The sequence below is a fragment of the Blautia sp. AM28-27 genome, from assembly GCF_003480905.1.
Classification (GTDB): Bacteria; Bacillota; Clostridia; order Lachnospirales; family Lachnospiraceae; genus Fusicatenibacter; species Fusicatenibacter saccharivorans.
On sequence record NZ_QUJK01000013.1, the window covers coordinates 1 to 57671 of the forward strand.

48 protein-coding genes and 1 tRNA gene (1 of these 49 running past the window's edge) are annotated in these 57671 nt (G+C 46.2%); 45 read left to right on the forward strand and 4 right to left on the reverse strand.

Features of this window, described 5'->3' with window-relative positions:
* Positions 1-101: 101 nt before the first annotated feature.
* The 4 genes from DW743_RS13735 (at position 102) to DW743_RS13750 (ending at position 3934) form a co-directional block, all read left to right on the forward strand.
* Positions 102-173, forward strand: a tRNA-Asn gene (locus DW743_RS13735).
* 108 nt (positions 174-281) lie between these two features.
* Positions 282-1049, forward strand: a complete 768-nt coding sequence (locus DW743_RS13740; RefSeq protein ID WP_117509992.1) for a class I SAM-dependent DNA methyltransferase — start codon at positions 282-284, stop codon at positions 1047-1049.
* A gap of 9 nt (positions 1050-1058) precedes the next feature.
* Positions 1059-1934 carry an Hsp33 family molecular chaperone HslO gene (hslO, locus tag DW743_RS13745; RefSeq protein ID WP_022462421.1) on the forward strand — a complete coding sequence of 292 codons (876 nt, stop codon included), beginning with the start codon at positions 1059-1061 and terminating at the stop codon, positions 1932-1934.
* Between the two features lie 89 nt (positions 1935-2023).
* Positions 2024-3934: an NAD(+) synthase gene (locus tag DW743_RS13750; RefSeq protein WP_055226558.1), complete on the forward strand. Its 1911-nt coding sequence runs from the start codon at positions 2024-2026 to the stop codon at positions 3932-3934.
* 188 nt (positions 3935-4122) lie between these two features.
* On the opposite strand, the gene DW743_RS13755 is transcribed toward DW743_RS13750, so the two are convergent.
* Positions 4123-4596 carry a hypothetical protein gene (locus tag DW743_RS13755; RefSeq protein WP_055226560.1) on the reverse strand — a complete coding sequence of 158 codons (474 nt, stop codon included), beginning with the start codon at positions 4594-4596 and terminating at the stop codon, positions 4123-4125.
* Positions 4597-4830: 234 nt separating this feature from the next.
* Here DW743_RS13755 and DW743_RS13760 point away from each other — a divergent pair, with 234 nt between their 5' ends.
* The 29 genes from DW743_RS13760 (at position 4831) to DW743_RS13900 (ending at position 43698) form a co-directional block, all read left to right on the forward strand.
* Positions 4831-6546, forward strand: coding sequence for a sensor histidine kinase (locus DW743_RS13760; protein ID WP_117761895.1), 1716 nt, complete (start codon positions 4831-4833; stop codon positions 6544-6546).
* Positions 6543-8126 carry a response regulator transcription factor gene (locus DW743_RS13765; protein ID WP_055226563.1) on the forward strand — a complete coding sequence of 528 codons (1584 nt, stop codon included), beginning with the start codon at positions 6543-6545 and terminating at the stop codon, positions 8124-8126. The genes DW743_RS13760 and DW743_RS13765 overlap by 4 nt, the downstream gene beginning before the upstream one ends.
* Before the next feature lie 107 nt (positions 8127-8233).
* A complete protein-coding gene (locus tag DW743_RS13770; protein ID WP_055226565.1) occupies positions 8234-9778 on the forward strand; it encodes an ABC transporter substrate-binding protein in 1545 nt (514 codons plus the stop codon).
* Positions 9779-9849: 71 nt separating this feature from the next.
* Entirely contained in the window at positions 9850-10773 is a 924-nt protein-coding gene (locus tag DW743_RS13775; RefSeq protein ID WP_055226567.1) for an ABC transporter permease, read from the forward strand.
* A 10-nt stretch (positions 10774-10783) separates the two neighbouring features.
* The gene (locus tag DW743_RS13780; RefSeq protein ID WP_055226569.1) at positions 10784-11680 is read left to right on the forward strand and encodes a carbohydrate ABC transporter permease; all 897 of its coding nucleotides are present in this window, start codon (positions 10784-10786) and stop codon (positions 11678-11680) included.
* Positions 11681-11696: 16 nt separating this feature from the next.
* Entirely contained in the window at positions 11697-12512 is an 816-nt protein-coding gene (locus DW743_RS13785) for an alpha/beta hydrolase (protein WP_117509984.1), read from the forward strand.
* Positions 12513-12594: 82 nt separating this feature from the next.
* Positions 12595-12894: a citrate lyase acyl carrier protein gene (gene citD, locus DW743_RS13790; protein WP_055226572.1), complete on the forward strand. Its 300-nt coding sequence runs from the start codon at positions 12595-12597 to the stop codon at positions 12892-12894.
* Positions 12891-13790, forward strand: a complete 900-nt coding sequence (locus DW743_RS13795; RefSeq protein ID WP_055226574.1) for an aldolase/citrate lyase family protein — start codon at positions 12891-12893, stop codon at positions 13788-13790. The genes citD and DW743_RS13795 overlap by 4 nt, the downstream gene beginning before the upstream one ends.
* A 1-nt stretch (position 13791) precedes the next feature.
* Entirely contained in the window at positions 13792-15384 is a 1593-nt protein-coding gene (citF, locus tag DW743_RS13800; protein ID WP_055226576.1) for a citrate lyase subunit alpha, read from the forward strand.
* Positions 15385-15401: 17 nt separating this feature from the next.
* Positions 15402-16439 carry a [citrate (pro-3S)-lyase] ligase gene (citC, locus tag DW743_RS13805; protein WP_082424868.1) on the forward strand — a complete coding sequence of 346 codons (1038 nt, stop codon included), beginning with the start codon at positions 15402-15404 and terminating at the stop codon, positions 16437-16439.
* Entirely contained in the window at positions 16423-17805 is a 1383-nt protein-coding gene (gene citX, locus DW743_RS13810) for a citrate lyase holo-[acyl-carrier protein] synthase (RefSeq protein ID WP_117761896.1), read from the forward strand. Before citC ends, citX begins: the two co-directional genes overlap by 17 nt.
* A gap of 225 nt (positions 17806-18030) precedes the next feature.
* Positions 18031-21597 (forward strand): PD-(D/E)XK nuclease family protein, encoded by a 3567-nt coding sequence (locus DW743_RS13815; protein WP_117761897.1) that lies wholly within the window; start codon positions 18031-18033, stop codon positions 21595-21597.
* Positions 21594-25364: a helicase-exonuclease AddAB subunit AddA gene (gene addA / locus DW743_RS13820; RefSeq protein ID WP_243004586.1), complete on the forward strand. Its 3771-nt coding sequence runs from the start codon at positions 21594-21596 to the stop codon at positions 25362-25364. Before DW743_RS13815 ends, addA begins: the two co-directional genes overlap by 4 nt.
* 107 nt (positions 25365-25471) lie before the next feature.
* The gene (locus DW743_RS13825; RefSeq protein ID WP_117761898.1) at positions 25472-26173 is read left to right on the forward strand and encodes an ATP-binding protein; all 702 of its coding nucleotides are present in this window, start codon (positions 25472-25474) and stop codon (positions 26171-26173) included.
* 118 nt (positions 26174-26291) lie between these two features.
* Positions 26292-26858 carry a hypothetical protein gene (locus DW743_RS13830; RefSeq protein ID WP_117761899.1) on the forward strand — a complete coding sequence of 189 codons (567 nt, stop codon included), beginning with the start codon at positions 26292-26294 and terminating at the stop codon, positions 26856-26858.
* 275 nt (positions 26859-27133) lie between these two features.
* Entirely contained in the window at positions 27134-28021 is an 888-nt protein-coding gene (locus DW743_RS13835; RefSeq protein WP_117761927.1) for an ROK family protein, read from the forward strand.
* 68 nt (positions 28022-28089) lie between these two features.
* Entirely contained in the window at positions 28090-28806 is a 717-nt protein-coding gene (locus DW743_RS13840; protein WP_117761900.1) for a GntR family transcriptional regulator, read from the forward strand.
* A gap of 145 nt (positions 28807-28951) precedes the next feature.
* Positions 28952-30733, forward strand: a complete 1782-nt coding sequence (locus DW743_RS13845; RefSeq protein ID WP_117761928.1) for a class I mannose-6-phosphate isomerase — start codon at positions 28952-28954, stop codon at positions 30731-30733.
* A gap of 50 nt (positions 30734-30783) precedes the next feature.
* A complete protein-coding gene (locus DW743_RS13850; protein WP_117761901.1) occupies positions 30784-33180 on the forward strand; it encodes a hypothetical protein in 2397 nt (798 codons plus the stop codon).
* 8 nt (positions 33181-33188) lie between these two features.
* Complete coding sequence (gene pnuC, locus DW743_RS13855; RefSeq protein ID WP_117761902.1) at positions 33189-33830, forward strand: nicotinamide riboside transporter PnuC; 642 nt, start codon at positions 33189-33191, stop codon at positions 33828-33830.
* Between the two features lie 315 nt (positions 33831-34145).
* Positions 34146-35201, forward strand: a complete 1056-nt coding sequence (locus tag DW743_RS13860) for a LacI family DNA-binding transcriptional regulator (RefSeq protein ID WP_117761903.1) — start codon at positions 34146-34148, stop codon at positions 35199-35201.
* A 55-nt stretch (positions 35202-35256) separates the two neighbouring features.
* Positions 35257-36144 (forward strand): ABC transporter permease, encoded by an 888-nt coding sequence (locus DW743_RS13865; protein ID WP_055265684.1) that lies wholly within the window; start codon positions 35257-35259, stop codon positions 36142-36144.
* A 12-nt stretch (positions 36145-36156) separates the two neighbouring features.
* Positions 36157-37089 (forward strand): carbohydrate ABC transporter permease, encoded by a 933-nt coding sequence (locus DW743_RS13870; protein WP_117509975.1) that lies wholly within the window; start codon positions 36157-36159, stop codon positions 37087-37089.
* 95 nt (positions 37090-37184) lie between these two features.
* Entirely contained in the window at positions 37185-38636 is a 1452-nt protein-coding gene (locus tag DW743_RS13875; protein ID WP_117509974.1) for an ABC transporter substrate-binding protein, read from the forward strand.
* A gap of 111 nt (positions 38637-38747) precedes the next feature.
* Complete coding sequence (locus DW743_RS13880; RefSeq protein WP_055219311.1) at positions 38748-40037, forward strand: glycoside hydrolase family 125 protein; 1290 nt, start codon at positions 38748-38750, stop codon at positions 40035-40037.
* 395 nt (positions 40038-40432) lie between these two features.
* On the forward strand, positions 40433-40951 hold the full coding sequence (locus tag DW743_RS13885; RefSeq protein WP_055226594.1) for a VanZ family protein: 519 nt from the start codon (positions 40433-40435) through the stop codon (positions 40949-40951).
* A gap of 67 nt (positions 40952-41018) precedes the next feature.
* Positions 41019-42713, forward strand: a complete 1695-nt coding sequence (locus DW743_RS13890; RefSeq protein WP_117509972.1) for an AAA family ATPase — start codon at positions 41019-41021, stop codon at positions 42711-42713.
* A 128-nt stretch (positions 42714-42841) separates the two neighbouring features.
* Positions 42842-43420: an AzlC family ABC transporter permease gene (locus tag DW743_RS13895; protein WP_117509971.1), complete on the forward strand. Its 579-nt coding sequence runs from the start codon at positions 42842-42844 to the stop codon at positions 43418-43420.
* Entirely contained in the window at positions 43375-43698 is a 324-nt protein-coding gene (locus DW743_RS13900; RefSeq protein WP_117509970.1) for a branched-chain amino acid transporter permease, read from the forward strand. Before DW743_RS13895 ends, DW743_RS13900 begins: the two co-directional genes overlap by 46 nt.
* Positions 43699-43785: 87 nt before the next feature.
* On the opposite strand, the gene DW743_RS13905 is transcribed toward DW743_RS13900, so the two are convergent.
* Both DW743_RS13905 and DW743_RS13910 read right to left on the reverse strand, forming a co-directional pair.
* Positions 43786-44355, reverse strand: coding sequence for a phosphoribosyltransferase family protein (locus tag DW743_RS13905; RefSeq protein WP_117509969.1), 570 nt, complete (start codon positions 44353-44355; stop codon positions 43786-43788).
* 26 nt (positions 44356-44381) lie between these two features.
* The gene (locus DW743_RS13910; protein WP_117761904.1) at positions 44382-45440 is read right to left on the reverse strand and encodes a benzoate/H(+) symporter BenE family transporter; all 1059 of its coding nucleotides are present in this window, start codon (positions 45438-45440) and stop codon (positions 44382-44384) included.
* A gap of 326 nt (positions 45441-45766) precedes the next feature.
* Between DW743_RS13910 and DW743_RS13915 the strand changes: the two genes are divergently transcribed.
* Entirely contained in the window at positions 45767-47101 is a 1335-nt protein-coding gene (locus DW743_RS13915) for a carboxylesterase/lipase family protein (RefSeq protein ID WP_117761905.1), read from the forward strand.
* Between the two features lie 16 nt (positions 47102-47117).
* On the forward strand, positions 47118-47570 hold the full coding sequence (locus DW743_RS13920; protein WP_117761906.1) for a GNAT family N-acetyltransferase: 453 nt from the start codon (positions 47118-47120) through the stop codon (positions 47568-47570).
* A gap of 321 nt (positions 47571-47891) precedes the next feature.
* Here the strand turns inward: DW743_RS13920 and DW743_RS13925 are convergent, their stop codons facing one another.
* Positions 47892-48152, reverse strand: coding sequence for a DUF1292 domain-containing protein (locus tag DW743_RS13925; protein WP_022461956.1), 261 nt, complete (start codon positions 48150-48152; stop codon positions 47892-47894).
* A 213-nt stretch (positions 48153-48365) separates the two neighbouring features.
* On the opposite strand from DW743_RS13925, the gene DW743_RS13930 reads away from it, so the two are divergent.
* The 10 genes from DW743_RS13930 to DW743_RS13975 form a co-directional block, all read left to right on the forward strand.
* The gene (locus DW743_RS13930; RefSeq protein ID WP_117761907.1) at positions 48366-49187 is read left to right on the forward strand and encodes an alpha/beta hydrolase; all 822 of its coding nucleotides are present in this window, start codon (positions 48366-48368) and stop codon (positions 49185-49187) included.
* 27 nt (positions 49188-49214) lie between these two features.
* On the forward strand, positions 49215-49742 hold the full coding sequence (locus DW743_RS13935) for a cysteine hydrolase family protein (protein ID WP_117509965.1): 528 nt from the start codon (positions 49215-49217) through the stop codon (positions 49740-49742).
* Positions 49743-49761: 19 nt separating this feature from the next.
* Positions 49762-50637, forward strand: coding sequence for an alanyl-tRNA editing protein (locus tag DW743_RS13940; protein WP_117761908.1), 876 nt, complete (start codon positions 49762-49764; stop codon positions 50635-50637).
* 59 nt (positions 50638-50696) lie between these two features.
* Positions 50697-51179, forward strand: a complete 483-nt coding sequence (gene ybaK / locus DW743_RS13945; protein ID WP_117761909.1) for a Cys-tRNA(Pro) deacylase — start codon at positions 50697-50699, stop codon at positions 51177-51179.
* Between the two features lie 124 nt (positions 51180-51303).
* Positions 51304-52950 (forward strand): sensor histidine kinase, encoded by a 1647-nt coding sequence (locus DW743_RS13950; protein WP_158568575.1) that lies wholly within the window; start codon positions 51304-51306, stop codon positions 52948-52950.
* The gene (locus DW743_RS13955) at positions 52928-53701 is read left to right on the forward strand and encodes a response regulator transcription factor (RefSeq protein ID WP_117761911.1); all 774 of its coding nucleotides are present in this window, start codon (positions 52928-52930) and stop codon (positions 53699-53701) included. Before DW743_RS13950 ends, DW743_RS13955 begins: the two co-directional genes overlap by 23 nt.
* A gap of 252 nt (positions 53702-53953) precedes the next feature.
* Positions 53954-54910 carry an ABC transporter permease gene (locus DW743_RS13960; protein WP_117761912.1) on the forward strand — a complete coding sequence of 319 codons (957 nt, stop codon included), beginning with the start codon at positions 53954-53956 and terminating at the stop codon, positions 54908-54910.
* A 13-nt stretch (positions 54911-54923) separates the two neighbouring features.
* Positions 54924-55820 carry a carbohydrate ABC transporter permease gene (locus tag DW743_RS13965; protein WP_117761913.1) on the forward strand — a complete coding sequence of 299 codons (897 nt, stop codon included), beginning with the start codon at positions 54924-54926 and terminating at the stop codon, positions 55818-55820.
* A 70-nt stretch (positions 55821-55890) separates the two neighbouring features.
* Positions 55891-57528, forward strand: coding sequence for an extracellular solute-binding protein (locus DW743_RS13970; RefSeq protein ID WP_117761914.1), 1638 nt, complete (start codon positions 55891-55893; stop codon positions 57526-57528).
* A 139-nt stretch (positions 57529-57667) separates the two neighbouring features.
* Positions 57668-57671, forward strand: the start of a protein-coding gene (locus DW743_RS13975; RefSeq protein ID WP_117761915.1) for an MATE family efflux transporter. 1346 nt of this gene lie beyond the right edge of the window; the window shows 4 of its 1350 coding nt (coding positions 1-4); the start codon lies at positions 57668-57670; its stop codon lies beyond the right edge, outside the window.

Sequence of the window (57671 nt, forward strand, 5' to 3'; positions counted from 1 at the left end):
GGTCGAGGGCTTGACCTAATTGGTTGTGTTCACAGAAATGGAATGATAGATGTGTAGTGTATGCGGTTTTGAAGGTATATCAAATATCTTCAATTAAATAATCCTCGATAGCTCAATGGTAGAGCATTCGGCTGTTAACCGAAGGGTTGTTGGTTCGAGCCCAACTCGGGGAGTGAATGAGACCTGCAGGGATCCTGCAGGTCTTTTCGTATATTGAGTTGCCCTGTGTGATGTGATACAATAAGGCGTAGCTACTGTAAACGATGAAGGAGAAAAGAAAGATGAATGAAAGTTATACCAGTTTTGCCCAGGTATATGACATGTTCATGGACAACGTGGACTATCCTGCCTGGAGCAAATATCTGATTCAGCTTTTAAAAGAATATCAGGTGGAAGACGGACTGGTGCTCGATCTTGGCTGCGGAACGGGAAACATGACCGAGCTGCTCGCCAAAGAGGGCTACGATATGATCGGCGTGGACAATTCTGAGGATATGCTCGAGATTGCCAGTGAAAAACGCGCCGAGTCCGGCTTAAACATTTTATATCTGCTTCAGGATATGCGGGAATTTGAGCTCTACGGAACCGTGAAGGCGGTTGTGAGCATCTGCGATTCTATCAACTATATTCTGGAGGAAGATGATCTGCGGGAAGTATTCTCACTTGTCAACAATTATCTGGATCCGAAGGGCATGTTTATTTTTGATTTGAATACAAAGTATAAATATGAACAGATGGGTGAGACTACGATTGCGGAAAACCGCGAAGAGGCAAGCTTCATCTGGGATAATTACTATGACCCGGAGGAAGAAATCAACGAATATGAGCTCGCCATTTTCATCCCGGAGGGAGAAGATTCCGATCTGTACCGTAAATTTGAGGAGGTACATTATCAGAGAGCGTACGATCTTGCGACGATCTGCCGCTTATTGGAAGAGGCAGGCATGGAGTTTGTAACGGCCTACGATGCATTCACAAAGGATGCGCCGAGACCGGAGAGCGAACGTATTTATGTCGTAGCAAGAGAAAAAGGAAAAAGTGAGAAATAGGAGAGAAACATGGATTATATTGTAAGAGCAACAGCGGCAGACGGACAGATTCGTGCGTTTGCAGCGACAACAAGAGAAACCGTAGAGACAGCACGCCAGGATCACAACACGAGCCCGGTTGCAACCGCAGCGCTGGGCCGCCTTCTGACGGCAGGTGCAATGATGGGCGTTATGATGAAGGGAGATAAAGACCTTCTGACCCTGCGCATCCATGCCGGCGGACCGCTGAACGGCATTACCGTAACAGCAGATTCCAAAGGAAATGTAAAAGGTTACGTCGGAAACCCGGACGTCGTGATTCCGGCCAACAAAAAAGGAAAACTTGACGTGGCAGGTGCTGTCGGCGTCGGATTCATGGATGTCATCAAAGACCTGGGACTGAAAGAGCCGTACGTCGGACAGTGCGTTCTGCAGACGAGTGAGATCGCAGAGGATCTGACCTACTATTTTGCAACGAGTGAGCAGGTTCCGTCCAGCGTCGGACTCGGTGTGCTGATGAACAAAGACAATACCGTCCGTCAGGCCGGCGGCTTTATCATTCAGCTGATGCCGTTCTGCGATGAGAAAGTCATTGAAAAACTGGAGCAGCGTCTGGCAGAAGTCAATTCCGTTACCGCATTCCTTGACGAGGGCCTGACTCCGGAGCAGATTCTTGAAAAACTGCTTGGAGACATGGACCTTGTGATCAACGATACCGTGCCGACCCAGTTTTACTGCAACTGCAGCCGTGAGCGTGTATCGAAAGCGCTGATAGCGGTCGGAAGAAAAGAACTGAACGAGATGATTCAGGAAGCAAAACCGGTGGAGCTGAAATGCCATTTCTGCAACAGCGCCTATGAATTTTCCACAGAGGATCTGAAAGAATTATTGCGTAAGAGCAAATAGCAGTACTGTTTCAGGCGAAACGGAGGCTGTGAGAGCTTCTGTTTGCAGAAAATCTGTAACAGGGAACCAGATAGTGGAGGAAGAAAGAGATGAAACAGGGATTCGTAAAAGTTGCCGCCGCTTCCTGTGCGGTAGTGGTAGCGGATGTCAGAGAAAATACGAGAGTCATTCTGGAAACGATTCATAAAATGGAGGGCGAGGGAGCAAAGGTGATGGTGCTCCCGGAGCTGGCTCTCACCGGCTACACCTGTAGTGACTTATTCTGGCAGAGTCAGATGATTGATGCGGCGAAAGAAGGATTAAAGGAAATTGCCGATGGTACGAAAGAGACCGATGCGCTGATTTTTGTCGGACTGCCGTGGGAACAGGGCGGAAAGCTGTTCAATGTAGCCGCTGTGCTCTGTCACGGAGAGCTTCTCGGCATTGTGCCGAAAAAGTATCTGCCGAACTACAATGAATTTTATGAGCTGCGTCATTTTACGCCGGGAAAAGAAGCGGTGACAACAACGGAATTTTTTGGAAAAGAGGTTCCGTTTGGCATGAATCTGCTCTTCCAGTGTGAAAAAATGCCGCGTCTTAAGGTTGCGGCAGAGCTCTGTGAGGATCTCTGGACCCCAAATCCGCCGAGTGTGGCGCATGCGCTTGCAGGTGCGACAGTGGTCGTAAACCTTTCTGCCAGTGATGAAATGGTTGGAAAAGACAGTTACCGGAGAAGCCTTGTGAGCGCACAGTCGGCGCGTCTGATCTGCGGCTATATTTATGCGACAGCAGGTGAGGGCGAGTCGACGACAGATCTTGTCTTTGGCGGACAGCATCTGATTGCTGAAAACGGAACCATTCTTGCCGAGGCAAAACGATTTGAGAATCAGATCATTTGTGCAGATCTCGATGTGGATCGTCTCACAAGTGAGCGCAGAAGGATGACCACGTATCCGGAGCAGAGAACCGATGGGTATCAGGTCGTTCGATTCTCCTTGTCAATAGAAGAGACAAAGCTGACCCGTTACTTCGATCCACGGCCATTCGTACCGTCGGATAAGCATAACCGCGATCAGCGATGCGACGAAATTTTAAATATTCAGGCTATGGGACTGAAAAAACGTCTGGCGCATACCCATTGCCAGAGCGCAGTTATCGGTATTTCCGGTGGACTTGACTCGACGCTGGCATTGCTTGTAACGGCAAGAGCATTTGATCTGCTCGGGATTCCGAGAAAGCAGATCCTGTCTGTAACGATGCCGTGTTTTGGAACGACAGACCGTACGTATCAGAATGCATGTGAGCTGACGAGATGCCTTGGCGCAACCTTAAAAGAGATCGATATCAAGGAGGCTGTCAATCTTCATTTCCGTGATATCGGACAGAATCCGGAGAAACACGATGTGACGTATGAAAACGGACAGGCGCGTGAGAGAACGCAGATTCTGATGGATCTTGCCAACCAGTCCGGCGGTATGGTTATCGGAACGGGTGATCTTTCCGAGCTGGCACTTGGCTGGGCAACGTACAATGGCGATCATATGTCAATGTATGCAGTCAATGCATCTGTGCCAAAGACACTGGTGCGCCATCTGGTGCAGTATTATGCGGATACCTGCGGAGAGAAAGCACTTTCTGATATTCTCCTGGATGTGCTTGATACGCCGGTCAGCCCGGAGCTGCTTCCGCCGAAAGACGGTGTCATTTCCCAGAAGACAGAGGATCTTGTCGGACCGTACGAACTCCACGATTTCTTTTTGTACTATATGCTGCGTGTGACGTACGAGCCGCTGAAAATTTACCGTGTGGCGAAACTTGCGTTTGCCGGTGTTTACGATGATACAACAATCCTGAAGTGGCTGAAAACCTTCTACTGGAGATTTTTTGCACAGCAGTTTAAGCGTTCCTGCCTGCCGGACGGACCGAAGGTCGGAAGCGTTGCGGTTTCCCCGCGAGGCGATCTGCGCATGCCAAGTGATGCAAGCGTGAAACTCTGGAGAGAACAGCTTGACCGGCTGTAATCCATCGCATGAGATTCCGGCGCTTCTTCTGGTGCTTGCGATTGACGCGGTAAACTGTTCGGACGATAAGCATTAGAGTGTGTCTGGTTCACAGAATCAAGGATTGACAGATAAGACAACAGAAAAGCAATAGAAAAACAACAGAAAAATGGCTTCGGAGTGAGAACACTCAGGAGCCATTTTTAACTTTATTTGGTTGCAGAAGGATTGCGGGCCTGATCGAGAGCCTGGTCGATTGCCATGACAAGCAGTTCGGAGGTGTAGCGGTTATCCTCGCCGTAAATGAGGCCTTCGGTTGTCTGGTTTACGTAGATCTGACTTGCAATGGAATCGAGTGCAGGCTCCATAAGCGGGTACATAGCGGCCGTGGTCTCGCTTAGGTTATTCATTGAGATTGCGGTAATGCGGTCCTGCTCGACATCGACCTGTATATCGAAGGTCTGGTCACCGAGAGAAATTGTGGAGGTATAGATGCCGGGAATGTAGCGTGCACTCTCGGCAGAACCGGTGGATGAGGCCGCAGGTTTCTTCGCAGACTCCTTTTTTCCGGAACCGAACATAATCAGAAAAACCACGAGCAGAAGGATCGCGAGAGCGAGAAAAACAGTGGTGTAAACCACTTCTTTCATATGTAGTACAATGATTTTCGTTTTGGAACTCATGGGCGGGCACACTCCTTTTTGAAAAACCGTCTGTGAGCGGACGAGGGGCAAACGGACGGGCGTTTTTATTATAATGTATGTAAAAGAGAAATCGTTTATGAAAGAAAGTTTCGTAACATGCAAATTCCGAATATAATCTTTGGACAGTCTTTCTTCTGCCCGAGAATTAGTATATAATGTAATCGGTCACGATAACAGATTTCAGAGAAGAGTTGGGAAAAGAAGAGGGGAAAGATGAAAAAAAGAAAAATCAGAAGTACTATGAGTGTTTTTTTAACTACTTTTTTGCTTCTGCAGATTATATTACTGTTTCTGTACAAATCATTTATTGTTGATATTGCTAAAAAAAACGAGAAAAACCTGGTGGAAAATACACTGCAAATTTATCATAATACGATGGAAAGTGTATTGGAGCGACTTGACGATAACCTGGATCTTTTACTGGGATGTCGGCTGCTTTTGACACAGCTGAATGGAGAAAATAATCTGGAGAAAGTGAAAGCGCAGCATCAAATGCTGCAGATTCTTAAGGAAAGATGTAAAGATACCAAAGAAGCGGATGCCTATGCGATTGTTAATTGCAAAGACAACAGTATTTTGATTCAGAGAAATGGAAATATAACATATGATACAATAAAAGATATCAAAAAGTATCTTCAAAAGCGTAATACGTTTGATAAAACTCCTACATCCGGCTGGACTTCTACTGTCATGGGGGAGCAGGTGTATCTGGTAAAATATTATAATTATGGTGCAAATACGATCGCTGTATTGATATCAGAAAAAAGACTGGACTCTTTGTTAAACTATAATGATATGTCCATCAAAGAGGCAGCGTTCTATCTTACAGACAAAAAAGGGAAAATTCTGTGCGGTTCAGGAGAGGATTGGACATATGGAGAAGCGATAGAGAATCTGCAGAAACAGGATCCATCCATCAGTATCTATCGGGGATCTGTTCTGGAAGATGCATATCAGATGTATTACAGCGTAAAATCCTCCGAGTATGCCGCATATTCTACATCCGGTATCGTTATTTTTGGATTTTTAGTACTGTCTTTACTTTTCTTTGGAACAATTGTCTGGTATATGCAAAAAGAAATTTTTCAGCCGATTGCAGACCTGTCCTGGGTTTCCAGAAAAATTCACAGTGGGGATTTCAGGGCAAGAGCGGAATATAATACGAACAGCTACGAAATGGAAGAAGTAAAACAGGCATATAATGATATGGTACAGACGATTCTTGAAATGAGGGTAGAAAAGTACGAACAGGAACTTCGAATGAAGGATGTACAACTGAAGTATATCCATATGCAATTAAAACCACACTATTTCCTGAATGCTTTATCAACAATCAACAGCATGGTTTATCAGCACGAGGAAGAGAATGTCCATACCTTTATTCAGGCATTTTCACAGAATATCCGCTATATGTTTCGAACCGGTCTGCATACCGTTCCGCTGCAGGATGAAATAAAGAATGCCAGTGGATATCTGGAAATGCAGCGACTTATGTACCGGGATTGCTTTTATGTCTATATGGATATACCGGAAGAAACGCAGCAGTATCCGGTGCCGCAGATGATCCTGCATACATTTTTGGAAAATATATTTAAGCACGTGATCAGTATTGATTCGTTCACTACGGTTCTGATTCAGGCATTGTTGAGCTTTTCGGGGAAGGAAGTTTACTTAAAACTGGAACTATATATATCGCAGGGTCAATTTTCGCAGGAAATACTGGACTTTGTGAATAAAGATATGGAAATAACAGAAAAAGAAGATGGAAGTGGAATTGGAATAAAAAATGTAAAAGAGGTTCTGAAGATGATGTACCAGCAGGATCATCTTCTGTATTTTGAGAATCTGGAACCGGAAGGAACTAAAATAACCATATGGATTCCGAAAACACTGAAATGTACAGATGAGGAGAAAGACGAAGAGAGATGAATTTGCTGATTGTAGATGATGAAATTGTGACAACGCAGGTATTGGAAGAACAGCTGGATCGCGAGTTACTTTCTATTGACCAGATCTATGTGGCCTACAATACTTCTATGGCCAGAGATATTTTGCAAAAAAATAAAGTGGAACTGATTTTATGTGATATTGAAATGCCAAAGGAGAATGGAATTCATTTTCTGAAATGGGTACGAGAACAGAAAATCCAGACAGAGGTTATCTTTCTGACCAGCCATGAAAAATTTGAATATGCCTATGGAGCTGTACAGAATGGTGCGGCAAACTATCTGCTGAAGCCGATTGACATGAATAAAATCAATCAGACATTGCTTCGTGTGACAGAAAAAATAGTCTGGAAACAAAAAACGGAGGAAATCCGGGAATATTGGGAGAGCGGAATAAGAAAGATGGTGCGATATTTCTGGACAAGAGTATTGCTGGAACCCGGTGTGCAGAAACAGGGACTCGAGGAGGAAATAAAGCAGCAGGGGATAGAGGAAGAGATTCAGGAAAAATATTGTGTTGTGATTCTTCATTTTGCCAGTGGAAAACTGGACTTGGGTAAAGAAAAGGGACAGGAATCCATTTATAAATTTGCAATGGAAAACATTCTGGCAGAAGCATTCACAGAAAAAATCAAAATGGAAAATGTGATCTGCTGGGAAGAAAATAAGGGAACCTATCTTGGAATTCTGTCGGAATTTTCGGAAAAGGAGACGAAAGAGAGAGCAGAGCAGGTCAGAAACATATTTGAAAAATATTTTCCGGAGACATTGCAGATCGGATACATTTCCCCGAGTGTTCCTTTTTATGAAGTGGGTCTGGAAAAAGAAAAAATAATGGAATATGACAAAACGCATATTTATGACGAAGGGGAAATAAAGGAATTTATGGTATTGCTTCGAGAAAAGGAGGCGTCCGGACATATTCTGGACGAAGATTATATCCTGCAGTGTCTGAACAAGGGATTCAGGGTAAGTACAATGGAATATTTACAAAAAACGCTGCAGCATGTAAAGCAAACGATGCATTCCGTAGAAGGATTTCGCAATTTTCAGGTGGAACTGACACAGCTTGTAAGCAAATATCTCCATGATAAAAAGGAAAATATGAACAGCGTGATTCGTGATCCGATCTATCTGCGACTGGATATGAATGCGGTTAAATCGGAATTTTCTATGGTGCAGTGGATGACCTGGCTGATGAATAAGGTATTTGATCTGACACAGGAGGAACGGAAAGAAAAAACAGAAAAAAGGATCACAGATCAGGTAATTGATTATATCAGAGAACATTATACGGAAGATATTAACAGAAATACGCTTTCGGAGAGGTTTCATTTTTCACCGGAATACATTGGAAAAATGTTCCGGAAGGATATCGGAACGTCGTTGAATGATTATATTAATTCTCTGCGCGTGGAAAAAGCGAAACATTTGCTGGAAAACACCAATACAAAGGTGATTGATATTGCGCTGGAAGTCGGATTTGATACGCTTCCGTATTTCTCATCTGTATTTAAAAAATATACGGGAGTTTCACCGGCAGAGTTTCGGAAAAGAGAATAGATATCTTAAAAACGAAAGTTTTTGTACTTTTTTGTGTAAGAACTTTCGTTTTTTTTGCGTTATGATAAGTCTATCAAAAGGAACCGGAAAGAAGAAAGGAGAAACAAATGAAGAAAAAGATTTTGGCGATTTTGATGGCTACTTTGACAGTAGGATCTCTGCTGAGCGGATGTGGTGGAGCACAGAGCGGTGATGCAGCCGGAAAGCAGGAGAGCGGCAAACAGGAAAGCAGCGACAGCGAAGAACCGGCAGAGGTTGTATTTGCGTACATGACGCAGAACAATATCCCGGAGTCATCAGAACTGGAAAGAATTCAGAACCTGATCAACGATTATACAGTAGATAAGATCAATACGAAGGTCAAACTGGTACTGTTTTCCAATTCTGATTATATGAATCAGGTGAATCTGATGCTGGCATCCGGAGAACAGCTGGATTTATTTCAGGCATATAATACATCTCATCTGAAATATATCCAGGATGGAACAGCGCTGGATATTACAGAGTATCTGGACAATGATCTGAAAGAGACAACAGAAACTCTTTACGATGGTTTTCTGGCGCCGACAACGGTAGAGGGAAAAACATATGGAATTCTGAATATGGGTTCTAACTATGTACCGGGTGGATTTACCTATCGTGAAGATATTACAGAGAAACTTGGAATTGATATGAGCCAGGTTACCAAACCGGAAGATCTGACTGCAGTGTTTGCAAAGGTAAAAGAAGCTTATCCGGATATGACAATCATTGATCCGAACAGAGCGAATGCATTATTTGAAAGTTACCTGGGCAAGATTGATAAAATCGATCCATTAGGCGACAATATTGCCTCACCAGTTTCCGGTGTGGCTTATCAGGACAATGCAACTGTAGTGGATATGTATGAAACGACAGATTTCAAAGAACTGTGCGAACTGACCAGAAGCTGGTTTGAAGCTGGTTATTATGCAAGTGATGCAGCTACCACAACGGCAACTACCGCAGAATTACTGATGTCCGGCAACTGCTTTGGTACATTCTGTGGACTGGGTAATCCAAAGATTGCGCAGCAGTATACAAACAACTATGGTCATCCTTTTGAAAACGTACAGATCAGTGATTCTATGATCTGGTCTGGAAACGGCGGAGCATGGATGGTAAATTCCGGTTGTAAAGATCCTTCAGCAGCCTGCAAATTTATGAACCTGCTGTACACGGATGCATATGTAGACAACCTTCTGGTCTATGGAGAAGAAGGAGTGGATTACAAATTGGATGAAAATGGTTGTGCAGTAGCACCGGATGGATATACGGATCTGAACAGTGTAGCATATACCAATAATATGAACTACTATTTCTGGGGAAATAAATGGCTGACCTATCCGGTTGCAGGCGGTCTGTATGGAGAAGAAAAAGAGACAAATAAACAGCAGAATTATGATGGAGATCATTCAAATTATTATGGTTTCCTTTACGACTACAGTGATAAAGAAGCAGAATACACCGCATGCCAGAACATTGTAGAAGAGTATAAAAAATCTCTGTGGGTTGGTGCAGCAGATGTAGATACAACACTTGCCGAGATGACAAAACGACTGAAAGCAGCTGGTATGGATGACCTGATTCAGGCAAAGCAGGAGCAGCTGGATGCATGGATGAGTAGTAAGTAGAAAAGACTTTGAAAAAAGGAAAGGGCTGCGGAATATCACCGCAGCCTTATTTATAAAAGGGAGCTCGAATTATGCCAAAGAGTAAGAAGAAATATGCCAGTAAAAATACATTAGCATTGCTTTTCATTGCACTGCCAGGTATTACATATCTGATTATTAATAACTATATCCCGATTGTGGGAACCTTTATTGCGTTTAAAAAGTTCAGTTATGCAAAAGGAATCTGGGGAAGCCCATGGTGTGGACTGAATAACTTTAAATTTTTGTTTCTGACAGATGATGCATGGGTCATTACGAGAAACACGTTGTTATATAATCTGGCGTTTATTGTGATCGGAACAGTAGTTTCTGTGATTTTTGCAATCCTGCTGCATGAGCTGGGAGAACTGTTACGCGGAAAGTTTTTCCAGTCCGTGCTGTTATTTCCGCACTTACTGTCCTGGGTTGTAACGGCGTATCTGGTATATGCGTTATTGGGAAGTACAACCGGTTTTGTGAACAATACAATCTTAAATGCGCTGGGGAAAAAGGGCGTAGACTGGTATACCGCAAAAACGGCATGGCCGTTTATCCTGGTTATTGTATATCTTTGGAAGAATGCCGGATATAATGCGATCGTTTATATGGCAGGTATTGCAGGCATTGATAAGGAAATTTATGAAGCAGCAAAGATTGATGGCGCTTCTAAATTGAAACAGATTACTGCCATTACACTTCCGCTTCTGAGACCAACCATTATTATTATGACATTAATGGCAATCGGCCGTGTATTCTATTCGGACTTTGGTTTGTTCTATCAGGTACCGATGAATGCGGGAACCCTGTTTTCTACGACACAGACGATAGATACGTATGTATATCGCGGTTTGATGGAACAGGGTAATGTAGGAATGTCTTCGGCAGCAGGTGTATATCAGTCATTAGTTGGTTTTGCACTGGTAATGATTGCAAACTTTATTGTGCGGAAAAAAGATCCGGAAAACGCATTGTTCTAGGAGGCAGGATATGAAAAAGACAGTCAGCGATGAAAAACGATTTATTGCAATAGCAACAGTTATTTTAGTGGTAATCAGTATTGTGGCGTTGTTTCCGATGATTCTTCTGGTGGTTGCGTCCTTTACCGATGAAAATGAACTGATTACAAACGGATATCAGATTTTGCCGAAGAAACTCAGCTTGGAAGCATATACCTACATGGTAAAACAGGCAGCAACAATTGTAAGATCGTATCTTGTTACGATTGGAACAACCGTTGTCGGAACCGGATTAAGCGTGCTACTGACAACTTCGATCGCATATCCGATGGCACGAAAAACATTCAAATATAGAAATGCATTATCCTTTTTTGTGTATTTTACCATGCTGTTTAATGGAGGACTGGTGCCACAGTATATTATGTGGACAACATTTTTTCACATTAAAGATACGTATGCAGCACTGATTTTTCCGAATCTTCTGATGACAGCATTCAATATTTTCCTGGTAAGAAACTATTACAGCAACAGTCTGCCGGAAGCATTATACGAAGCTGCGCAGCTGGACGGAGCGTCAGAAATTGGAATTTTCACCAAAATTGTATTTCCGTTGTCGAAGCCGGTAGTTGCCACCATTGGACTGTTTACAGGTCTTTCCTACTGGAACAGCTGGACCAATGCTTTATATTACGTACAGGATCCAAAATATTTTGGTATTCAGAATCTGCTGATGCGTATCATGAAAAACATTGAATATCTGCGAAGCGGAGCATCAGAGCTGGCAGCGGAAGGACAGGCAGTTTCGCTTCCGGGCAACTCCATCCGAATGGCACTGGCATTTGTCGGAATTTTACCAATCATTATTATTTATCCGATGCTTCAGAAATATTTTATCAAAGGTGTGGTTGTCGGCGCTGTAAAAGGCTGACAGAAAGGAGAAACAGATGGCAGCATATGTACATTGTAATTTTCATTCCTGTATCCTGCGGATGCAGGTAGATGTTTCGATTCTGCTTCCGGAAAAGGAGCGGATGGAAGATGTGGAGCAGGGAAAAAAGGGAGAGACTTTCGGAAAAAACAAAAAATATCAGACCCTGTATCTGCTGCATGGATTTACAGGTGACCACCTTACGTATCTGCGGACCTCCAAAATTGAGCGTTATGCAGATGAGCATCAGATCATGGTGGTTATGCCAAGCGTATATAACAGCGCCTATACGGACATGAAATACGGACTGGATTATTTTTCTTATCTGACAGAAGAACTGACAGATTTTGTGGAGAGAAATTTCCCGGCAGCAACAAAGCGGGAAAACCGTTTTATTGCAGGAATGTCGATGGGAGGTTACGGTGCCTATAAATGGGGACTTACCTGTCCGGAAAAATTTGCGGCAATCGGAGGCGTTGCGGGATCTTACCATGCCGAATATCGTTATCAGGGAAAGGTTAACACGGTATCCACCCTTTGTGAAGCGTTATATGGTGATCCGCCTGCGATTACACCGGAGGTTCATGATGTTTTTACACTGTTGAAAAACCGGAAAGAAGAAGGAAGAGATATTCCGAGATTGTATACCTGCTGCGGTACAGAGGACAGACGTCACCAGGATTCGGTCGATCTGAAGGAGTTTGCGGATCAGCTGGGCGTTCCGCTGCTGTTTGAAGAGGGACCGGGAAGGCATGATGATATTTTCTTTGATGAGTATATTCAGAAGATTCTGGACTGGATGAACTTTGCGGGAAAATCAGTAGAAGAGTAAAATCTGCAGAGTATAAAGGGGGTTGTCTCGCCAGATTTTTTTAGTGCGACAGCCCCACGGGAAATACAGGGAGAAGAGGAAAATGGAGATAGAAAAAGCAGCCGTAGCCGGAACACTGGAATCCAGCGATTGTATGGTTACGGTAGAAGATGGAGATGGAAACATAGATCTGGTACTGGAAAGCACAGTGATTCATCAGTATGGAAATCAGATCCGTCATGTGGTTCTGGATACTCTGAAAAGTCTGGGAGTTCAGAACGTAAAAATTAAGATTGTAGATAAAGGAGCTCTGGACTGCACCATCCGTGCGAGGGTGGAAGCTGCGGTATACCGTTCCGCCGGACAGTCGGAGCAGCTGCCATGGGGAGGTGCAATCAGATGAGAGACGCAAAAAAGCGATTACGCCGTACCATGATGTTTTTAAATGCACAGAAGCCGGGACTGATTAAGGATCCGTATATTTATGGGGCAGATTCTCTGATGTTGGACCTGGAAGATGCAGTGGCAGAAAATCAGAAGGATGCAGCCAGATTTTCCCTGTTTCATGCACTGCGCACGATTGATTATCATGGAGCAGAACGGATTGTACGTATTAATGGTCTGGACACGCCTTTCTGGAAGGAAGATATCCGCTGCGCAGTAGCCGGTGGATGTGATGGCATCCGTATTCCTAAGACAGAGACAGCGCAGGATGTAAAAATAGTGGAGCAGCAAATTTTAAAGGCGGAGAATGAATTTGGCAGACCGGAGAACAGTACCTTAATTATGGCAGCGATAGAATCGGCAAGAGGTGTGGTGAAGGCATTAGAAATTTGCGAGGCTTCGAAAAGGCTGTTTGGTATCGCACTGTCCGGTGGAGATTACACGAAAGATCTGCATACCCACATTACGGGAACCGGAATAGAACTGATGGGAGCAAGACAGCAGCTTGTCATTGCTGCGCGGGCAGCAGGTGTGCAATGTTTTGATACCGTTTATACAGATCTGGAGAACGAAGATGGTTTTCGAGAAGATGTCAATACGATTCACCTGATGGGATTTGACGGGAAATCAATTATCAATCCAAGACAGATTCATATTGTACATGAAATTTTTACACCGAAAGAAAAAGAGATTATTTTTGCGGAAAAAGTAGTCCGTGAGATTGATAGCAAAAAGGCACAGGGAATCGGTGTATTTACTGTGGACGGAAAGATGATTGATATTGCATTTTATGATGGTGCAAAGCGAATAATCGAACTGGCCAAGGCTTCCGGTGTGTACGAGGGGGAACTGTAAGATGAAAAATGCAGTAGGGAGAGAAATTCCCGAGGAAATATTGAAGGCAACAGGAAAAGAAGTATTTCACGGAGTGCATTATTATGATGGTTATGAATATCAGAAAGATGGTCCGAAAACCCGCTGCGTGGTGAATTCCGATGGCAGCAAATTGGTGAAAACAATTCATGAGGCACTGGTGAAATGTGAAATCCGGGATGGCATGACAATTGGATTTCATCATCATTTCCGGGATGGTGATCTGGTTGTAAATATGGTGATGGAAGAAATCCATAAAATGGGTATTAAAAATATTACCATTTGTGCCAGTTCTCTGGGGAAAGCGCATGCAGGACTGGTACCGTACATGGAAGATGGAACGATTACAGGAATCCAGTCTTCTGGTGTGCGCGGTGAGATTGGAAAAGCGATTTCTGAGGGAAAACTGAAAGGGCTTGCAGTGATGCGCTCCCACGGCGGCAGAGTTCGGGCAATCGAAACAGGGGAAGTACACCTGGATATTGCATTTATCGGAGCACCGACGTGTGATGATTATGGAAACTGTCGTGGTATCGGTGGAAAAGCAGATTGCGGAGTATTGTCCTATGCGATGGTAGATGCTGATTATGCGGACCGGGTCGTAGCAATTACGGACTGTCTGGTGCCGTTTCCTAATTTTCCGACACATATTTCCATGACAAAGGTAGATTATGTAGTAGTGGTAGATGCAATCGGAGATCCCAAGAAAATTGCAACAGGTGCAGCGAAACCGACGAAAGATATGAGAAAACTGATGATGGCGGATTACTGTACACGATTTGTCACTTCTACCCCGTACTTTAAAGATGGATTTTCTTATCAGACCGGTGTGGGAGGCGCATCTATCGCTTCCACCATTTCGTTGGCAAAAATCATGAAGGAACGTGGAATCCGTATGCGTTTCGGCGTCGGAGGATTGACGAAACCGATGTGTGATCTTCTGGATAACAATCAGGTTGATGTACTTCTGGATACGCAGGATTTTGATCTGGATGCGGTAGAATCAGTAAAAGATATCAGGCATTTCAGAATCAGTGCCGGTGAATATGCAGATCCTTTTAACAAGGGCGCAGTAGTCAACAAACTGGATTTTGTGATTCTGGCAGCATTGGAAGTTGATGTAAATTTCAATTGCAATGTTGTAGTAGGTTCCGATGGCGTTATAACAGGCGCGCAGGGAGGTCATCCGGATACGGCGGCAGGCGCAAAATGCACCATTGTACTGACTCCATTATTGCAAGGAAGAATTCCGGCAATCTGTACGGAAGTAACAACAGTGACAACACCGGGAGAATCTGTAGATGTAGTCATCACGGAATATGGAGTTGCAGTTAATCCACTGCGAAAAGATCTGCTGGAAGCGGTAAAAAACAGTGGACTTCCGCTGAAAACGATAGAAGAACTTCGGGATTTGGCTTACCGGATTGCAGGAGAACCGGAGAAAGTAGAATTTGGCGAACGTATTGTAGGAATTATTGAAAGCAGAGACGGAACCATCATGGATGTAGTTCGTCAGATTAAACCATTCCAATTTAAAGAGGAAAAGAAGGTACTCCCGGAGTCAGTACATAAATAAGAGAAGGAGGGCAGGCAGTGGGGGACTATATGGAAGAAACAGGGGATCCTTTTACCGGGAAAAAGAAAGAGGAACTCAAAAAATTTCTGGAATACATGGGACTTACTTATGATGAGCAGATTACGCATTCCATTGTATTGCGAAAAGAGAAAGAAATCATAGCAACTGCTTCCTGCCAGAAAAATATCATAAAATGTGTTGCGGTATCAGAAGAGTATCAAGGACAGAATCTGCTGGCACATCTTATGACATCTCTGATTGAATATTTTTATGGAATGGGAATTTCTCATTTTTTTGGATTTACCAAGCCTCAGAACAAAGAACTGTTTTGCAGTATGGGAATGTATCCGGTGACACAGACAGAAAAAATTCTTCTTCTGGAAAATGACAAAAACGGACTGGAAAAATTCCTGAAACGATTAAAAAAAGAAACACAGGAACAACAGAAGTGCAAAGTGGAAAACAGGCATGAAAACGGTATTGGGGCAGTGGTTATGAATTGTAATCCCTTTACCAGGGGACATGAATACCTGATCCGGGAGGCGGCAAAAAAAAACAAATGGCTGCACATTTTTATCCTCTCAGAAGAACAGAGCTTTCTGACAACGAGAGAACGGTATCAGTTGGTAAAAGAAGGAATACAGGAAATTCCAAATGTGATTCTTCACCAGACCTCAGAATACATGATTTCGCCGGCTGTGTTTCCGACATATTTTATCAAAGAAAAAGCGAAAGCCTATGAGATGAATTGCCAGTTGGATATTCAGTTATTTGGAGAGCGTATTGCACCGGAACTTAATATAACGGATCGCTATGTAGGCAGTGAACCGGCCTGCGATGTGACACATACCTATAACCAGTGCTTACGGGAGCAGCTGCCGTGCTATCAGATCCGCTTTCATGAAATTCCCCGAAAAACATATGGAGACCAGATCATCAGTGCATCTGAGGTCAGAAAAAGATATGCGGAAAATCAATTAAAAAGCGTCTGCGGGATGCTTCCGGAAAGTACCTGGCGCTATCTGGAAAGGAAAAAGAATGAAAACGGAAAATAAGGTTTCCTTAGAGCAGGTATTGTGGAGCCGAGAAAAAAGGGTGGCAACGCAGAAAGAGCTTCTTGAAAAATATCCGGGTACCTTAATCTGCTTTATGCTCAATATTCCGGGTCCGGAAAAGGTAAATGAACTTTTCGAAAAGGTCTTTTATGAAGGACTAGAAAAGATACAGAATAAGCTGGAAACGGAAAAAATTTCGACGGAAGTCCGGCTGGTACAAGAAAACATAACCGGATATGAAGGATATTTGGTTGTGAAAGCAGACGGCTGCCAGGTGAAAAAGCTTATGATTGCTTTGGAAGAGACGAAGATCGGGAGACTGTATGATATTGATGTATTGGAAAAAGAAAATACGAAAATCAGCAGAAAGGATCTTGGATTTCCGGAAAGAAAATGTCTGTTATGCGACAACCCGGCCTGCCAGTGTGGCAGAAGCAGAAAACATTCGATCGAAGAATTGAGAAAAAAGATCTATGGTATCATATGGGAAGAACAGCTGCAAAGAGGCGTAGCTGCTGAGATCAGTCAGGCACTGATGGAGGAAGTGTATACAACACCAAAACCAGGCTTAGTAGACCGGGAGGATACCGGTGCGCATACAGATATGAACTGTCAGACATTTCAAAAGAGTACAGAGGCGATCGCCGAAGATCTGGCGGCAATGTTTGAAGCCGGGTATTCCTGGGAGGCAGATCCGAAGACATTGTTTCCCCTTCTCAGAGAAAGAGGAAAAAAGACGGAAGAAAAAATGTTTGTTGCAACCGGAGGAGTCAATACGCACAAAGGAATCATTTTTACGATTGGCATTCTTGCAGCTGCAGCCGGAATTTCCCTGAGAAATTACGGAAAAATCGAGTCGGAGGATGTTTGCCGGATCAGTCTGGAAATGACAAAAAAAGAGTTGGAACAGGATCTGAGAAAATTAAAACAAAGCTCGGGGATCACGCATGGAGAAAAAATTTACTGCCATCTGGGCGAGAAAGGAGTCCGGGGACTGGCGATGAGCGGATATCCGATTCTGTGTGAACGTACGGTTCCTCATATGAAGCAGTATATAGCAAATAACAGGGATCAAAATCAGATCAATGTACAGATTCTTCTTGAAATTATAGCAGAGCTTACGGACACAAATGTCATCAGCAGAACCAGTGAGAAAGAAATGCGATGGCTGCAAACGGAAGCAAAGGCAATTCTTAAGACAGGTGGTGCTTTTTGCGCGGAGGGTTTGCAAAAAGTGCGAGAACTGAATCAGATTTGTATCCGGAAAAATATGAGTCCGGGCGGAGCTGCGGATTTACTTGCAGCAACGATTTTTTTGTGCCGCATGGAAACACTGATGGAACGTTTGAAAAGTATAATACAATAAAAATATATGACGCTGTCATTGCTCTTAAAATGTACGGCCGCTCTTAATGCTGAATATTTTTAGCTGTTGAGAGCGGCCGTTTACGTTAGAAATATATGGCAGTATTTTCAGAAGGAAATGGTTACTGTTTGCCTGAAGGTTGATTGCATCGAAAAAAGGAGTCTGCTATACTGTAGATATGTTTATCTTTGGAGCAGAAGTGGATCAGAACAGGAGGAGCGAAACATGAGTCTGCAGTTTATCATGGGAAATTCGGGGGCTGGAAAGTCGAGATATGCGTATCAGAAAATTCTGGCGGAAGCGATGCGCCACCCGGAGAAAACTTATCTGATCATTGTGCCGGAGCAGTTTACAATGCAGACGCAGAAAGAGCTTGTGTCACTGCATCCGGCGGGCGGTATTTTAAATGTTGATATTTTGAGCTTCCAGCGTCTGGCTTACCGTATTTTTGAGGAGACCGGAGGCAGTCTGTACCCGGTGCTCGAAGAAACGGGAAAGAGTCTTGTGGTAAAACGCGTTGCACAGGAGAAGAAAAAGGAGCTGACGATTCTTGGAAGTACGTTAAAGAGAACCGGCGCAGTTTCGCAGATGAAATCGTTGATTTCCGAGCTGAAGCAGTATCAGATTGCGCCGTCCGAGCTTGATACGTGGGCGGAGGAGACGGGAGAGAAAAAGCTGCTGGCAGCAAAGCTGAAAGACACCGGGGTAATCTACCGTGCATTTGAAGAATATCTGGAAAATCGCTACGTGACGGCGGAGGATGTGCTGGAGGTTCTGGCGGGAAAGCTGGAAGAATCATCACTCATTCGAAACAGTGAGGTACTGGTGGACGGATTTACCGGATTTACGCCAGTACAGATCGGTGTGCTTGGAAAACTGTTCCGGCTTTGTGAAAAGGTCTATGTGACGATTATTATGGATGAGCGGGAGGATCCGTATAAAAAGGCAATCCCGCACCAGCTCTTTGCGATGAGCCGCCAGCTGATTCAACAGCTTATGAAAGCGGCAGACGAAGCAGGGTGCCCAGTGGAGCCGGAAATCTGGGTCAGACGCTCGGGATATGGCCGTTTTCAGTCGGGAAGCATGATGGATCAGTTGGAACAGAACCTGTTTCGATATGGAATAAGAAGGATTGTCGGAACAGAGGCAGGAAAAAGAGCAGAGTCAAAAGCAGGGGCAGGAACAAATGGAAAGAACAAAAAAGAAATTGGGCCAAGCACGCTGGAAAATGCACAGAAAACGAAAAAGGAGCATTTGGAGTCCGGACAAAATCTGAAACAGCAGGGTATTTACATTAGTGTAGCGCCATCTCCACGTGCGGAGCTCGAGGAAACGGTGCGCCTGATCCGCCGCATGGTGCGTGAGGAGAAGATGCGGTACCAGGATTTTGCCGTTCTGACCGGAGATCTTTCCATTTATGGCACATATGCGCGGGAAATTTTTGAAAAATGCGGCATTCCGTACTTTGTGGACGAAAAGCATTCTGTGCTGATGAATCCGTTCGTGGAATTTCTGCGCGCGGCGATCGAGATGGTGGTACAGAGCTTTTCCTACGAGAGCGTCTTCCGTTATCTGCGCTGCGGCCTTTCGAGTCTGAGCCGCGAGGAGACAGATGCGATGGAAAACTATGTTCTGGCACTTGGCATCCGCGGGCTGAAAGCGTATGGGGAGACGTGGACGCGGGGATACCGCGGCATCAAACCGGATGAAGTGCCGCAGCGCAATCTCCTGCGGGAAAAATTCTATGCCGAAGTGCAGCCGTTTGCAGAACAGATGAAGAAAAAAGACGCCACGGTGCGGGAGCGGACGGAGGCCCTGTACGCACTGGCGGTGCAGAATCGGATGCAGGAAAAACTTGAGGAGCGGCGGCAGCAGTTTGAAGAGCGGGGGCAGGAGGCATTTGCAAAAGAATACAGCCAGATTTACGGTATTGTCATGGAGCTTCTGGATAAGATTGTCGAGGTGCTGGGCGAGGAAAAAATGACACTGGCAGAGTATCAGGAGATTCTGGAGGCGGGCTTTGCAGAGGCTTCTGTTGGCATTATTCCGCCGACAGCGGATCAGGTGCTGGTCGGAGACAATGAACGGTCACGTCTGAAGGATATCCGCGTGCTGTTTTTTGTCGGTGTGAACGATGGACTGATTCCGCGCCACGATGCGGGGGGCGGTATCCTGTCGGAGTATGACCGTGAGGAGCTGGAGCGAGCGGATGCAAAGCTGTCCCCGACGGCGCGTGAGACGATGTATCAGCAGAAATTCCATCTCTACCGAAATCTGACGAAGCCGTCGGAGCGGCTGTATCTTTCGTTTGCAAAGGCAGGTGCATCCGGCGAGGCGCAGAATCCGTCGTATCTGATCAATGAAATCCGGAAACTCTTCCCGGAAATTCCGGTGCGGGATATCGAAAAAGAAGAAAATCCGGAGGAGAAACTGGAAATGCCGCGTTCCGGGGAGGCACTGTTTCTGGAGGAGCTTGGAAAGGCGGCAGAGGGCGAGATAAATCCGCTGTTTGAAGAGCTTTACCGCTGGTATGCGGCGCATCCGGAGGCGGGGATTCCGGCGGAGACGTATCGGAAAGCGGCCTTTCTGCGCTGTGCGGATGGTGTGATCGGAAGGAGTGCGGCATCGGCGCTGTACGGGGATACGTTAAAAAACAGTGCGACACGGCTGGAAAAGTATGCGGCATGTGCGTTTGCCCATTTTATGGAGTTTGGTCTCCAGATTCGCGAGCGGGATCAGTATGAGCTGAAAGCGGCGGATATGGGAACGGTCATGCATGAAGCGCTTGAGAAGTTTTCGAAAAAGCTGCAGGAGAACGGTGAGACCTGGAAGACGGTGACCGATGACACGCGTGACCGTCTGATTGAGGAGTGTGTCGAGGAGACGATGGCGGACTATGGAAACACAATTTTTCAGAGTTCAAGCCGGAATCAGTACCGCATCATCCGCGTAAAGCGGATTCTGAAACGAACTGTCTGGGCACTGCAGCAGCAGATCCGGCAGGGAGAATTTGAGCCAGGGGAGTTTGAGGTTTCCTTTTCCATGGAGGATTCCCTGTCTGCGATCAACATTGAGTTGTCGGAGCATGAGAAGATGCGGCTGCGCGGACGGATTGACCGTGTGGATCTCTGCGAAACGGACGATAAGGTGTATGTGAAAATCATCGATTACAAGACAGGAAATACGTCACTTGATCTGGTGGCACTCTACTATGGATTACAGCTGCAGCTGGCAGTTTATCTCGATGCGGCGGTGGAGCTGGAGCAGAAAAAGCATCCGGGTAAGCTGGTGGAGCCTGCAGGGGTATTTTATTATCATATTGATGATCCGATCCTCGACCAGGAAGAAGATGAGACCGATGAGGCGTGGGGCAGACGGATGCTGAAAGCACTGCGGATGGATGGCCTTGTAAATGCAGATCGGAAGGTAGTGGAGCTGCTCGACCGTGTACTCGAGGACGGAACGACGTCGGATGTGATTCCGGTTGGAAAGAAGAAGGACGGAAGCTACACAGGCTATTCGAAAGTGGCATCGTCGGAGCAGTTTGACGTGATTCGGACATACACCAGAAAGAAGGTACGTGAGATCGGCGAGGGCATTTTCTCGGGAAATGTAAAAATTTCGCCGTTTCAGCGGGATGGAGCAACGGCATGCGCATATTGCGAATATCAGGGAATCTGCGGATTCGATCAGAAAATTCAGGGATATGAATACCGTAAATTAAAGGGCATGGATACAGAACTGCTGATGAAGGTAATGCAGGAGACAGCACAAAGAGATCAAAAAGAGTGACTGCTTTTGAAAAAGTGAAATATGGTGCATTTTTTCCAAGTGAGGGAAAGAAAATCAGCCAGAAAGAAGAGGGAAAGAACATGGCAGTAAAATGGACAGCGGAACAGCAGAAAGTCATTGATGCGAGAGACCGGAATCTTCTGGTCAGCGCGGCGGCGGGTTCCGGAAAGACGGCGGTTCTGGTAGAGCGGATCCTTGCAATGGTGAAAGACCCTGTGCATCCAATCGACATTGACCAGCTTCTTGTCGTAACCTTTACGCGTGCGGCGGCAGGAGAAATGAAAGAGAGAATCGGCCGCGCTCTGCAGCAGAGCCTTGCGGAAAACCCGGAAAATGAGCATTTACAGCGGCAGCAGACCCTGCTTCACCATGCGCAGATCAGCACAATTCACGGTTTCTGTTCCTATGTGATAAAAAATTACTTTCAGATGATCGATCTCGATCCGGTGTACCGCATGGCGGATGAAGGGGAGATCCGTCTGATGAAAAGCGATGTGATCCAGAAGGTCATGGAAGAACGCTTTACGGAAAAGGAGTCTGCATTTACACGGTTTGTGGAGAGCTACGCGGCGGGAAAGCAGGATGACGGGCTCGATGCACTTGTGCTGAAACTGTATGAGTTTTCCATGAGCTATCCATGGCCGGAGCAGTGGCTCGAAGAGTGCCGGGCGGCGTACCAGATGGATTCACCGGAAGCAGTGCAGGAGAGTATCTGGGTACAGGAGCTGATGAGCGAGGCGAAAAAGCGGCTCTCGAGTATTCTGGAAGGGATTCAGGAAAACCGGAAAACAGCAGCAAGCTCTGGAGGACCGTATTTATATGATGAGGCGCTGGCTTCTGACCAGCAGATGGTGGAAGAACTGCTGGAAACAGAATCGTTTGATGAACTGGTGTGCGCGATGGCCGGAATGAAGTTTAAAGCACTTTCGCGGAAAAAGGCAGACGATGTGAGTGAAACGCTGAAAGATCAGGTAAAGGCGGAGCGCGATGCATGCAAAAAGGAGCTGCAGAAGTTAAAAGAGCAGTTCTTTGAGAAGGACAGCGCTGCGATTGCGGAGGAGATTGCCGACTGCCGGGAGCCCATCGGGGTGCTGATTGATCTGACGGAGCAGTTTGCAAAAGCGTTTGCGGAGAAAAAACGGAGCAAAAATATTCTCGATTATGCTGATCTGGAACACTTTGCGCTTGAAATTCTCGTGCAGCAAAAAGACGGCTGCCTGGTGCGGACCGATGCGGCGCGGGAGCTGTCGGAGCAGTTCCGGGAAATTATGATCGATGAGTACCAGGACAGTAACTTTATCCAGGAGGCGCTCCTCTCTGCCGTGTCCGGCGAGGAGGACGGCAGATGGAACCGGTTTATGGTCGGCGATATCAAGCAGAGTATCTATGGTTTCCGTTTGGCGCGGCCGGAGCTGTTTCTGGAAAAATATCACACGTATCAAAAAGAGGGAGAAAGTCAGCAGAGGATTGATCTCGACAAAAACTTTCGAAGCCGGCAGGAGGTGCTTGCGACGGCGAATTATGTATTCCGGAAACTCATGAGCCCGGAGCTCGGCGGCATTGCGTATGACGAGGCGGCGAGCCTCCATGCGGGTGCGGCGTTCCCGAAAAAAGAAGAGGGAAAGACGGATCCGTGGCAGACGGCATACGAAACGGAGCTTCTGCTGCTGGACGACCAGGCGCCGGAGCTGGAAGATGATAAATCCCGCGAGACGAAGATGGAAACGGAGGCGGCTGCCGTTGCGGCGCGCATCCGGGAAATGGTTGGAAATGAGGAAGTTGTGGATAAGGAGACCGGGGAATACCGGAAAATCCAGTACCGGGATATCGTCATTTTGCTCCGTGCGGTCAGCGGCTGGTCGGAGACGTTTTCGCGCGTACTGCAGGCGGCTGGAATTCCGGCTTACAGTACATCAAAAACGGGATACTTTTCCACGCAGGAAATTGTGACGGTGCTGAATTACCTGCATCTGTGTGACAATCCTTGTCAGGAAATTCCATTTACGGCCATTCTGCGTTCCCCCATCTGCGGATGCACAGACGCGGAGCTTGCGGCGGTGCGTTGTGTGGATAAAGAGGTAAAAATTTACGAGGCATGTGGAAAATATGCGGTGACTGGGGAAGATGAAGCGCTCAGGGAGAAACTTAGGAGGTTTCTTGCACAGCTTGAGACGCTGCGATGCCGCGTGCCGTATACGCCGATTCATGAGCTGATCACACAGATTCTCGAGGAGACGGGTTACGGTGGCTATGCATCTGCGATGCCGGGCGGTGTGCAGCGGCGGGCGAATCTGGAAATGCTGGTGGAAAAGGCGGTGGAATTTGAAGCGACGAGTTATCGTGGATTGTTCAACTTCATTCGTTATATCGAACAGCTGCAGAAGTATGAAGTGGACTTCGGAGAGGTGAATATTTACGGTGAGAGCGCAGATACCGTGCGCATCATGAGTATTCATAAGAGTAAAGGACTGGAGTTTCCGATTGTATTTCTCTCCGGTATGGGAAAATCGTTCAACCAGATGGACAGCCGTGCAGCACTGGTGCTGCATTCCCGGATGGGCATCGGCGCAGATGCGATCGATCCCGAACACCGCGTGCGCCAGGCGACACTGCCGCGGCAGATCATCCGCCAGAGCATGAAACTGGAAAATCTGGCGGAGGAGCTGCGTGTGCTCTACGTTGCGATGACACGCCCGAAGGAGAAGCTGATCATGACAGGCATGGCATCGAAGCTGGAGAGCCGTGTAAAACAGTGTGCGGCACATGCGGGACGGCAGGAAGAACTGCTGTCGTATCAAACCTTAAGCAGCGCATCCGGCTATCTTGACTGGATTCTCCCGGCTTTTTCACGAAATCGCTGTTTTGATGGGCTGTATGAGCAGTTCGGCCTTGCGGGAAATGAGGAAAATCCGCTGTATGCGGAGAAAATTCCGGTCACAATCCGTCTTGTATCACCGGCGGGACTTGTCGAGGGCGAGGTGCTGCATCAGATGGAGCGCGCGGTCAATGAACAGAAAATCATGGAAATTCCGAAACAGCCGTCGAGAAAAGAGACGCTGAAAGAGCTTGTGGAAGAACGGTTTGCATATCAGTATCCTTATGAGAATGAGAAACAGATTCCGGTAAAGGTAACGGTTTCCCAGCTGAAAAAGGCAGGGATGGAGGAATCGGAGATCGGAAAAGAGCTGTTTGTGCAGGAAGAACTCGTACCGATTGTGCCGGGCTTTATGAAAAAGGATCACGCTGAGGCCCTGACGGGAGCTGACCGCGGAACGGCGTACCACCGCCTGCTGGAATGTCTCGATTACCGCAGGGCGTACAGCATCAAAGAGCTGATGGCACAGACGGAGGAACTGATTGCAGAAGGAAAAATGACGAAAGAGGCAGTGGAATGCATTTATTTCAAATCTGTTCTGGCGTTCGCAAAGAGTCCGGTCGGAATGCGGATGCGGAATGCCTTTCTAAATGGAACCCTGAAGCGGGAGCAGCCGTTTGTGATGTCCGTTCCGGCAAGTGAGGCAGATCCGTCCTATCCGGAAGATGAAACCATTCTCGTGCAGGGAATCATTGACGCATGGTTCCCGGAGGGGGATGAGATTGTTCTTGTGGACTACAAAACGGATCGTGTGAGAGAAGCCGGGGAGCTGAAAAAGAGGTATGAAAAACAGCTCGCCTACTACCAGCAGGCACTGGAGCGGACGACAGGGAAGAAAGTGAAAGAGAAAATTATTTATTCGCTGGCACTGGATGAAGAGTTGGTATTGTAGGAAAAAACTACTAGAAAAAACAACTGTCAAAACAGGGATAAAGTATGATATCATAGTTGAGAAACAAACAGGTATTGAGAAATAAAGAGAAAAAAGGAGATTCAGCGATGATTCGAAAAATTGTTCAGATAGAGGAAGACAGATGTACAGGATGCGGGCTTTGTGCGCATGCCTGTCATGAAAGTGCGATTGCGATGGTTGACGGGAAGGCAAAGCTGATCCGGGATGACTACTGCGACGGATTCGGTGACTGCCTGCCGGTCTGTCCGGCAGATGCGATTTCGTTTGTGGAGCGGGAGGCGCTGCCGTATGATGAGGAGGCGGTAAAAGAGAACCAGCGGAAGGCAAAAGAGGCGGCCGGACAGGAGAATACCGGAGCAGGAAAAGCAGGTGAAAACAGCTGGGCGATTGACCGTGCAGATGCGCAGGAAAATTCTGCAGCAGTTCCGTCCCGGCTCCGCCAGTGGCCGGTGCAGATCAAGCTGGTGCAGGAGCGGGCTTCGATGTTTGCAGGAGCAGACCTTCTCGTTGCGGCGGATTGTACAGCGTATGCGTATGGAAACTTCCACCAGGATTTTATTCGGGATCATGTCGTTCTCGTAGGCTGTACAAAACTTGACGATATCGATTATTCCGAGAAACTTGCGCGGATTTTTATGTGCAATGATATTAAGAGTATCACGGTTGCACGCATGGAGGTTCCGTGCTGCGCAGGAATGGAGCGTGCCGTGAAGATGGCACTGAAAGAGAGTGGAAAGAAGATTCCGGTGAAAACCGTGGTGATTTCTACGGAGGGGGAAATTTTGTAGAAAATCAGATATAGTAATTAGCGTGTGCCCTTAAAAGTATTTTTACAATTGGTACATTCTGCTTTGTGGAATATGTAAGACGAAAAAAATGAAAAGCTCGGTAAGAGGTATTAGAAAAATGAGTATGACGAAGATACAAAAGGAGCTTCTTGGTGCGCTGATCGGTCTGGCCCGGTCGGTAGATGGAAGAGGAGAAGCAGCAAAAGGTGAATCGCAGGAGTTTTCCAGCGGTGACAGCAATGGTCACCGCCCGGACAAAGCCACGCATGAGATTCTGCTTGGCGGAATTTGTGCGGCAAATCCGGAAAAAGAGCTGAGGGAAGAAGAGGGGAAATCCTGGATTGTACGCGTGGAGGCAGAAAAGAACCGTCTGAATCCGGATTGCGCAGTGTGCAAGGGAAAATGCGGCAGAACAGATAACTATGATCTCGAAGAAATGGAGACAGATGAACCGTCGGATCGGGCACGAAAAGAGCAGATTCTTGCGGAATTGTTTCCGATGGCAGAAAAACTGCAGCAGCTTCGGAAAGAAACAAAAGAGCAAAACGAAGAATTGCAGGGGGCGGTTAATTTTTTGTATAAGGCATTGTTTGCGATTGGAAACTATGTCGGGGAAAAGAGTCTGCAGAGCGTGGTGCAGGAGATGAATAACCTTTTTGTTAAATTGGAAAATGTATTAAAATAAGTAGAAAATAAGAAAAATCCTCTGTCCGGAGTGTATAAAAAACCCCGGAAACAGGGGATTTTTTGCGTTCTGCGCCAAGTGCATAAAACGTATTATCGCGTTTTCACAAAGTTTTGCAAAAGCAGACAAAATTGCAGACAGGCGCTTGCAACAGAAAAATGAATAGGTTATAACATTATAACAAGGTGGCAGGAGAACCAATACAAAGAAATGAGATCCTAGTGGCATATAAACAGAAAGAATACAGGGAAAAGATGAAAAGGGACGGAAGCGGGATGGAGAAGAAAAAATATATCCTTCTGGATGTTGGCGGAACGGAAATCAAAGGAAGTGTGTCGGACAGAAATGGAGTAAGAACAAAAATCCGGAAATTTCCAGCACAGGCGCAGAAGAGCACAGAGAAGATTCTGGACAATTTTGCAAAGATCTGCCGGGAACTGATGAGAGAAGCAGACGGAAGTGTTGTCGGAGTTGGGATGGCGATTCCGGGTCCGTTTGATTATGAAAATGGAATCAGCCGGATGCAGGGACTGAATAAGTACGATGCCATTTACGGGATTCCACTGGAAAGAGAAATCAAGGCGCGCGTGCCGGAACTTGGATCAGCACGATTTTTGTTTTTACATGACATTGAAGCATTTGCACTGGGAGAAAGCTGGTACGGAAACTGTCGTGATGCGGATAAAATTCTGTGCGTCTGCATCGGAACCGGCGCCGGGTCGGCTTTTGTAGAAAACGGGAAAACGGTGAAAACAGGAAAAGGTGTGCCGGAAAATGGATGGATTTATCAACAGCCGTTTGGAGATTCCATTTTGGACGATTATCTTTCTGTGCGCGGTCTGGAGCAGATTAGCCTGGCTGTGACAGGAAAAGTGTGGAGTGGAAAAGAATTGTATGGTCTGGTAAAAGCGGGAAACATGGAGGCAGAAGAAGTCTGGAGAAGATTTGGAGCAGATGTGGCGGCTGGCCTTCTTCCTGTGCTGGAGAAATATCAGCCGGATCTGCTGCTTCTGGGCGGACAGATTGCAAAAAGTTTTTCCTGGTTTGGAAAAGAACTGGAAAGAGAGTGCGAGAAAAGAAAGATTCGGATTCAGATAGAAACGGAAACATCCGGCCGTGCCATGGAAGGCCTGTTGTCACAGTTTCCTGAAAAAACACAATAGAGCAAAAATATTTTCAGAAACAAAAATATAATGCTATGGAGAGAAAAGAAGAAGGAGAAACTGCAAAAATGGATAGAAATCCGGGAGCACCGCCGCTATATGCGCAGCTGGAACAGATTCTGAAACAGCAGATCGAATGCGGTACGTACAAAAAAGGAGATTTTCTGCCAACAGAAAAAGAGCTGATGGAAAAGTACGAGCTTTCGCGTGTGACAGTACGCCAGGCGATGGCGAATCTGGTACAGAGCGGTTACGCACGTGCACGGCGTGGCATCGGAACAGATGTTGTCTACGAGAAAGTCGAAGAGCAGATGGAAGGTGTCATCAGTTTCACGGAAGAAATGAAAAAGCATCATATCGAAATGCAGACAACATACTGCAAGATGGAACTGATAAGTCCCGGGGAAACGGTAGCAAGAAGTCTGCAGATTCCATTGACGGAGCCATGTTATTGCCTGAAACGTGTGAGGAATGCTGTGGGAAAACCCATGGTCTATACCATTACGTATCTGAAAAAAATCTGCGAACTGCCAACAGAGCCGGAGCCATACATGGAATCGCTGTATCAGTATCTGCGGGAGGAACATGGAATCTATATTGAATCCGGCCGGGATACGCTTGAGGCGGCACTTCCATCGGAAGAGGTGCAGAAAGCACTGAAAATTGATGCGCAGATGCCTATTTTTATCCGGACACGGCAGACATTCCGGAAGGGCGGCGAGGTTTTTGAATATTCGATCTGCTATTATCCGGGAAATCGTTATAAGTACACGGTGGAACTGTAAACATATGACATGTAAAAAAACGAAACCGGACAGAAGTGCGAAATCCGCCAGATGCGAAAGCGTTGAAACAAAGATGATAGGTCTGATCGGCGCAGGAAACACCCCAATGGATGGAAGAAAAATTAAGAAAAGGAAAAGAATCCAAATGAATTTAAAAAAGAAATATGGAAACTACGAATTACATCCGCAAATGAAAATCACAGGATATGAAAATGAAATCTGGGATGAAAAAAAGGAGATCATTGAAGAATTAAAACGGGCGGTTCAGGAAAAACAGAAAGAAAAGAAAACCTGTATTCTTTCCTTTGATCTGTACCCGGGTGTACGAAAAGAAGAAATAATGGAACTGGCCAATGCGCTGCAGCCAGACCGGATTTTTGATATCGAAGACTGTGCCAAAGACGAAGAAACGCTGTTAAGAGAATTTAACGATTACATCACCGATGACCGTGTTTTCGGCATTATGTGTCATAAAACCATAGACACCTGGTTTGAGAGCGAAAAGCTGGAAACCATGAAAAAAGCAATTGAGACAGAACGTGCGGAAGAAAAAGATACAAACGGTGGTCTGATCGTGATCGTTGGTACAGCGGCAGAGCTTCTGACCGAGGCAGATCTACTTGTTTACTGCGATCTGACCCGCTGGGAAGTTCAGCTCCGCTATCGGAGCGGCATGCCAAACTGGCACAGTACCAATTATAATGATCCGATCCTGACGAAATATAAACGGGGATTTTTCATTGAATGGCGTCTGGCGGACCGCTATAAAAAAGAGCGGTATGAAAAATTCACGTATCTTCTGGATACGGAGAAAGAAAATGCACCGGTTCTTACAACGGGAAATGCCTTCCGAGGCGCACTGCAGCAGCTTGCCAGAAAGCCATTTCGTATGGAGCCGTATTTCGACCCTGGCGTATGGGGCGGTCAGTGGATGAAGGAAAACTTTGGTCTGGATGCATCGAAGGAAAATTTCGCGTGGAGCTTTGACGGAGTTCCGGAGGAAAACAGCCTGAATCTGGAAATCGGCGGAAAAGTCTTAAAAGTACCGGCACAGGATCTTGTCTTCTATGCGCCGCATGAACTGCTGGGTGAAAGAGTCCACGGCCGGTTCGGCGCAGAATTCCCGATCCGTTTTGACCTGCTGGATACGATGGGCGGTCAGAACCTTTCCCTGCAGGTACATCCGCTGACCGAATATATCTATGAAAAATTCGGCATGCCATATACGCAGGATGAGAGCTACTATCTTCTGGATGCCGATGAAGACGAGGAAACGTATGTATACCTCGGTCTCAAAGAAGGCGTGGATAAAAAAGAGATGGGGCGGGAACTTCGTGCAGCAGAAAAAGGAGAAGAACTTTTCCCAGCTGAAAAATATGTCAACAAAATTCCGGTCAAAAAACACGATCATGTGCTGATCCCGGCAGGAACGGTGCACTGTTCCGGCAAGAATACAATGGTACTGGAAATCAGCGCGACACCGTATATTTTTACCTTTAAGCTCTGGGACTGGGGCCGCCTTGGCATGGATGGACTGCCGCGTCCGATCCATCTCGACCACGGTATGAAAAATATCCAGTGGAACCGCGATACCAAATGGGTGTACGACAATATCGTCGGCCAGCAGAAAACGCTGGAAAAAACAGAAAACTGTGAAGTAGAGCGCACCGGACTGCACAGCCGCGAGTTTATCGACACAATCCGCTATACACTTTCCGGGCCGCACACCATCTCGATGGATGACACGGTTCATGTGATGAATCTTGTGGAGGGACGAAGTGCCCGCATCGAGAGCATGGATGGCAGCTTTGCACCGTTCACGGTACATTACGCAGAAACCGCCATCGTTCCTGCAGCGGTCGGAACATACCGGATTGTACCGGAAGAGGGCGAAATGATTAAAATGCTGGTGGCATCTGTGGGGTAAAGAGAGATAAAAATTTTGAGCAACATAGAACAGGAAAAGGAGAAATTATCATGACACACAAAATCAGAGAAGTCTACATCGTACATCATTCCCACACTGACGTGGGATACACCGATCTGCAGGAGCAGGTGATCTACAATCAGGCAAACAACATCCGCCGGGCAGTCGAACTGATTGAAAATGGAATCAAAAACAACACAACCCAGAAAGATCTGAAATGGAACTGTGAGACATGGTACTGCGTGGAGCAGTTCTTCAAAATGGCAACGGAGGAAGAAAAAGAAAAGTTTTTCGATCTGGTAAAAAAAGGAAACATCGGTCTGTCTGCCAATTATCTGAACTTTAATGATCTTGCCGACTGCAAATATCTGAAAGAAAAAATCCATACGATGCAGGAAATCTGCGGCGAAAAAGGAATCCAGATCAAAACAGCCATGATTGCAGATATTAATGGTATCTCCATGGGACAGCGCGATGCCCTGATCGAAAACGGAGTAGAATTTTTGTATACCAATATCCATACCCATCACGGCATGTATCCGCTGTATCAGAACCAGAAACCGTATTTCTGGGAAAATGAGAACGGACAGCGTCTGCTGGTATGGAATGGTGAGCATTATAACCTGGGAAATGCCCTCGGCATTGTTCTGAACAAAAATGTTAATTTTATGACGGAAAACTACTTCGGCAAAAAGAATGGTGATGTGACAGGACTTCTGGAAAATCTGCACACGAATCTGGCTGCGAGCATAAAGGAATATGAAGAAAACGGTTATCCGTACGATTTCTATATCACCAGTGTTTCCGGCGTTTTTTCGGATAATGCGCCGATCAACCCGGCCATTGCAGATACGGTTGCGCTGTTTAATGAAAAATATGGCGAAGAAGTCACCATGCATATGGTGACGCTTCAGGAATTGTATGACAAAATCCGGGATAAAGTGCAGGATGCACCAGTGTATCGGGGTGCCATCAATGACTGGTGGGGCAATGGCGTTGGAAGTACACCATATGCGGTAAAACATTACAAAGAAGCCGTACGACTGAACCATATCTGCGACCGACTGGAAGAAAAAACAGGGGTACATAACAAAGAACTGATTCAGGCATATGGCGATAATTCTCTTTTATATGCAGAGCACACCTGGGGTCATTCTGCTACGGTAACCAATCCGTATGATACCATGGTAACAAATCTGGATATGCGAAAAAACAGCTATGCTTCCAAGGCACATGAGGCCGCGGCAATGCGTAAAAATGAGCAGTGCCATAAACTGGGTGATATCCTGCGGTATTACAATCTGTCCGGCAAAGTGAAAGCTGTTTCCACAAGCCATCAAAAGAGAGTATTTCCGGTAGAATTTTACGTAGAAACTTTAAGTCTTTCTGCAGTTAAAGTAACCGATGACAAAACAAAACAGGAGATGGAGGTGCAGCTGTCTGCTCATCCGCGCGGAGTCCTGATAAGTTTTCTGGCAGAATTTGAGCCAATGGAAGAGAAAACGTTCACGTACGAAGAGCAGCCGGCTCCGTCCCAGACCCTGTTCACCAGAACTGCCTGGGTAGGCGCAGAGCGGGTGCGCGATATTGTGAACACGTACGATCCGGAAAGTTACAAACTGCCTTACGGTCTGGAAAACGATTTCTTTCAGATCAAATGGAAAGTCGGAGAGGGTATTACCTCCTTTTACAATAAAAAAGCAGAGGTTGAAATGTGCAAATCCGGTCTGGAAACGTTCTTCACGCCGGTTTATGAACGCACCGAAATACGGAAGGGGGTTTATGCGGAACGCAGTCTGATCGGAAGAAATATCCGCGGACTTCACGCAGAGCAGTATCAGGGTGACCTTACGGATGTGAAAATTCTGGATCACGGACCGGTGTTTACCAAAGTAGAACTGATCTTTACCCTAGAGGGAACGTATCACAGCAGTGTTGTGATCAAAATGTACCGTCATCTTCCGAAAATTGAGTTTTCTTACCGGGTAGCAAAAACATTAAGCGAGGATATCGAAAGCCTGTACCTTCCGTTATCGTTAAATCTTCCGAATGCGGAAGTGATGATCCAGAACGGAGGTGTTACCATGCGCCCTGGTATTGATCAGCTTCCTGGCACCAATATGGAATACTATATTGCGGATGAAGGGCTCGTTTACCGGACAAAAGATCAGACGATTCTGGTTAATACTTTTGACACACCGTTACTTTACATGGGGGAGATGGAATCCCACCCAATCCTTCTGTGCGATAACAAAGAGGAGAATAATAAACGGCCGGTTTACAGCTGGATTATGAATAACACATGGGAAACAAACTTCAAGATGGACCTGTCCGGATTCAGTGAGTTCCGTTATGGAGTGGAGATTGTGGAGCAGGAAACCGCAGAGAAAGATATGGAAAGCCTGTCGGATAATGACAAGGGTGTGGTTACTTTTATTTGCGGATAACTAAAAATATGGAAAAGAAAAAATATATTGTTCTGCTGCTGCAGATTGCAGCAGTCGCTGCAGCCGGGGTGATTGGCGGGGACACGCTGTTTGCCCTGGTAACAGCCCTGATCGGCATTACGTTTAATTTTATGGTGTCCATGAATTTTGCACCGGGATTCCTGATTGGCTTTGTCTATGCGATCTGCAATGGCATTCTGGCATGGCAGACGAAGATATATGCAACTTTTGTATTTATGATTTTTATGCAGGCTCCGATGGCTCTTTACAGCTTTTGGAAATGGAGAGGGAAGAAGAAACAGACGGAAACCATTATGCGGAAGATGAACCGCAGGGAGCTGAGCTTTACGGTTCTTGGAGCGATGATACTGTTTGGAATTATAGCGGCTGTCCTCTCAAAAGTAAATGGAACACTGGATATCAATGTTTTCTTTGATACATTCTTTTTTGTCTGCAGTGCGATTGCCTGTATCGGACTGGCGGCCTGTTATAAAAATGCCTATATTGTTAATCTGGGTTCCGGGATTGGCGGAACAATTTTATGGGTGTTCAAAGCAGTAACAATGGGAACAGGGATATCTGTAGCCGTCTTTTTTCTGGCGGTGGCAATCAATGCGGCTATGGCGATCCGGCAGCAGTACGGAAGATAATAGAAAAGTGAAAGGCAGCGAAAGGGCGACAACAAGACGAAAAAGTCAGACTTTCCGCTGCTTTTTCGTTAAAAATGAAAACAGGCGAAAAAGTACTGCGTTAATATTAAGATGTTATGTGACTTAACACAAGAACACAGATTTTCTGTCTAAAAAATCAAAAGAAACAGAAGAATACTCCTCGATCTATACAAATTAGGACTGGAAAATAAGAATTTTAATATACAAAATAACGAAAAGGCTATTGACAATCTTTCTAAAAGATGTTAACATCTAAACACAAGTTAAGAAACAAATAGAGGGGCTGTTGGTAACATGGCAGAGAGAAAATCAGTATCCATGCAGGACCTGGCAGATAAGCTGGGCATCAGTAAAGTAACAGTTTCCAAGGCGCTGAACGGAAAAGACGGCGTGGGAGAAGAACTGAAAGAAAAGATTTTTGCGCTTGCGAGAGAATCCGGTTATGTCCTTCCGGACTACGGAAAACGGAAGAGCAAAAAAGTCGGTATCATCATGAGTCCGCGGTTCAGCTCCGGAGACGAAGGAAAATTTTATATGGCAATGTACGAGCGGATCATCTACGAGCTGCAGAGAGCATCCTGTTCGAGTATCATGATTTCTCCGACAACAGCAACACTCCCGTCGGACATGAACACGATACAGACCAGAGGGCTGTTCGACGGCCTGATCTTTCTTGGTATTCTCGATAAGGGTGTCCGGGAGCAGATTGCACAGATTGATCTCCCGAAAGTGTATGTGGACATCTACGATCGAACCCACAAATCCGATTCCGTCATCACCGAGAATATTTACAGCTCCTATGAGCTGACCAATTACCTGATCCAGCAGGGCCACACAGACATCGGATTTGTCGGAACCGTAGGAAGTACAACCAGTATTTCCGACCGATATCTCGGATATCTGCGGAGAATGCTGGAGGAGGGAATTTCCCCGAAAAATGAGTGGAGAATCCCGGACCGAAGCGAGGAAGGCATTGCCATTCCGCTTTTGCTACCGGAGAAGCTGCCCACCGCATTTGTCTGTAACTGCGATGCCACCGCATTCAAATTAGTGCAGGCATTAAAAGAGCGTGGAATCTGCGTACCGGAGGATGTTTCCGTGACCGGTTTTGATGATTCCATTTATGCACAACTGTGCAGTCCGTCGCTCACCACGGTTGCGGTTGACACCGACGCGATTGCACGTCTTGCGGCAAAACGTATGATCAAACATATGAATGAACCGCAGAAAAAGAGCGGCGAGGTATACCGCATTCCCGGAAAGATTATTTACCGGGATTCCGTTTGTAAGATAAACGGATCAAGTGATAAGCCCGAGCAATCGGGAGAAGGAGGAAAAAATCTTGAGTAAACCAAGCAAAAAGAAAAAAGGACGCTGGACCAAGAATGACACGGAGCTGACCGTCATGGCGCTGCCGACCACCATCTGGTATATTCTGTTCTGCTTCCTGCCTATGTTCGGTCTGATCATTGCGTTCAAGAATTACAAAATCACCGGCGGAAAGAGTTTCATTTATAACCTGCTCCACAGTGACTGGGCCGGCTTCAAAAACTTTTCGTTCCTGATCAGATCCAACGACCTGTTCGTCATCCTGAGAAACACAATCCTGTATAACCTTGCATTTATCGTTCTTGGTATGGTATTTTCCGTAGGACTGGCTATCATGATCAGCCTGCTGCACAACAAAAGAGCGTCGAAGGTATATCAGACGATGATGTTCTTCCCATATTTCATGTCATGGGTTGTAGCTTCCTACTTCCTGGATGCATTCCTGAACCAGGACAACGGTCTGATCAACAGTATAATGAGAAATGCAGGCAAGGAACCGATTCAGTGGTACATGAGTGCCGGTGTATGGCCATTTATCCTGATCTTCATGTATCTGTGGAAATCTACCGGATACAACATGGTTATCTACCTGTCCAGCATTTCCGGTATTGATACCACACTGTACGAGGCAGCCGTTATGGACGGCGCCAATAAGAGACAGCAGGTATGGCACATTACCCTGCCTTGCTTAAAGAGTGTCATCATCATGATGTTCATCCTGAATGTCGGAAAGGTCTTCTACTCCGACTTCGGACTGTTCTTCCAGCTTTCTCAGGGAGCAAGCGGTTCGATCTTCAAAACGACAGCAACTATCGACACATATGTATACAACGCACTGCAGTCTTCCACTCCGATCGGAATGACTTCTGCGGCAACATTCTTCCAGTCTGTTGCATGCTGCATCACCATCCTTCTTGCCAATGCCATTGTGAAGAAGATTGATGAAGACAGCGCGATTATTTAAGGAGGTACAAAAATGGCAAAAAAGAAAAAAGATCTTGATCTGGCTTCCTCTTCACATTTAAATCAGATCCAGGGATCTACAAATGCAATTTTCAATGTTATTTTTGTGATCCTTGCCCTGGCCTGCATTATCCCGGTGGTATTCATCTTCATGATCTCGATTTCTTCCGAGCATTCGATCAAGATGAATGGCTACCAGTTTATCCCGAGTGCATACTCGCTGGATTCCTACAAATTCCTTCTTCGGGAAGGACAGATGATTGTGACTGCACTTGGCGTTTCCGTTGCGGTAACGGTTATCGGTACGGTAATCGGAGTTGCCCTTACGATGCTGATGGGTTACGTTCTTTCCAGAAGCACCTACAAACTGAACGGATTCTTCACCATGGTCGTTTTTATTCCAATGATCTTCAATGGTGGTATGATTTCTTCTTATGTAGTTAACACACAGTTCCTCAACCTGAAAAACAGTATCTGGGCGCTGATCCTTCCGCTTTGTGTTTCTTCGTTCAACGTTGTTATCTGTAAAACGTTCTTCAAGACCAACATTCCGGAATCCATCATTGAGTCGGCACAGATCGACGGAGCAACCCAGTTCCAGATTTTCGGAAAGATCGCCCTGCCGCTGTCGAAACCGCTGATGGCAACGATCGCCCTGTTCCTCACCTTCGGTTACTGGAACGACTGGTTCCAGTCTTCCCTGTACATCAGCGATACCAAGCTGTATTCCCTGCAGGCTCTGCTGGATCACGTACAGAGAAATATTGAGGTGATGGCAAACAACCCGTCTCTTGGCGTTACCACGGCACAGTACATGAACTCGATGCCAAAAGAGGGCGCCCGTATGGCGATGGCAATCATCATCATCATCCCGATCGCATGCTGCTATCCGTTCTTCCAGAAATACTTCATTTCCGGTCTGACGGTCGGTGCGGTAAAAGGCTGATCGACCATTTACCTTTATGGATCTCATACTGAAGCAAAAGGCTTCGGTTAAGGATAATTTCAACATTCTATATTTTATATCAGGAGGATGCTACAATGAAAAAGAAACAGTTTTTAGCTCTTGCACTTTCTGCTGTTATGGCCGGTGGCATGCTGGCAGGCTGCGGAAGCAGCAACGGAAGCAGCAGCTCTTCAAAGAGTGATGCAAAAGATGAAGTTGTTACACTGAAATGGATTCAGGTTGGTAACGGAATGCCGAAGGATTATGATGAGTGGCTTGCACAGATCAACCCATATCTGGAGGAGAAAATCGGCGTTAATGTAGACATGGAAATCGTTCCGTGGGGTGACTGGGATAACAGAAGAAGCGTTATCACAAACTCCGGCGAGTATTTCGATATCCTGTTCACCGACCAGAACCGTTACTCTTCTGAGGTGAACACCGGCGCACTGATGGACATTACAGATCTGCTCAAAGACAACGCTTCCGAGCTGTATGACATGATTCCGGAAGATTACTGGAAAGCAGTAGAAGTAAATGGAAAAATCTACGGCGTACCGACCTACAAAGACAGCTCCCTTTCCGAGTACTTTGTATGGGATCAGGATATTGCAGACAAATATAACATTGATGTAAATTCTGTAACAGATTTCAATACTCTGTACGATGCTCTGAAGACAGTAAAAGAGGGCGAAGGCGGATCTCCGTACTTCATGTCCAAAAATGGTGCAAACTTCCTGCTGAACCTGAACTACGATGATTTAAGCTCCGGACTTCCGGCAATCGGCGTTAAATACGGCGATGACAGCAAGACCGTTGTCAATCCGCTGGATGACGAAGAAATCCTTTCCAACCTGGATATCGTTCGTAAAATGTATCAGGAGGGCATCATCAACGGAGACGCTCCGACAGCAGATGATTCCAGCAAATACGCAATGTTCTTTGTTGCACAGGGATGGAGCGGCGCTGCAAAAACAACATGGGGTCCGAACAATGGTATCGCCAATTGTTCAGCAGTACAGTATGGCAACACAGTCGTTTCCAACACAACTGTACGTGGTTCCATCAATGGTATTTACTCCGGATGCAAGCACCCGGACAAAGCACTTCAGCTTCTGAACCTGGTAAATACGGATTCCAAAGTACGTGACTGGTTCTACTATGGAGCAGAAGGAAAAGACTTCGAGTACACCGATGACAATAAGGTACACCGCCTGACCACTGACTGGGGTATGGCCGGATATACCCAGGGTACTTTCTTCAACGTAACTCAGACAGACGATGTTGACTTCAACCAGTGGGATGAAGTAGAAGAGCTGAACGAGAAAGCAACTCCGTCTGAGATGCTTGGATTCAACCTGGATACCTCCAACATCGAAACAGAGCTTGCAAACTGCCGTGCCGTATATGAGAAATACTATTCTGAGTTATTCACCGGCGCACAGGATCCGAGAGAGCTTGTAAAAACAATCGATGCAGAGCTTGAGACCGCAGGCTGGGAGACCATCCGCGAAGAAGCTCAGAAACAGATTGACGCACAGAAATAAGTCTGATACATTAATTTTATAAGAACTACAACAGGGCATTTTCGATTGCGGAGATGCCCTGTTGTAGAATAACGGGAAATGAGAAAAATTGAGCGAAAGGATGAAAAAAGAATGAAAGAGACCTTACCAAAGTCCATTCAGGAGCTGATTTTAAGCCTGAGAGAAAAACTGAAAGACGAGCCGGAAATCGTTGATATGTTTGAACGATGCTACTCCAATACCCTCGACACAACCGTAAAGAAAATGGAGGACGGCAGCACCTACGTCATCACCGGAGATATCCCGGCCATGTGGCTGCGTGACTCGGTAGCACAGCTGCGCCCGTACCTTGTTCCGGCGCAGAACGACCCGGAGCTGGCTGACCTGATCGCAGGCCTGATCCGCCGCCAGTTTATGTGCATCAACATTGATCCATACGCAAACGCATTCAACGAAGGACCGAACGGCAACTGCTGGGAGAAGGACGAGACCGATATGGGACCGTGGATCTGGGAGAGAAAGTATGAGATCGATTCTCTCTGCTATCCGCTGCAGTTCTCCTATCTGTTCTGGAAGAACACCGGAAGAACGGATCAGTTTGACGAGGTTTTCTGGGAAGGTGTTGACAAAATCCTGACTGTATTTGAGACTGAAATGAACCACGAGGAGAAATCCCCGTACAGCTTCATCCGTAAAAACTGCTCCTACACCGATACGCTTTCCCGCGATGGAAAAGGTGCGCAGGTAAAATCCGGCATCGGCCTGATCTGGTCCGGCTTCCGTCCAAGCGATGATTCCTGCCGTTACGGTTATCTGATTCCGTCCAACATGTTTGCGGTTGTCGTTCTGAATTATCTGAAGGAGATCGCAGATTTCGTCGGCGGAAAAGAGGAGATTGCGAAGAAAGCAGAAGAGATGGCAAAGACCGTAAAACAGGCCATTGAGACTTACGGTACCACCCATATCTGGGGACTTGGCGATGTTTATGCTTACGAGGTAGACGGCTTTGGCCAGTATAATCTGATGGACGATGCCAATGTACCGAGTCTTCTGGCTATGAGCTATCTCGGCTACGAGCCGGAAAGCCAGGAAGTGGCTGACAACACAAGAAAGCTGATCTTAAGCGAGGCAAACCCGTTCTATTATGCAGGAACGAAGCTTTCCGGTATCGGAAGCCCGCACACACCGGTCCGCTACGTATGGCACATCTCCAAAGCCATCGAGGGACTGACCGCACCGACAAAAGAGGAGAAACATCAGATGATCCACGAACTGATGGCAACCGACGGCGGTACAGGACTGATGCACGAGGGTGTTTTCGTAGATGATCCGACCGTTTACACCAGAGAGTGGTTCTCCTGGGCAAACGCAATGTTCTGTGAGCTGGTGATGCAGTATTGCGGATATGAGATTAAGAAATAAAGATGAAAAAATAAAGATGAAAAACACGAAAAGAGGAGGCTGTGCTCAGTGCACGGCCTCCTCTTTTACCTACACCACAGAAAACTGTCTGCGACAGCCTTCACTGAAAGGAGAGACAGCAGTGGGGAGAATACTGCTGTCCCAGGGGAATATGGGATTTTCATCCCGCTTCTTTTCTCTGCCCACGGGGTATTATACACAGTTTTTTGCGATATGTAAAAGATATAATTGATATGAAAGATATAATAAATTGGCATGATGAAGAAATGTAAAAGAATCTGAGCATCAGAAAATCTTAGGAAATCTATAGGGATTTCTTTGGAAAAGAAGAAGCGGAATCCTAAGAATGTTTTGGTAGAATCCTCTTATCAAGTGAAGATGAGAGAGGAAAGAACATGACCTGGAAAAACGAGAAAAAATCAAAAGCATTACTTGTGGTATTCGGCATTTACCTGGCGCTACTTGTCTGGTGCATTTTATTCAAATTCGCTCTGCGCCCGGAAGAAATTCCGCACCTGCGGGGGATTAATCTGATTCCGTATGCGGCGTCGGTTGTGGTGAACGGGAAAGTGCAGATTAGTGAAATTATCGAAAATATGCTGGTCTTTCTGCCGTTCGGCCTCTGCATCTCAGCCTTCTATCCGGACAGCGAAATCCAGAACCGCATTCTCCTTGCATCGGGACTGAGCCTGTTTTTTGAGGTGACGCAGTATATTTTTGCGATCGGCGCGAGTGATATTACGGATGTGATCGATAATACGCTTGGCGCGGTGATCGGAATTCTATTGTATCTGGGGATGAAAAAAATCTGGAAAGAGAAGACGGGAAAGATCATTACCATTCTGGGAGCGGTGCTGGAAGTGCTGTTTCTGGCGTTATTGTTTTTTACGTTTGCGGCGAATAGGATGTTTTAAGATTGGAATTCAGGAAAGGATAGTGTATAATCGAGAAAAGGACAAATTCCGAAAGCAGGTGTGATGGATGGAAAAAGTAATCAGTATAGGAAAACAGAATTTTGCATCCTTAAGGGAAAACCATTATTTCTTTGTGGATAAATCTCACTTCATCAAGGACTGGTGGGAAAACGGGGATGAAATCACCTTGATCACCCGCCCCCGCCGCTTTGGCAAGACACTGAATATGAGCATGCTGGACTGCTTTTTCTCTAATAAATATGCCGTCCGGGGCGATCTGTTTGAAGGACTTGGCGTTTGGGAAGAAGGAAAATATCGGGAACTTCAGGGAACATATCCGGTGATCTTTTTGAGTTTTGCAGCCGTGAAAGCAGATCAGCTTTCGGAAGCGAAAATCCAGATCAAACAGCAGATTGCGAGAGTATATGAAGAAAACCGGTATCTTCTGGATGGGGATCTGCTGAGCGGAAATGAGAAGAAAGCATACAACGAGGTCAATCTGCATATGGGCGATGCGGAGGCCGCAGCGGCACTCAATAATATGAGTATGTATCTGGCGCGGTATTACGGCAGAAGAGTGATTATTCTGTTGGATGAGTACGACACGCCGATGCAGGAAGCGTATGTCCATGGCTACTGGGCGGAATTTACAACGTTTGTGCGGAGTCTGTTTAATGCGACGTTTAAAACGAATCCTTATCTGGAACGTGCGATGATGACCGGAATCACGAGGGTTTCGAAAGAAAGTATTTTTTCTGACTTAAATAATCTGCGTGTGGTGACGACGACATCGGATCTGTATGCGGACTGTTTTGGATTTACCGAAAAGGAAGTTTTTGCATCTCTGGACGAGTTCGGAATGGGAGACAAAAAGGACGTTGTGAAGCAGTGGTATGATGGATTTATCTTTGGCGGACACCGCGATATCTACAATCCATGGTCGATTACCAATTATTTAAAAGAAAAGAAACTGCGCCCGTACTGGGCAGATACGAGTTCGAACGGTCTGGCAGGAAAGCTGATCCGCACCGCCTCGCCGGAAATCAAAGAGTATATGGAAGATCTACTGAACGGACAGGCAGTCACGGTGAACTTTGATGAGCAGATGGTGTTTGAACAGCTGGATTACAATGAAAATGCAATCTGGAGTCTGCTTCTCGCGAGCGGTTATCTGAAGGCGGAAGAGGTGGAGTATCGCGGAATTACTTTGAAGCCGTGGTATCAGCTCCGTATCACCAATCTGGAAACGGTGAGCATGTTTGATGATATGTTCCGCGGATGGTTTGAAGCATCGGAAGCTGGGTACAGCAGCTTTGTGAAAGCACTGATGCAGGGCGATCTGGAAGCGATGAATTATTATATGAATAAAGTGTCACTTGCAACCTTCAGCCATTTTGACGTTGGCGGAGAGAACAGTGAAAGTCTGGAGCCGGAACGATTCTATCATGGCTTCGTCCTGGGACTGATGGCAGAGCGTGCGGAGTGTTATCAGATCCGGTCGAATCGGGAAAGTGGATTTGGACGGTATGATGTGATGATGATTCCGAAGAATAGAGAAAAAGATCCGGCGATTATTATTGAATTTAAAGTCTGCAGCCGGGTAAAAAAGGAGACACTGGAAGATGCGGTGCAGGAGGCTTTAAAACAGATCGTGGATAAAAAATACGACGCAGAACTGGTGGCCCTTGGCGTGCCGCAGGAAAGGATCCGGCATTATGGGTTTGCATTTGCGGGGAAGAATGTATTGATTGGAGCAGAATGAGAGAAACGGGTGATGAAGGTCATCCGTTTCTTTTGGCGTAAAATGGTATTCCTATTGACTCACTATGATATAGATAGTATGATAAATTTAATTTTTAAAATTTATTTTTACGTGAGGATATTTTATCTATGAAACGATTTTCTTCCACTACCTTAAAAACTGCTTTCGTAAAATCCATCCCGATTTTCTGCAGCTACGTTTTCGTCAGCATGGCCTACGGCATGATGATGGCATCCGCCGGCTTTCCCTGGTATGATTCACTGTTGGTAAGTCTGACGGTCTATACGGGCGCGTTCCAGTTCGTTCTGATTACGTTTCTTTCTAGCGGCGCTTCCCTCATCACCATTGCGCTCACTGCACTTCTGATGAACAGCCGCCAGAGTTTTTACAGCATTACCTTCCTGAAGGAATTCAAACAGATGGGGCGCCGCAAGCTGTACATGATTCACACGATGACCGATGAGACATACGCCGTAAACTGTACCTTAGATCTTCCGAAAAAAGAAAAAGAGGACACCATGTTCCTCGTCGCTCTGTTCAGCCGCTGCTATTGGATAGTTGGTTCGGTTCTTGGCGGCATTTTAGGCCAGATCGTTCCATTTGACCTGACGGGCCTTGATTTCTGTATGACAGCCCTGTTTCTCATTATCTTCATTGACCAATGGGAAAAAGCAGAGAAGCACACGCTGTCGCTGTCTCCGCTCTGATCACCTTCGGACTCCGTGCACTCCCGTTTCTTGCATTTTCCGGCAGCCGTAAAATGCCCGCATCACTCGAACGACTCGGCCAGGCACTGCCGTCTGCCATCATGGCGGTACTGATCATTTACTGTATGAAAGATATTCCCACCGGCGGTATCTCTGCCGCAGTACCGAAACTGCTCGCAGCAGCGGTCGTTTTTATCACCTACAAATGGAAACACCAGACCCTCGTCTCCATCCTTCTTGGAACCATTTCGTATATGATGCTTCTGCGTCTCTTTTAAAAAGAAACGGTGCAGTTCTGAATTCATGGCAGAAATTCAGAACTGCACCGTTTTTCTATTCTCTATATGCATTAGAAGGATTGGCAATTATTCGATGACTTCGTACTCTCCGTCGCCCGTCTTTTTGAATAACGGAAGCTTCTGCAGAAATACAATATCTTTTCGATCAGCAGCATCGCCCTCAGCAAGGATCGCTGCTTTTTTTACAACCTCTGCACTGGCATTCGCCATCAGGCATTCCAGTGCGTGCAGGGACTCGCCGGTGGAAATGACATCATCCAGCAGGCAGACACGTTTGCCGCGGATTTTATCTGCGTCTTTTCCATCCAGATAAAGATGCTGCTCACCCGCTGTTGTAATCGAATGAACGGATGCGGAAACCACATCTTTCATGTAGGATTTTGTGCTTTTTCGTGCAACGATAAATTCTTTATGGCCCAGCTCTTTGCTTACTTCATACGCTAGGGCAATACCTTTCGCTTCTGCGGTGACAATGGCATCGACTTCTCCGATTTTTGCGGCCAGCTCCGGCGCACATGCACTTACCAGCTCGGTGTCACCAAGGACAACAAAGCTTGCAAACGCCATCTCCTCACTGATCGGGATAAATGGAAGTGTTCTTTTCACTCCGCAGAGCTCCATGCTGTATTCTTTCATACGATTTTCCTCTTATGTTACTGAATTTATAATCCAAGCAGTTTTGCAGCAACACCGGCCAGCATTCCGAGGAACGGGTTTGTTACTGCAGTGACAACCATTGTGGTTCCGCCGACGGCTGCATTGACAGCGAAGGCAGACGGCGCATCCAGTACAACGGTTTTGAAGATACCGAGTACAAACAGGAAACCTGCGATCGAAGAAGACGGAACAAATTTTCCGATTTTCGGAAGCAGTTTCAGAAGCAGAATTACACCGATCACAACCATCATGATGACACCAGCCCATACAGCGTGCGGTGCATTGGCAGTTGCGGAAATGATTGCCTCAACCGGGGCTCCTCCGAAAAAGGAAGAAAACATATCGGCCAGGGAAGAAATCACGGTCAGGTTATCGACGTTGTAATTTCCGCCGGTTGCCATTCCTGCGGTAATTCCGCCGAAGGAAATGTTGGAACCAATGTTCAGGCAGACCATACCGAGTGCGCCGAGAATTACGTTGGCATTGATTGTAAATTTCTGGCGGACAAATTTATCATCCTCTACGACAATGCTGGATTTCTCTTTGTTGAAAAATGCATTGGCAATGCAGGATGCTACAACGGAAATGACGATGGTATAAACCAGGGTATTGGCACTGGCTTTGGTAAAGTAATAGGTGATCAGTGCTGCGGCCAGGGAAACACCGCCGGAAATGGCATCACTCTTGATCATATCGATCGCGGCCTTTACCAGAATGATACCGACACCGGCCATCATTCCATAGGCAACATCCTCACCTACAAAGTTTACGATTTTTGTCAGCAGTCCAAACACTCCGATCAGAGCCATAATCACACCGCCGATAAAAATCATCGTACAGCGTTCCGAACGGTCTTTTCCAGCCGTTCCGGCGTAAGTGATCGTCTCCGCCTGGAAGGAAATTGGTGCGACACTCTGCGTAATCGTATTGCCCACCGCACCAACAAAGAATGCCAGCGCCGTCGGAACCGATGCAAATCCAAACGTCAGAGCAAGAAGACCCTGCGGCAGACCATTCAGCACAACGCCGATGATTGCCAGAAGATCTGTTAAAATGGCTTTCATACTAAATACTCCTCCTCACTATGAAATATGTCGTTTTGAAGCAAAGAAAAGTGTAGCACCAAAACCGGTCAAAGTAAACCAGATCAGTCATGAAAGGTTTTTGTCAGTGATAATAAGTCAATCTTATATACAAAATATTATTATTTCTGTGTGCTAATAAATCAAGAGGATTTTTAAATGTCTGCATAACCAATAATCAATAGTTACAAAACTGGGTGCCATTATTTGGAATTGTGCATATAGAAGCGAAGAAAAAGATTTGCTATACTAAATCTGTATGAGGGTTTTTATCACAGTTATAAGAAATGGAAAGGGGATTTTTACTTATGGCAATTACAGAGACAAAAACAAAATATGGACAGATTCATGGTGTGCAAAAAGACGGCTACACGGTATTCCGCGGCGTTCCGTACGCAAAGCCGCCGGTAGGCGAAAAACGATTCTGCCCGCCGGAAGAGCCGGCGTGCTGGGAGGGCGTTTATAAGGCGGATCATTTCGGATGCGTCTGCCCGCAGACCGAGCATGAGCCGGACTCCTTCTATGGAAAAGAGTTTTATCTCGACCCGGAATTCGGCATGAAGCAGAGTGAGGACTGTCTGTACTTAAATATCTGGACACCGGCAAATACAGTGGATGAAAAACTGCCGGTTGCTTTCTGGATTCACGGCGGCGCGTTTATGCACGGCTTCAGCCACGAATCCGAATTTGATGGATCTGCTTACTGCGAACGCGGCGTGATTCTCGTTACGATCAATTACCGTCTCGGTGCTTTCGGATTTCTGGCACATCCGTGGCTGTCCGAGGAGAGCGGTGTCGGAAGAAGCGGAAACTACGCGATTCTCGACCAGATCGCAGCACTGAAATGGGTAAAAGAAAATATCGCAGCATTCGGCGGCGACCCGGAAAATATCACCGTATTCGGCCAGTCCGCGGGATGCATGAGCGTACAGACACTCGTCAGTTCTCCGCTGACTGAAAACTGGATCAGCAAAGCCATTTTCCAGAGCGCCGGCGGCTACGACACCGGACTGAACCGCGATATGCCGCTTTCCGAGGCAGAAACCATCGGCCAGGAATTTATAGAGCTTAGCGGAGCAAAATCGCTGGAAGAACTGCGTGCGATTCCGGCTGAGAAAATTGTGGAGCTGCAGGAGGAGTTTGGCCGCGTAAATCCATCGAGAATGCTGAGCTTCGTACCGAACATCGACAATCATCTGCTGACCTGCGGCTATAACGATGCCGTAACCGAAGGAAAAATCAAGGACATCCCATATATGCTCGGATCAACCGCAGACGACATCGGCGTGTTCCCGGAGATGAAAGAAAAAGGCGAGCACGGCGGCATCTATAAGGGATGCATCAACTGGAGCATTGCGCTGGAAAAACTCGGAAGAAAACCGGCTTACGTTTACTACTTCACCCGTGCCCTGTTAGGTGACGACGCCGGAGCGTTCCATTCCTCCGAACTCTGGTACATGTTCGGAACCCTGGGCCGAAGCTGGCGCCCGAAAACCGAAGGCGACTATGCCCTCAGCAAAGAAATGATGGACGACTGGACCAATTTCATGAAAACCGGAAACCCGAACGCAGAGGGAAAAGACGACTGGAAACCATGCACAAAGGACGACCCGTATGTGCAGGTGCTGGATGTGAGAAAATAAGCAGAAGGAAATAAAAATGGCAATCGAATATAAAAGACTTACCCAAAAGGAACTGGATTTTTTCATTCAGATGAGAATCCATCAGCTTCGCGAAGAGGGGGCAAAAGAAGAAATTGATTTAGCACCTGCGTTAAAAGATTACTATGAACGTCATATGGCGGATGGTACTTTTGTATCTTGGATTGCTGTTGACGGAGAGAGCATCATCGCAACAAGTGGAATGTCATTTGTAGAAAAACCTCCATACTTTGGATGCCCGAGCGGCAGAATTGGATTACTGTCCAGTATGTTTACAGATCCGGCGTATCGAAGAAGAGGTATTGCAAAAGAATTGCTGTCCCGTGTGATAGAAGATGCAAAAGAATATGGATGCGGAACAATACAGATTACGGCATCGGATATGGGCGTTAAGTTGTATACAGATTTTGGATTTGTGCATAATGGAAATTTTATGCAGTATAAATTGTAATGTCCCTCAGAAAGAGATATTCTCTCCACTGGCTGCGATATTGGAAAAATATTCAACAAATAATAGCAAGGATTCTCTCACCTCTATAGGTGGTGAGATGAATTGCAAATAAGAAAGTTAACGGCAGTGGCGGGCGGAGAGAAATCGGTATCCCCCACTGACATGAGGCAAACCACAGTCAGCATTTTGCTGACATGTCAGACTCTGTGAAATTACCGACTGTGGATTGAAACAAAGAAAGAGGAAAAATTAGAATAAAGAAAGAGCAGCATTTTACCGACGTGTGAAAGGTAAAAATGCTGCTCTTTTTGCGTGGCAGAATCAGTCGTCCAGATCGTTGCGCTCGCGGAAGATCTGATAAATGGTGTCGATCAGTTCATCGTCATCGAGGCCTTCGAACTCGGCTTCGTTGACATCGAGATTCTCGGAAATGATGCGCAGAATGTGTACCGGTTCGTCATCGCCGCCGTCGGCCGGATAGAGAACGGCGTACTCATCCTCCTTGTATTCTACGATATCCAGAAGCTCAAAACGGACAGAATTTCCGTCCTGATCGGTAAGGACAATAAGATTGGAATCCATAATTGCAATATACTCCTTTATGTGTTATTTTTGCCGCTCAAAAACATGCAAATATAAATTTATTATACTATGAGCAATTGGATTTGAAAAGAAAAAAGTGTCTGGTGCGATACGCTTGATATTTTGCGCTGATACGGTATAATGACAACAGAGTAAAAATTGGCGGCTGTGGCCGTGCCCATGCCCGGAAAAATTGGGGGAAAGGAAGAATTTATGAATTATCAGGTATTAGATGTCAAAGTAAAAGATACAGAAGAAACTGCAAAATTATATACGTATTTTCTGGACAACTCGCGTGAGATTGCTCCGGAACGCGTGCGCCCGGTCATCGTGATCTGCCCGGGCGGCGGTTATGAATGGGTGTCCGAGCGTGAGGCAGAGCCGATTGCGCTGAAGTTTGTCGGAGCCGGTTACCACGCTGTTGTTCTGCATTACAGTGTTGCTCCGGCAGCTCACTATCCGACGGCACTCCGCCAGCTTGCCTGGACCGTTGCACATCTGCGGGAGCATGCGGCAGAATATCATATTGATCCGAACAAAGTAGTAGTAGCGGGATTTTCCGCAGGCGGCCATCTGGCAGCATCGTACGGTGTGTTCTGGAAAAAGAAAACATTCCTTGCAGAAGAACTTGGCGTAGACGCAGAGCAGCTTCGTCCGAACGGTCTGCTGTTATCCTACTCGGTTATCACATCCGGTCCGAAAGCGCACCGCGGATCCTTCACCAATCTGCTGGGAGACCGGTACGATGAGCTGGTAGACGAGATGTCTCTCGAGAATCAGGTCAGCCTCGATACGCCGAAGACCTTCCTGTGGCATACCGCGCCGGACGACTGCGTGCCGGTAGAAAACTCCATTCTGTTCTTTACTGCACTGCATGCACTGGAGATTCCGGTAGAAATGCATATTTATCCGGTCGGCGGCCACGGCCTTGGCCTTGCAAGCGAGGAGACACAGAGCTATGAATACCAGAACGCAGTACGCGAAGAGTGCCAGAGCTGGATTTCACTGGCACTGAGCTGGATGCAGCATTTATAAAAAAATATCCCAGAAGGGAGAACAAAGATGAAAGTATTAATTGTAGTAGATATGCAGAATGATTTTATCGACGGAAGTCTCGGCACGAAAGAGGCGGTCGGGATTGTTGACCGCGTTGCAGAGGTGATGGATTCGTTTGACGGAGCTGTTATCTGCACCAGAGATACCCATTTTGCGGATTATCTGGAAACGTCCGAGGGCAGAAAACTTCCGGTAGAGCATTGTATCGAAGGAACGAAGGGTCATGCACTGCAGGATACAATTCAGAAAATGGCGGAGAAAAAACAGGCCGTGGTGATGAATAAAATCACCTTCGGTGCAAAAAATCTGCCGGAGGAGATCGAAAAACTGGCAGGCGGCGTGCCGGAATTCATTGAACTCGTGGGACTCTGCACCGACATCTGCGTGATTTCCAATGCCATGCTGCTGAAAGCATTTTATCCGGAAGTGCCGATTTCTGTCGATGCATCCGCGTGCGCGGGCGTAACGCCGCAGAGTCATAAAAATGCATTGGAAGCTATGAAAATGTGCCAGATTGACATTGTAAACGAATAGACGGAAAAGAGGAAAAATTATGAGCACAACAAGATTATTTGATCAGGATGCGTACCTGGGTGAATTTGAGGCAACCGTAGAACGGAGCGTCTGCGAGGGCGGCATGTACCGCGTGCTGCTGGATCAGACCGCATTTTTCCCGGAGGGCGGCGGCCAGCCGGCAGATGAGGGAACACTGGATGGAATTTTTGTAACGGATGTACAGGAAATCGACGGCGAAATCTGGCATACCGTGGAAGCACCGCTCGAGCCGGGCAAAACGGTAGTTGGAAAACTTGACTTTGAAAAACGTTTTTCCAATATGCAGAATCACTGCGGAGAGCATATCGTGTCAGGTATCGTGCATCGGATTTACGGTTTCAACAACGTTGGATTCCATATGGGAAGTGATGTCATTACCGTTGATTTTGACGGCGTTCTGACCGAGGAGCAGCTCTACGATGTGGAGCAGGAGGCAAACGAAGCCGTGCTTCGAAATGTTCCGGTTACGATCAGTTATCCGTCAAAGGAAGAGCTGGAAACCATGGATTACCGGAGCAAAAAAGAGATCGAGGGCCAGGTGCGGATTGTGACGATCGAAGGCTGCGACAGCTGTGCGTGCTGCGGAACCCACGTTGCAAAAACAGGGGAAATCCGTCTGATCAAAATCTTAAGTGCCCAGAAATACAAAGGCGGCGTCCGCGTGACCATGCTTTCCGGTGAAAAAGCGTATGCGGATTACTGCTTAAAGCATGTGAATACGCTTGGAATCGCCCGCCTGCTTTCCGTAAAACCGGAGGAGGCCGGAGATGCCGTGGTACGGCTGAAACAGAAAAATATTGAGATGAAAAAAGAAATTAAACAGCTCAAAAAAGAACTGTATGCACTGCAGGGAGCACCGGAGGGTAAAAAATAGAATTTCCGACTGTGAAGAAACATATCATGTAAGACAGCAAAAGCAGGGAGAAAGCAAACATGGCAAAAGAGAAAGAAATTAAAACAAATGCAATGCGTATTCTGGACCGGCAGAAGGTCAAATACGAGGTTCTTCAGTACGAATGCGACGAATTTATCGATGGTCTCCATACTGCAGAAAAAACCGGTGCGCCGGTCGAGCAGTCGTTTAAGACGCTTGTGGCACAGGGAAAAAGTAAACAGTATTATGTATTAGTTCTTCCGATTGCAGAGGAAGTGGATCTGAAAAAAGCGGCAAAAGCGGTAGGGGAAAAATCCATTGAGATGATCCATGTGAAAGACATTACCGCAGTCAGCGGCTACGTCCGTGGCGGCTGCAGCCCGATCGGCATGAAAAAACAGTATCCGACAGTGATTCAGGAATGTGCGGCAGATTTTGACAAGGTTTACGTGAGCGGAGGACGAATCGGAACGACACTGTGCATGGCGCCGGAAGACCTGAAGAAGGTCAGCAGGGCGGAGTATGCGGATTTTATACAGTAACGTGTTCGAGTAAAATCGTATGAGAAGGTGGAAAAAGAAATTTGGGGATAAATTGCGGGATATGCCGTTGTTCCGCAAAATGATGTTTTTTTATATTATGCTTTTATGTATTCCGGCGGCCATCATGGGGGCGTTTTATGTTGGCACGCTGGTAAAAAGGCTGGATGGGGAATATGACAAAAGCAAGGCAGAAGTACTGGAACAGGCATGCCTTGCTGTTGATCATATTTCATCGCAGGTGGAATACTGCAGGAATTCGTTTCAGTACAATTCCATGTTTTTGCAATACGTCAGCAGCTATGATCTGACTACCGGAGAAGGTGTACAGATGTGGCTGCAATACGTAAAACCGGCATTTGACCAGATAAAAACGGCCAATCCAGGTTTTACAAATATCTGTGTATGGCGCGGTGAGACAAAAGAAAGCAACGATCCGCGGTATGTCTTAAATGCAGAGGAGAATGAGGAGCTGGACCAGAATCTTCCGATGAAGTATACCTCTAAACAACTTGTGTTTGAAACGGAAGAGGAGAACATAGTATGTCGGATTTATCAGGAGTTGTATAATGTGAATGGATTTCACGGGATCGGCTATGTGGAAGTCGATTGCGATTTTAATACGCTGTTCGGAACCATGCGTTTTGTAGGAGACAAAGAACTGCTGTTGCTGACGTATGGAGAGCAGACCTGGCGGGTCTGCGAGAAAGACGGAGCTATATATTTATGTGAAGCACCAGAAGAGGACACAGTGTTTCAAAATCATGCATCGAGAAAACTGGAGAAACTGGATGTAACAATGGATTACTATTATCCTAATTTGTCCGTGCTGGGAAATTCTTCGCTGTGGAATGGTGTGATTGCAGCGCTGCTACTGTTTGCATTTTTTTCTATTGTCTATTATATTTTCTATATTTCCATCACAAAGCGAATCACGCGTTTTTCCGAACATATGCAGCAGTCAGAAGGAAAAAAGATGGAACTGTATCAGGAAAACGGCAGCCGGGATGAAATTGGTGCGATGATCCACAGCTATAATGAGACCGCAAGCCGTGTCAATGCACTGAACGAAGAGGTCATCCAGAAAGTGCGCCTTGCAAATCACGCCCGCTATTATGCGATGCAGTCTCAGATTCAGCCGCATTTTCTGTATAATACCCTGGAAAATATTGACATGCTGGTAGAACTCGGAGAAAATGAAAAGGCATCGAGGATGATGAATCTGTTTGGGAAAATTCTTCGCTATAACCTGTCGTATCAGCGGAAAATGATTACGGTGGAAAAAGAGATTCAGCATGCGGAGGATTATCTGAAATTGTATTCCTACCGAATGCGGGACGATTTTGAGTATCGGGTGGAAATGGAGCCGACCTGTGCGGAAGTGGAATGTCCATATTGTATGATGCAGCCGGTGGTGGAAAACTGTTTTAAGCATGCTTTCCGCTATCAGGACCGTGTACTCTGGGTTCATATTCATGCATGGTGTGAAAATGGATATGTGATTATCGACGTAGAGGACAACGGGACGGGAATCACAGCAGAGCGCCTGGAAGAGATCCATCGGCGGCTTGCCGGGAAAGCGGAGGAAACCGAAGAAAAAGAGAGCACTTCCGTAGGACTGTATAATGTCAATGAGCGCGTTCAGTTGCTGTGTGGCCTTGGTTCCGGTATCTTTGTGGAACCGCTGGATCAAGGCTGCCGTGTACGGCTGAAAATCAATATGTATCCAAAGGGGGCGGAGCGAAACGGCAATGAAAATACTGATCGTAGATGATGAACGTCTGATTCTGATGGGGCTGAAAGCTGTGATCGGGAAAATTGAGGATTTATCCTGTGAAGTGCAGACGGCGATGAGCGGAGAACAGGCGGCGCTGCTGCTGGAAGAAAATCCCGTGGATCTGATGATTACGGATGTGGAAATGCCGGGCATGTCCGGTCTGGATCTGGTTGAAAAGGCAAAGAATAAAGGCTGGTGTCGTCATTTTATGATTTTGTCCGGCTATGATAAGTTTGAATATGCAAGACGGGCCCTTCGACTGGATGCGGCAGATTATCTGTTGAAACCGGTAGACAAGGAAGAACTGAGACGGGATATCTGCCGGATAGCCAGAGAATTGGAAGATGAGGGAAAGAAAGAGCCAAATCTTTTGAAGGAGTATGAATGCTATTTTCCGCATTTGAAGGAAGGTCAGATTCCGGGACCACTGCAGAGAAGTGTTCAGTTTATCCGGGAAAATTATCAGGATGCCATTTCACTTTCCATGCTGGCAGAGCACACAGGAAAAACAGAAAGTTATCTGAGCAGCCTTTTTAAAAAAGAATGGGATACGACATTTCTTGAAATTGTAAATGAAATGCGGCTGCAGCAGGCAATTTACATGCTGCTGTACGAGCCATCCATTTCGGTGCAGGACATTGCCGGGAAAGTGGGATATAAAACAGAACGACAGTTGTATCGGCTGATTAAAAATAAGCTTGAAATCACTCCTCAGCAGCTTCGAAATGGAGAAAATAAAATAGAATAAAAAAATGCAAAGAAAAAGCTCCGCGTGAGAAAAAATTCTGACGCGGAGCTTTTTTCTGCTTGCACATAGCTGTGATTTGTGAAAATTGCAAGAAAGAGAAGAAGAAACGACAGGAAACCGCAAGAAATGACATAAAATATAAAAATCGGACAGTGTAAAAATAAAAACAAATCCTGTATTCTTTAAGTATCAAAAAGAAGTACCGCAGCCGGAACGGAACAGGCGGTGGAAATTTGAGAAAGAAGGTACAATATGAAAGAAGGGAAGAAAAAGAACAAAGAGAGTGTATGGCAAGTGTTCTGGAAGCAACGGTATCTGCAGATGTTCGTTTTGCTGGGGGTCGTTTACGTGCTGATTTTCAACTATGCTCCGATGGTGGGGCTGATTATCGGCTTCAAAGATTACAAGATCACCGGCGGACTGAAAGGAATGTTTACAAGTCAATGGGTGGGTCTGAAATATTTCAAAGAATTTTTTACGGAATATAAATTTCCGGAGCTGATGCGGAACACGTTGGTACTCAGTATCCTGAAGCTGATCTTCAGTTTTCCCATTCCGATCTTGTTTGCTGTGCTTTTAAATGAGGTACGGAATAAGGCAGCGAAAAAGTTTATCCAGACAGTGAGCTATCTTCCATACTTTATTTCCTGGGTTATTGTAGCAGGTATGCTTCGAATCCTGGCATCGGACACAGGAGTCATCAACAATGTGCTGATGGCGCTGCATCTGACAAAACAGCCGCTGGAAATTCTGACCAGTCCGAAGTATTTTACTGCAATGGCGGTTCTGACGGCCATCTGGAAAGATACTGGCTGGTGGGCAATCGTATTTCTCGCAGCGATTACCGGAATCGATCCATCATTGTATGAGGCAGCCGAGATGGATGGAGCAACCCGTACACAACGGATACGTTACATTACACTTCCCTGCATCGCAGGAACGATCACGGTGGTTCTGATTATGGCGCTCGGCAACCTGCTCGGCGGAGGACTCAGCGGTTCCAACTTTGAACAGTGCTATCTGCTTGGGAATCAGGGAAATATGGAAGTGTCGGATATCATTCAGACATATGTTATGAGAACAGGACTTTCTAACGGACGATATTCCTACGCGACTGCCGTTGGCATGTTCCAGTCGGTGATTTCTGTAACGCTGGTTTTCATCAGCAACTTTATATCAAAACGAGTTTCCGGAAACGGATTATTCTAGTTGAGGTGAACGTATGGAAAAGAAAAAACAAAGAAAAAGAAGTAAGGGAGATATCGGATTTGATATTTTTGTAGCGATTGTCATGATCATCATGGTTCTGATTTGTATCTACCCGTTTTATCTTGCAGTCATCATGTCCTTCAACGAGGGACTGGATGCACAGCGAGGCGGGATTTATCTGCTGCCGAGAATATTTACACTCGAAAATTATGCAAAGCTGTTCCGCGATGGACAGTGGGGACAGGCATTTGCGGTTACCCTGGCACGTACGGTGCTTGGAACTTTCATGACCGTATTTTTCACCCTGATTGTAAGTTACGGCCTGAGTTTTCAGGAACTGGTATTCCGAAAAGTTTATTACAGCATTTTTATTTTTGCCATGTATTTTTCCGGTGGAGTCATTCCATATTACATTCTGCTTCGTACTCTGCATCTGTTAAATACGTTCTGGGTGTACGTGGTACCGGGATGTCTGAGCCTGTTTTACCTGATTGTCGCGGTATCGTTCTTCCAGGATATTCCCAAAGAACTACGTGAGTCGGCAAGGCTGGACGGGGCAGGCGAATTCACGATTTTCCGAAAGATTATCCTTCCCATCTGTAAACCATTGATGGCAACGATTTCCATCTTTACAGCGGTTGGCCACTGGAATTCTTGGTATGAGTCCGCATTCTTTATTCCAAACAATAAAGGACTTCGTACAGTAGGATATCTGATGATTTCCGTCATCAACAGCTCCCGTGCTTCGGGAAATGCAGCAGATGCGGCGATGCAGGCAGCTGCAAAGACGACAACACTGTCCATTCAGCTTGCGGCAATGGTTGTGGCGGTCGTTCCAATTCTTTGTATCTATCCGTTCTTTCAACGGTATTTCGTTACCGGAATGACAGTCGGAGCAGTGAAATCATAAGAACTATGACCTGTTTCAGGACGGGTGTAGATAACGATTCATCTATTTTAAGTAAAGGAGAGAAAAGCGAATGAAAGAGATGAAAAAAATCACAGCAGCATGTCTCGCAGCAATTCTGGCAGCAGGAAGTATGGCAGGATGTGGTTCGGACGGACAGAGTTCGGACAGACAGAGTTCGGACAGCAAATCCGGTTCGGAAACCGGAGGCACAACAGGATCAACCACAACGGTTGACCCGGATAACCCGTGGATGATTGGCGATCCAGATGATCCGATTGAACTTACCGTATTTTTAAATCATACCTGGTACAGTACGGAAAGCTTTACGGGTGTTATTCCAGATGAGATCACAAAGCGAACCGGTATTCGTCTCGTGCCGACAAAAGCAACGGATTATACACAGCTCGGTGTTATGGCGTCTTCCGGAGAACTTCCGGATCTCGTTTTCACAAGCCAGATGCTCGATACCTTATCCGACCCGGATATCAGCTATTCGTATGATGAGCTAATCGAAAAATACAACGTGGACTGGGATGTGGACAATTCTCATATCGTCAACGCAAAGGCATTCTCACAGGATGACCATTATTACTTTGTATTTTCTCATGCATCCTCGAATGAAGACTGGCAGAATACGAGGGCCGTTCCGATGGTTGCAAGCATCGATTATCGAAAAGACATGCTGGATGAACTGGGCATGGATGAGCCGACCAATCTGGATGAACTGGAAGATGTATTTGAGGCTGTCAAACAGAAATGGCCGGAGGTGACACCTCTTGTATTTGCAGTGACAACCTGGACGTTGGATCCATTCAAAACATATAATGGCTGTACTTTACAGAATTATGCACTGAATGATGACGGAACCTATTCCATCACAGCCAAAACAGAAGCGTTCAAAAAATATCTGAAATACTGCAACGATCTGTATCAGAAAGGCTATATCAACGCAGATAACTTCTCCTGGGAGTCTGCGGATGCACAGTCAGCAATGTCCAGCGGAAAAGCCTTCGCAAGAGTTGGAAATACACAGGGAACTGCTTCGGATATTCTGACAGGACTGAAGGATATTGAGCCAGATGCAGAGATTTATCAGATGAAACCGCTCTCGGATGATAAACTGATCAACTCTGAAATTGGCTGGTGCGGAACCTTTATTACCAAAAACAATAAGAACCCAGAAGCCTCCATTCGTCTGATGAAGTTCCTGTTTTCAGATGAAGGACAGAAACTGACACAGTGGGGACGTGAAGGTATCGACTATACATTAAATGACAAAGGTCTGCCAGAGTTCAGCGAGGACTGGCAGAAATCGATTGATGATAACACTAACACAGATTTGTACAATACCAACTTCTACTTCGGCGGTTCCAAGATTCTGGAAGCAGAGTCCCGTTGTGCAGTTCAGCCGGAGCAGTATCAGGAAAGTAACGATGCAATCCGTGAAACGTATGACAATGAGGAGTGGTTTGTTTATGCAGCTCCGAAGGAATCTGACGGCGACTGGAAGGTTCTGGAGAATAAGATGACAGACTACATCAAGACGGGCCAAGCAAAAGTCATTCTTTCCGCAGATGATGCAGAGTTTGATGCGAATTATCAGGAATTCATCGATCAGCTTGATGCTATGAATGTAGATTCCCTGGCAGAATGGATGACTCCAAGATTACAGGAAGCAGAGAAACTGTTCCGTCCGGATGGAAATTAAAAAAACAGGAAAAAGCAAAAGGTAAAGCGGGCCGGGAAGAAAGAAAACAGGTTTCCCGGCCTGTTCTGAAAAGGCAGGTCAAACTGGACGGTTCCGTGATCTGAGAAAAGCTGGAACGTCAGATGGAGGAAAAATCAAGATGA

What these genes read in the sequence shown, in the direction of transcription:
- DW743_RS13830 (WP_117761899.1), top strand. Translation starts at nt 26,292, where the DNA reads ATGAGTATGACGAAGATACAAAAGGAGCTTCTTGGTGCGCTGATCGGT.
- DW743_RS13825 (WP_117761898.1), top strand. Translation starts at nt 25,472, where the DNA reads ATGATTCGAAAAATTGTTCAGATAGAGGAAGACAGATGTACAGGATGC.
- DW743_RS13860 (WP_117761903.1), top strand. Translation starts at nt 34,146, where the DNA reads ATGGCAGAGAGAAAATCAGTATCCATGCAGGACCTGGCAGATAAGCTG.
- DW743_RS13925 (WP_022461956.1), bottom strand. Translation starts at nt 48,152, where the DNA reads ATGGATTCCAATCTTATTGTCCTTACCGATCAGGACGGAAATTCTGTC.
- DW743_RS13750 (WP_055226558.1), top strand. Translation starts at nt 2,024, where the DNA reads ATGAAACAGGGATTCGTAAAAGTTGCCGCCGCTTCCTGTGCGGTAGTG.
- DW743_RS13875 (WP_117509974.1), top strand. Translation starts at nt 37,185, where the DNA reads ATGAAAAAGAAACAGTTTTTAGCTCTTGCACTTTCTGCTGTTATGGCC.
- DW743_RS13970 (WP_117761914.1), top strand. Translation starts at nt 55,891, where the DNA reads ATGAAAGAGATGAAAAAAATCACAGCAGCATGTCTCGCAGCAATTCTG.
- DW743_RS13940 (WP_117761908.1), top strand. Translation starts at nt 49,762, where the DNA reads ATGAGCACAACAAGATTATTTGATCAGGATGCGTACCTGGGTGAATTT.
- ybaK (WP_117761909.1), top strand. Translation starts at nt 50,697, where the DNA reads ATGGCAAAAGAGAAAGAAATTAAAACAAATGCAATGCGTATTCTGGAC.
- DW743_RS13780 (WP_055226569.1), top strand. Translation starts at nt 10,784, where the DNA reads ATGAAAAAGACAGTCAGCGATGAAAAACGATTTATTGCAATAGCAACA.
- DW743_RS13850 (WP_117761901.1), top strand. Translation starts at nt 30,784, where the DNA reads ATGACACACAAAATCAGAGAAGTCTACATCGTACATCATTCCCACACT.
- DW743_RS13880 (WP_055219311.1), top strand. Translation starts at nt 38,748, where the DNA reads ATGAAAGAGACCTTACCAAAGTCCATTCAGGAGCTGATTTTAAGCCTG.
- DW743_RS13930 (WP_117761907.1), top strand. Translation starts at nt 48,366, where the DNA reads ATGAATTATCAGGTATTAGATGTCAAAGTAAAAGATACAGAAGAAACT.
- DW743_RS13935 (WP_117509965.1), top strand. Translation starts at nt 49,215, where the DNA reads ATGAAAGTATTAATTGTAGTAGATATGCAGAATGATTTTATCGACGGA.
- DW743_RS13895 (WP_117509971.1), top strand. Translation starts at nt 42,842, where the DNA reads ATGAAACGATTTTCTTCCACTACCTTAAAAACTGCTTTCGTAAAATCC.
- DW743_RS13840 (WP_117761900.1), top strand. Translation starts at nt 28,090, where the DNA reads ATGGATAGAAATCCGGGAGCACCGCCGCTATATGCGCAGCTGGAACAG.
- DW743_RS13965 (WP_117761913.1), top strand. Translation starts at nt 54,924, where the DNA reads ATGGAAAAGAAAAAACAAAGAAAAAGAAGTAAGGGAGATATCGGATTT.
- DW743_RS13915 (WP_117761905.1), top strand. Translation starts at nt 45,767, where the DNA reads ATGGCAATTACAGAGACAAAAACAAAATATGGACAGATTCATGGTGTG.
- DW743_RS13955 (WP_117761911.1), top strand. Translation starts at nt 52,928, where the DNA reads ATGAAAATACTGATCGTAGATGATGAACGTCTGATTCTGATGGGGCTG.
- DW743_RS13870 (WP_117509975.1), top strand. Translation starts at nt 36,157, where the DNA reads ATGGCAAAAAAGAAAAAAGATCTTGATCTGGCTTCCTCTTCACATTTA.
- citD (WP_055226572.1), top strand. Translation starts at nt 12,595, where the DNA reads ATGGAGATAGAAAAAGCAGCCGTAGCCGGAACACTGGAATCCAGCGAT.
- DW743_RS13835 (WP_117761927.1), top strand. Translation starts at nt 27,134, where the DNA reads ATGGAGAAGAAAAAATATATCCTTCTGGATGTTGGCGGAACGGAAATC.
- hslO (WP_022462421.1), top strand. Translation starts at nt 1,059, where the DNA reads ATGGATTATATTGTAAGAGCAACAGCGGCAGACGGACAGATTCGTGCG.
- DW743_RS13770 (WP_055226565.1), top strand. Translation starts at nt 8,234, where the DNA reads ATGAAGAAAAAGATTTTGGCGATTTTGATGGCTACTTTGACAGTAGGA.
- citF (WP_055226576.1), top strand. Translation starts at nt 13,792, where the DNA reads ATGAAAAATGCAGTAGGGAGAGAAATTCCCGAGGAAATATTGAAGGCA.
- DW743_RS13905 (WP_117509969.1), bottom strand. Translation starts at nt 44,355, where the DNA reads ATGAAAGAATACAGCATGGAGCTCTGCGGAGTGAAAAGAACACTTCCA.
- DW743_RS13900 (WP_117509970.1), top strand. Translation starts at nt 43,375, where the DNA reads ATGGGAAAAAGCAGAGAAGCACACGCTGTCGCTGTCTCCGCTCTGATC.
- DW743_RS13890 (WP_117509972.1), top strand. Translation starts at nt 41,019, where the DNA reads ATGGAAAAAGTAATCAGTATAGGAAAACAGAATTTTGCATCCTTAAGG.
- DW743_RS13775 (WP_055226567.1), top strand. Translation starts at nt 9,850, where the DNA reads ATGCCAAAGAGTAAGAAGAAATATGCCAGTAAAAATACATTAGCATTG.
- DW743_RS13910 (WP_117761904.1), bottom strand. Translation starts at nt 45,440, where the DNA reads ATGAAAGCCATTTTAACAGATCTTCTGGCAATCATCGGCGTTGTGCTG.
- citX (WP_117761896.1), top strand. Translation starts at nt 16,423, where the DNA reads ATGAAAACGGAAAATAAGGTTTCCTTAGAGCAGGTATTGTGGAGCCGA.
- DW743_RS13920 (WP_117761906.1), top strand. Translation starts at nt 47,118, where the DNA reads ATGGCAATCGAATATAAAAGACTTACCCAAAAGGAACTGGATTTTTTC.
- DW743_RS13845 (WP_117761928.1), top strand. Translation starts at nt 28,952, where the DNA reads ATGAATTTAAAAAAGAAATATGGAAACTACGAATTACATCCGCAAATG.
- DW743_RS13885 (WP_055226594.1), top strand. Translation starts at nt 40,433, where the DNA reads ATGACCTGGAAAAACGAGAAAAAATCAAAAGCATTACTTGTGGTATTC.
- pnuC (WP_117761902.1), top strand. Translation starts at nt 33,189, where the DNA reads ATGGAAAAGAAAAAATATATTGTTCTGCTGCTGCAGATTGCAGCAGTC.
- DW743_RS13950 (WP_158568575.1), top strand. Translation starts at nt 51,304, where the DNA reads ATGGGGGCGTTTTATGTTGGCACGCTGGTAAAAAGGCTGGATGGGGAA.
- DW743_RS13865 (WP_055265684.1), top strand. Translation starts at nt 35,257, where the DNA reads ATGGCGCTGCCGACCACCATCTGGTATATTCTGTTCTGCTTCCTGCCT.
- DW743_RS13815 (WP_117761897.1), top strand. Translation starts at nt 18,031, where the DNA reads ATGAGTCTGCAGTTTATCATGGGAAATTCGGGGGCTGGAAAGTCGAGA.
- DW743_RS13755 (WP_055226560.1), bottom strand. Translation starts at nt 4,596, where the DNA reads ATGAGTTCCAAAACGAAAATCATTGTACTACATATGAAAGAAGTGGTT.
- DW743_RS13740 (WP_117509992.1), top strand. Translation starts at nt 282, where the DNA reads ATGAATGAAAGTTATACCAGTTTTGCCCAGGTATATGACATGTTCATG.
- DW743_RS13960 (WP_117761912.1), top strand. Translation starts at nt 53,954, where the DNA reads ATGAAAGAAGGGAAGAAAAAGAACAAAGAGAGTGTATGGCAAGTGTTC.
- DW743_RS13785 (WP_117509984.1), top strand. Translation starts at nt 11,697, where the DNA reads ATGGCAGCATATGTACATTGTAATTTTCATTCCTGTATCCTGCGGATG.
- DW743_RS13760 (WP_117761895.1), top strand. Translation starts at nt 4,831, where the DNA reads ATGAAAAAAAGAAAAATCAGAAGTACTATGAGTGTTTTTTTAACTACT.
- DW743_RS13765 (WP_055226563.1), top strand. Translation starts at nt 6,543, where the DNA reads ATGAATTTGCTGATTGTAGATGATGAAATTGTGACAACGCAGGTATTG.
- DW743_RS13795 (WP_055226574.1), top strand. Translation starts at nt 12,891, where the DNA reads ATGAGAGACGCAAAAAAGCGATTACGCCGTACCATGATGTTTTTAAAT.